This window comes from Alloscardovia macacae (genome assembly GCF_002259705.1).
Taxonomy (GTDB): Bacteria; Actinomycetota; Actinomycetes; order Actinomycetales; family Bifidobacteriaceae; genus Alloscardovia; species Alloscardovia macacae.
On the sequence record NZ_MWWT01000002.1, the window covers coordinates 1 to 57,671 of the forward strand.

Annotated in this window: 49 protein-coding genes; 9 read left to right on the forward strand and 40 right to left on the reverse strand. The window is 57.2% G+C overall.

From position 1 onward, the window contains the following. Window positions 1-320: 320 nt before the first annotated feature. Together ALMA_RS02090 and ALMA_RS02095 are read left to right on the forward strand one after the other, a co-directional pair. Complete coding sequence (locus ALMA_RS02090; protein WP_094726193.1) at window positions 321-1,715, forward strand: MFS transporter; 1,395 nt, start codon at window positions 321-323, stop codon at window positions 1,713-1,715. A gap of 31 nt (window positions 1,716-1,746) precedes the next feature. Then, window positions 1,747-2,454: an NAD(P)H-binding protein gene (locus tag ALMA_RS02095; RefSeq protein ID WP_094726194.1), complete on the forward strand. Its 708-nt coding sequence runs from the start codon at window positions 1,747-1,749 to the stop codon at window positions 2,452-2,454. 119 nt (window positions 2,455-2,573) lie between these two features. On the opposite strand, the gene ALMA_RS02100 is transcribed toward ALMA_RS02095, so the two are convergent. The 5 genes from ALMA_RS02100 to ALMA_RS02120 are packed head-to-tail and all read right to left on the reverse strand — an operon-like array spanning window position 2,574 to window position 7,789. Continuing rightward, on the reverse strand, window positions 2,574-3,266 hold the full coding sequence (locus tag ALMA_RS02100; protein WP_094726195.1) for an ABC transporter ATP-binding protein: 693 nt from the start codon (window positions 3,264-3,266) through the stop codon (window positions 2,574-2,576). After that, on the reverse strand, window positions 3,263-4,045 hold the full coding sequence (locus tag ALMA_RS02105) for an ATP-binding cassette domain-containing protein (protein WP_094726196.1): 783 nt from the start codon (window positions 4,043-4,045) through the stop codon (window positions 3,263-3,265). Before ALMA_RS02105 ends, ALMA_RS02100 begins: the two co-directional genes overlap by 4 nt. Further along, window positions 4,042-4,902: an ABC transporter permease gene (locus ALMA_RS02110; protein ID WP_094726197.1), complete on the reverse strand. Its 861-nt coding sequence runs from the start codon at window positions 4,900-4,902 to the stop codon at window positions 4,042-4,044. Before ALMA_RS02110 ends, ALMA_RS02105 begins: the two co-directional genes overlap by 4 nt. Further along, window positions 4,899-5,903: an ABC transporter permease gene (locus ALMA_RS02115; protein ID WP_094726198.1), complete on the reverse strand. Its 1,005-nt coding sequence runs from the start codon at window positions 5,901-5,903 to the stop codon at window positions 4,899-4,901. Before ALMA_RS02115 ends, ALMA_RS02110 begins: the two co-directional genes overlap by 4 nt. After that, on the reverse strand, window positions 5,900-7,789 hold the full coding sequence (locus ALMA_RS02120; protein WP_244568831.1) for an ABC transporter substrate-binding protein: 1,890 nt from the start codon (window positions 7,787-7,789) through the stop codon (window positions 5,900-5,902). The genes ALMA_RS02115 and ALMA_RS02120 overlap by 4 nt, the downstream gene beginning before the upstream one ends. 117 nt (window positions 7,790-7,906) lie before the next feature. Here ALMA_RS02120 and ALMA_RS02125 point away from each other — a divergent pair, with 117 nt between their 5' ends. Continuing rightward, on the forward strand, window positions 7,907-8,686 hold the full coding sequence (locus tag ALMA_RS02125) for a type III pantothenate kinase (RefSeq protein WP_094726199.1): 780 nt from the start codon (window positions 7,907-7,909) through the stop codon (window positions 8,684-8,686). On the opposite strand, the gene ALMA_RS02130 is transcribed toward ALMA_RS02125, so the two are convergent. The 11 genes from ALMA_RS02130 to prfB form a co-directional block, all read right to left on the reverse strand. Beyond that, entirely contained in the window at window positions 8,649-9,413 is a 765-nt protein-coding gene (locus tag ALMA_RS02130; protein WP_094726240.1) for a pseudouridine synthase, read from the reverse strand. The genes ALMA_RS02125 and ALMA_RS02130 overlap by 38 nt on opposite strands. An 81-nt stretch (window positions 9,414-9,494) precedes the next feature. Next, window positions 9,495-10,736 (reverse strand): ADP-dependent NAD(P)H-hydrate dehydratase, encoded by a 1,242-nt coding sequence (locus ALMA_RS02135; protein ID WP_094726200.1) that lies wholly within the window; start codon window positions 10,734-10,736, stop codon window positions 9,495-9,497. Between the two features lie 526 nt (window positions 10,737-11,262). After that, a complete protein-coding gene (gene glmS / locus ALMA_RS02140; protein ID WP_094726201.1) occupies window positions 11,263-13,149 on the reverse strand; it encodes a glutamine--fructose-6-phosphate transaminase (isomerizing) in 1,887 nt (628 codons plus the stop codon). A gap of 126 nt (window positions 13,150-13,275) precedes the next feature. Then, window positions 13,276-14,115: an amino acid ABC transporter ATP-binding protein gene (locus ALMA_RS02145; RefSeq protein WP_094726202.1), complete on the reverse strand. Its 840-nt coding sequence runs from the start codon at window positions 14,113-14,115 to the stop codon at window positions 13,276-13,278. Next, window positions 14,108-15,043 carry an amino acid ABC transporter permease gene (locus ALMA_RS02150; protein WP_094726203.1) on the reverse strand — a complete coding sequence of 312 codons (936 nt, stop codon included), beginning with the start codon at window positions 15,041-15,043 and terminating at the stop codon, window positions 14,108-14,110. The genes ALMA_RS02145 and ALMA_RS02150 overlap by 8 nt, the downstream gene beginning before the upstream one ends. Window positions 15,044-15,096: 53 nt before the next feature. After that, window positions 15,097-15,978, reverse strand: coding sequence for an ABC transporter substrate-binding protein (locus ALMA_RS02155; protein ID WP_244568832.1), 882 nt, complete (start codon window positions 15,976-15,978; stop codon window positions 15,097-15,099). Between the two features lie 47 nt (window positions 15,979-16,025). Next, entirely contained in the window at window positions 16,026-16,514 is a 489-nt protein-coding gene (gene smpB / locus ALMA_RS02160) for an SsrA-binding protein SmpB (RefSeq protein ID WP_086106432.1), read from the reverse strand. 143 nt (window positions 16,515-16,657) lie between these two features. Further along, window positions 16,658-18,073 (reverse strand): CHAP domain-containing protein, encoded by a 1,416-nt coding sequence (locus ALMA_RS02165; protein ID WP_094726205.1) that lies wholly within the window; start codon window positions 18,071-18,073, stop codon window positions 16,658-16,660. 83 nt (window positions 18,074-18,156) lie between these two features. Continuing rightward, window positions 18,157-19,080 carry a permease-like cell division protein FtsX gene (gene ftsX / locus ALMA_RS02170; RefSeq protein ID WP_086106434.1) on the reverse strand — a complete coding sequence of 308 codons (924 nt, stop codon included), beginning with the start codon at window positions 19,078-19,080 and terminating at the stop codon, window positions 18,157-18,159. Further along, window positions 19,081-20,181, reverse strand: coding sequence for a cell division ATP-binding protein FtsE (gene ftsE / locus ALMA_RS02175; protein WP_094726206.1), 1,101 nt, complete (start codon window positions 20,179-20,181; stop codon window positions 19,081-19,083). Window positions 20,182-20,211: 30 nt separating this feature from the next. Further along, window positions 20,212-21,378 carry a peptide chain release factor 2 gene (gene prfB, locus ALMA_RS02180; protein ID WP_094726207.1) on the reverse strand — a complete coding sequence of 389 codons (1,167 nt, stop codon included), beginning with the start codon at window positions 21,376-21,378 and terminating at the stop codon, window positions 20,212-20,214. Window positions 21,379-21,600: 222 nt separating this feature from the next. On the opposite strand from prfB, the gene ALMA_RS02185 reads away from it, so the two are divergent. Both ALMA_RS02185 and dapD read left to right on the forward strand, forming a co-directional pair. Next, on the forward strand, window positions 21,601-22,686 hold the full coding sequence (locus tag ALMA_RS02185) for an ATP-binding protein (protein WP_094726208.1): 1,086 nt from the start codon (window positions 21,601-21,603) through the stop codon (window positions 22,684-22,686). A gap of 46 nt (window positions 22,687-22,732) precedes the next feature. Continuing rightward, window positions 22,733-23,719, forward strand: coding sequence for a 2,3,4,5-tetrahydropyridine-2,6-dicarboxylate N-succinyltransferase (gene dapD, locus ALMA_RS02190; protein WP_094726209.1), 987 nt, complete (start codon window positions 22,733-22,735; stop codon window positions 23,717-23,719). A 299-nt stretch (window positions 23,720-24,018) separates the two neighbouring features. Here dapD and map read toward each other — a convergent pair whose 3' ends face one another. Next, window positions 24,019-24,792 carry a type I methionyl aminopeptidase gene (gene map, locus ALMA_RS02195; RefSeq protein WP_086106439.1) on the reverse strand — a complete coding sequence of 258 codons (774 nt, stop codon included), beginning with the start codon at window positions 24,790-24,792 and terminating at the stop codon, window positions 24,019-24,021. Between the two features lie 95 nt (window positions 24,793-24,887). Continuing rightward, window positions 24,888-25,472 (reverse strand): manganese efflux pump MntP, encoded by a 585-nt coding sequence (locus ALMA_RS02200; protein WP_094726210.1) that lies wholly within the window; start codon window positions 25,470-25,472, stop codon window positions 24,888-24,890. A 194-nt stretch (window positions 25,473-25,666) separates the two neighbouring features. Here ALMA_RS02200 and ALMA_RS02205 point away from each other — a divergent pair, with 194 nt between their 5' ends. Beyond that, a complete protein-coding gene (locus tag ALMA_RS02205) occupies window positions 25,667-27,778 on the forward strand; it encodes a M13 family metallopeptidase (RefSeq protein ID WP_094726211.1) in 2,112 nt (703 codons plus the stop codon). A 106-nt stretch (window positions 27,779-27,884) separates the two neighbouring features. Here the strand turns inward: ALMA_RS02205 and ALMA_RS02210 are convergent, their stop codons facing one another. From ALMA_RS02210 to orn, 4 genes are all read right to left on the reverse strand, one after another. After that, window positions 27,885-28,475: a single-stranded DNA-binding protein gene (locus ALMA_RS02210; protein ID WP_094726212.1), complete on the reverse strand. Its 591-nt coding sequence runs from the start codon at window positions 28,473-28,475 to the stop codon at window positions 27,885-27,887. Window positions 28,476-28,739: 264 nt separating this feature from the next. Next, window positions 28,740-30,581: a proline--tRNA ligase gene (locus ALMA_RS02215; RefSeq protein WP_094726213.1), complete on the reverse strand. Its 1,842-nt coding sequence runs from the start codon at window positions 30,579-30,581 to the stop codon at window positions 28,740-28,742. 230 nt (window positions 30,582-30,811) lie between these two features. After that, on the reverse strand, window positions 30,812-32,260 hold the full coding sequence (locus tag ALMA_RS02220) for an ATP-dependent DNA helicase (protein WP_094726214.1): 1,449 nt from the start codon (window positions 32,258-32,260) through the stop codon (window positions 30,812-30,814). 15 nt (window positions 32,261-32,275) lie between these two features. Then, window positions 32,276-32,977: an oligoribonuclease gene (orn, locus tag ALMA_RS02225; protein ID WP_094726215.1), complete on the reverse strand. Its 702-nt coding sequence runs from the start codon at window positions 32,975-32,977 to the stop codon at window positions 32,276-32,278. A 190-nt stretch (window positions 32,978-33,167) separates the two neighbouring features. Here orn and ALMA_RS02230 point away from each other — a divergent pair, with 190 nt between their 5' ends. Together ALMA_RS02230 and ALMA_RS02235 are read left to right on the forward strand one after the other, a co-directional pair. Further along, window positions 33,168-34,886: a glycoside hydrolase family 13 protein gene (locus ALMA_RS02230; RefSeq protein WP_094726216.1), complete on the forward strand. Its 1,719-nt coding sequence runs from the start codon at window positions 33,168-33,170 to the stop codon at window positions 34,884-34,886. Between the two features lie 58 nt (window positions 34,887-34,944). Continuing rightward, on the forward strand, window positions 34,945-35,481 hold the full coding sequence (locus ALMA_RS02235) for a peptidylprolyl isomerase (RefSeq protein ID WP_086106447.1): 537 nt from the start codon (window positions 34,945-34,947) through the stop codon (window positions 35,479-35,481). A 171-nt stretch (window positions 35,482-35,652) separates the two neighbouring features. Here ALMA_RS02235 and araA read toward each other — a convergent pair whose 3' ends face one another. The 16 genes from araA to ALMA_RS02315 all read right to left on the reverse strand — a co-directional run bounded on the left by araA (window position 35,653) and on the right by ALMA_RS02315 (window position 53,571). Then, a complete protein-coding gene (araA, locus tag ALMA_RS02240; protein ID WP_094726217.1) occupies window positions 35,653-37,161 on the reverse strand; it encodes an L-arabinose isomerase in 1,509 nt (502 codons plus the stop codon). A gap of 24 nt (window positions 37,162-37,185) precedes the next feature. Further along, window positions 37,186-37,878 (reverse strand): L-ribulose-5-phosphate 4-epimerase, encoded by a 693-nt coding sequence (locus ALMA_RS02245; RefSeq protein ID WP_086106449.1) that lies wholly within the window; start codon window positions 37,876-37,878, stop codon window positions 37,186-37,188. Between the two features lie 18 nt (window positions 37,879-37,896). Next, on the reverse strand, window positions 37,897-39,597 hold the full coding sequence (locus tag ALMA_RS02250) for a xylulokinase (protein WP_094726218.1): 1,701 nt from the start codon (window positions 39,595-39,597) through the stop codon (window positions 37,897-37,899). Between the two features lie 519 nt (window positions 39,598-40,116). Beyond that, the gene (locus tag ALMA_RS02255; protein ID WP_094726219.1) at window positions 40,117-41,295 is read right to left on the reverse strand and encodes a LacI family DNA-binding transcriptional regulator; all 1,179 of its coding nucleotides are present in this window, start codon (window positions 41,293-41,295) and stop codon (window positions 40,117-40,119) included. A 27-nt stretch (window positions 41,296-41,322) separates the two neighbouring features. After that, entirely contained in the window at window positions 41,323-41,955 is a 633-nt protein-coding gene (locus ALMA_RS02260; protein ID WP_244568833.1) for a ribonuclease HII, read from the reverse strand. A 29-nt stretch (window positions 41,956-41,984) separates the two neighbouring features. Continuing rightward, a complete protein-coding gene (lepB, locus tag ALMA_RS02265) occupies window positions 41,985-42,872 on the reverse strand; it encodes a signal peptidase I (protein WP_244568834.1) in 888 nt (295 codons plus the stop codon). A gap of 80 nt (window positions 42,873-42,952) precedes the next feature. Further along, window positions 42,953-43,315, reverse strand: coding sequence for a 50S ribosomal protein L19 (rplS, locus tag ALMA_RS02270; protein ID WP_086106453.1), 363 nt, complete (start codon window positions 43,313-43,315; stop codon window positions 42,953-42,955). A 289-nt stretch (window positions 43,316-43,604) separates the two neighbouring features. After that, window positions 43,605-45,194, reverse strand: coding sequence for an NAD(P)/FAD-dependent oxidoreductase (locus tag ALMA_RS02275; RefSeq protein ID WP_094726221.1), 1,590 nt, complete (start codon window positions 45,192-45,194; stop codon window positions 43,605-43,607). Between the two features lie 354 nt (window positions 45,195-45,548). After that, window positions 45,549-45,863, reverse strand: a complete 315-nt coding sequence (locus tag ALMA_RS02280; RefSeq protein WP_086106455.1) for a DUF2469 domain-containing protein — start codon at window positions 45,861-45,863, stop codon at window positions 45,549-45,551. Window positions 45,864-45,890: 27 nt separating this feature from the next. Then, a complete protein-coding gene (locus ALMA_RS02285) occupies window positions 45,891-46,754 on the reverse strand; it encodes a GNAT family N-acetyltransferase (protein ID WP_377866791.1) in 864 nt (287 codons plus the stop codon). A gap of 325 nt (window positions 46,755-47,079) precedes the next feature. Continuing rightward, window positions 47,080-48,576 (reverse strand): Asp-tRNA(Asn)/Glu-tRNA(Gln) amidotransferase subunit GatB, encoded by a 1,497-nt coding sequence (gene gatB, locus ALMA_RS02290; protein WP_086106457.1) that lies wholly within the window; start codon window positions 48,574-48,576, stop codon window positions 47,080-47,082. Window positions 48,577-48,615: 39 nt separating this feature from the next. Further along, window positions 48,616-50,148 (reverse strand): Asp-tRNA(Asn)/Glu-tRNA(Gln) amidotransferase subunit GatA, encoded by a 1,533-nt coding sequence (gatA, locus tag ALMA_RS02295; RefSeq protein WP_094726223.1) that lies wholly within the window; start codon window positions 50,146-50,148, stop codon window positions 48,616-48,618. A 13-nt stretch (window positions 50,149-50,161) separates the two neighbouring features. Further along, window positions 50,162-50,455 (reverse strand): Asp-tRNA(Asn)/Glu-tRNA(Gln) amidotransferase subunit GatC, encoded by a 294-nt coding sequence (gatC, locus tag ALMA_RS02300; RefSeq protein ID WP_086106459.1) that lies wholly within the window; start codon window positions 50,453-50,455, stop codon window positions 50,162-50,164. A 90-nt stretch (window positions 50,456-50,545) separates the two neighbouring features. Continuing rightward, on the reverse strand, window positions 50,546-51,244 hold the full coding sequence (locus ALMA_RS02305) for a TrmH family RNA methyltransferase (RefSeq protein ID WP_094726224.1): 699 nt from the start codon (window positions 51,242-51,244) through the stop codon (window positions 50,546-50,548). Between the two features lies 1 nt (window position 51,245). Next, on the reverse strand, window positions 51,246-52,082 hold the full coding sequence (locus ALMA_RS08355; RefSeq protein ID WP_377866774.1) for a hypothetical protein: 837 nt from the start codon (window positions 52,080-52,082) through the stop codon (window positions 51,246-51,248). 49 nt (window positions 52,083-52,131) lie between these two features. Beyond that, entirely contained in the window at window positions 52,132-53,571 is a 1,440-nt protein-coding gene (locus ALMA_RS02315) for a DNA recombination protein RmuC (RefSeq protein WP_094726225.1), read from the reverse strand. A 112-nt stretch (window positions 53,572-53,683) separates the two neighbouring features. On the opposite strand from ALMA_RS02315, the gene ALMA_RS02320 reads away from it, so the two are divergent. Beyond that, window positions 53,684-56,200: an HAD-IC family P-type ATPase gene (locus ALMA_RS02320; RefSeq protein ID WP_094726226.1), complete on the forward strand. Its 2,517-nt coding sequence runs from the start codon at window positions 53,684-53,686 to the stop codon at window positions 56,198-56,200. A gap of 116 nt (window positions 56,201-56,316) precedes the next feature. Here the strand turns inward: ALMA_RS02320 and ALMA_RS02325 are convergent, their stop codons facing one another. Continuing rightward, complete coding sequence (locus tag ALMA_RS02325; RefSeq protein WP_094726227.1) at window positions 56,317-56,811, reverse strand: GNAT family N-acetyltransferase; 495 nt, start codon at window positions 56,809-56,811, stop codon at window positions 56,317-56,319. 26 nt (window positions 56,812-56,837) lie between these two features. Next, window positions 56,838-57,416, reverse strand: coding sequence for an NUDIX domain-containing protein (locus ALMA_RS02330; protein ID WP_094726228.1), 579 nt, complete (start codon window positions 57,414-57,416; stop codon window positions 56,838-56,840). Window positions 57,417-57,671: the final 255 nt, after the last annotated feature.

Here is a 57,671-nt window from a genome sequence, read left to right on the forward strand (position 1 = left end):
TTCCTTCGAGGATTACGCGCCCTCAGATGGAGAATATCTTCATCTGAGCGAATAGTAATCCTCGAAGGAACGGAGCGCCTCTTCTGCATGGCGAGACATTCATCGTCGTCGAGCTCAGAGTGTCTGTTCCCACGAATATGCCCATTATTACCCCCCCCCGGACTAATTTCCCTACGAAAAGACACGCCCATACGTCCCGCGTATACCGACATGCACGACTCGCATATGCGCCGAGCTACTCCCCCGCGCGTGACCAGCACGGCACTTCTAGACTGAGGAACGTACTGAAGAAATTGACATAAAAAGAAGATACGAAACGTATGACGAAAACGAAATTCGGCATCACTCTGCCACTGACGCTCCTTGCGTACTTCCTCATCCTCATGGATAATTCCATCATCTTCACGAGCTCCGTGCAGATAGGCGAAAGCCTGAATCTGACAGCATCTGAGCTCGCGTGGATCTCGAACGCCTACACGCTCACTTTCGGCGGATTCCTGCTGCTGAGCGGCCGCCTGTCCGACGCGCTCGGACGCAAGCACATCTTCGAGCTGGGGCTGATCATCTTCGGCCTGAGCTCGCTGATCATAGGCGTGAGCACGAACGCTGTGGTCATCATCGCCGCGCGTGCTCTGCAAGGCGTGGGAAGCTCCATCATCGCGCCGACCACGCTCGCGCTCATGATGGACGCCTACACCGGGCAGATGCGCACCCGCGCGATTAGCTATTACGGCGCGATGGCCGGCGTGGGCTCGAGTGTGGGGCTGCTGCTCGGCGGCGCGCTGACGAGCTTCTTCTCGTGGCGCGCAGGCTTCCTCATCAACGTCCCGCTCACCATCCTGCTGTTCGCGCTCACCGTGCGGTATGTGCGCGACGGCGCTGCGGACGGCGAGACGTCCGGCTCTCGCGCGAACGGCTCTCGCGCGACCAGCTCTCGCGCGACCGGCGGCATCGACTACGTGGGCAGCGTTCTGCCCGTTCTCGGCTTCGCGAGCCTGCTCTACGGTCTCGACGGGCAGGTAGCGCGCGGTTTCTTCCTGACCGCCGGCATCGTTCTGCTCATCTGCTTCGCGCTGTACGAGCGGATCGTCTTCGCCCGATTCCACGTCGCGCCGGTCATGCCGCTGAGCTTGTTCGCGCATCCAGTCCGCTCGGGCGCCTACGCCGTGCGCGGCCTATTTATGATGGCCATGCTGCCGTACTGGTTCCTTCTTCCGCAGGCACTCCAGCGCACGTATGGCTTCGACGCCCTGCAGTCCGGCTTCGCGTTCCTGCCGCTTACCATCATGACGTTCGCTGCGGCTTTGCTTCTGCCACGTCTCGTGAGTCGCTGGGGCAATTCTTCCGTCCTCGCTGCCGGAGTCCTCTTCTTGCTGGCTGGCCTCCTATGGGCTGCGTTCTCGTCGCTGGACTCGGGATACGTGCTCGCTGTAGCTCTTCCCATGCTTGTGATCGGCGGAGGACAGGCTCTCATCATGGCGCCGGTCACCTCCGCAGGTATCTATAAGGCTCCCGATGAGATAGCTGGCTCGGCCAGCGGCATGACGAATGCTGTCCATCAGCTCGGCGGCCCACTGGGACTGTCCATCATCATGGCTCTGCCTGGTGGAAGCGTGGACATCGCATCCGCTCTGCACATTATGGCTGTGTTCATAGTCGTGGCACTCGTGGTTACTGTGGCCATCATTATTCCTGGATATAGAAAAACTCACTAAAACTCACTAAAAAATTAAGGAGAATATCAGAATGACTAATGTCCTCATCCTGGGCGCTAATGGCCAGATAGCACGCATCGTCGCTCAGCGTGTCCTCGCAGAACAGCCAGACGTGGCTCTCACCCTCTACCTGCGCTCGGCTGAACGCGTGGCAGATCTCGTCGCTCTCGGCGGTGGCGCTGGCGACGCTGTAAGTGCTGGTGCCGGTGCCGGTACTGGTGCTGCGGGGCGCGTGCGCATAGTAGACGGCGACATTCATGACGCAGCTACTCTCGAAGAGGCTATGCGCGGACAGGACATCGTCTACATCTCGAATGTGGACCATGATGCGGATAATGCTCTGACTGAACTGGTCATCTCGACGATGAAAAAGACAGGTGTATCGCGTGTCATCGCGTCGAATGTGCTGGGCATCTATGGCGAAGTGCCAGGCGAATTCGGCCGTTGGAATGAATCCATCATCACTCCTGTGGGCATGACGCGCGCGCTGCGCTCCGATACCCTCCTCGACGAGTCTGGGCTCGACTACACGACGCTGCGCCTGCCATGGCTGAATGACCGTGATGAGATAGACTACACCATCACCCACAAGGGCGAGGACTACGTGGGCGTCTCGGGGTCGCGTCAGTCTATGGCGGATGTGATCGTGAAGATTATAGCCGAGCCGTCCTTCCTGTCGCGCGAAAGTGTGGGCGTGGCGGCTGCGTACACGCAGGGGTCGGACCGTCCAGTGTACTAGAAAGACTCTCTCAGATAAAAAACGCGACTTTTCTAGACGTCCGTCGAAAAAATCAAGCCCCCGAGCTTAAAAAATCGACGAACTTCTAGAAAAGTCGCGTTTTTACATTCTCAGCATCGCTACCAGCGCGCTGCGTCGATAAGCTGAGCAGTGTAGCGGTGCTGTGGATGGGCGAGAACTTCAGCCGTCGCCCCATCCTCGACTACACGCCCTGCCTGCATGACGATAATGCGTTCGGACAGCTGCTGAGCTACGCCGAGATCATGGAGCACGATGAGCGAGGCAAGGCTCCGCTCGTTCTGTACAGAGCGTAGCGACTCGATAATGTGCTTTTTCCCGAGGACATCCACCGCACTCACCGGCTCATCTGCTACCAGAAGTGTCGGATGGGAGACGAGCGCGCGAGCGATAGCCACGCGCTGAGCCTGGCCGCCCGAGATGTCACTGATATAGCGCTGAGCGAGCTCATCATAGTCGAGGCTGACTGCTTCGAGCGCAGCGCGTACGTCAGCTTCTCCTACTCCAGGTACTCCTTCGCGTACGATGCGCTCTACTCGCCAGCGTGGGTCGAGCGAGGCGGCAGGATTCTGGAAGACGAGACCCGTCGTAGTCGGTTCTGCCACCTGAACATCTCCCGAGCTCGGCACATCAAAACCGAGAGCGATGTTCAGCGACGTGGTCTTTCCCGACCCTGACTCCCCCACGATGGCCACATGCTCACCGTCACCCACGCTGAAGCTGACGTCATCGAGGGCAGGCAGGGCAGAGCCCCGATAGCGTTTCGTCACATGGTTCAGACTCAGGATGCTCATGCGTTCTCTCCCTTCACGGCTATCTGATGTGCTGCGGCGACGAGCTCTTTCGTATAGTCCTCCTGCGGATGCGCGAGAAGCTCACTCGTCACCCCAGACTCCACCACAGAGCCATCATGCAGAACATAGCAGCGCTGAGTAGCCTTCGAAATGACGGTGAAATCATGACTGACGAGCAGCAGCCCCGCCCCCTGCTCTCCCGTCAGCGACACCAGCAAGTCCATGACGTGCTTCTGAGCCAGAGCATCCAGAGCTGTCGTCGGCTCATCGGCGAGAAGCAGCTGCGGCGACGAGATGAGTGCTTCCGCTATGGCGACGCGCTGCGCCTGACCTCCAGACAGCTCCGACGGGTAGCGCGATGCCAGATCCGGTGAAAGCCCCACACGCTCGAGAGCCTGGAGAACACGGTCACGGCGCTGAGCTCGCGTAAGCGCATAGTGCAGTTTCAGTGGCAGCGCGACGTTCTGCTTCACTGTGCGCACGGGATTCAGAGCAGCCAGCGGATTCTGGAAGACAGCTGCGAGATACGTTCCCCGCATAGCTGCACGGTCGAGCTCGCTAAGCTGAAGAATATCCACACCCTCGACGAGGATGCGTCCTTCCGCTCGCATAGTCCGCGGAAGCGTGCCGAGAATAGCACGTGTGATGAGAGACTTTCCCGAGCCTGAAGCGCCGATGAGCCCCACACGCTCTCCCGCGTTCACGCGAAGGCTGACGTCCGCGACGCGCGTGCGTCCATCGTCGAGCGTGATGGACAGATTCTGTATATCGATGCTCAATTCTTCACCTCCTGCGTTCTGTCTCCTCGAAGGAGAGGATTCGTCAGCGGATCTGCACACTCACGCACAGCATCTCCGAGGATATTCAGTGCTATCACAGCTACCGTGATGAGAAGACCCGGCCATATAGCTGTGGCTGGATGCAGAGTCACGAAGCGTGCTGCTGTGGCCAGGGACTGCCCCCACGACGCCACATGCGCTGGCACGCCGATACCGAGATACGTGAGCCCAGACTCAGCGAGAATGGCCGTGGCCGCACTATGCGAGACCGTGATGATGACTGACGGCATGACCTGCGGCAGGATATGCTGAACAAAGATGCGCCACTCAGACACACCCTTATACCGCGCATAAACCACATACTGCGAGCGCGCCGCTGCCGCGGCAGCAGGACGCACCACACGCATGAGATTCAGAGCGTACACTATGGAGCACGCGAGGATTACAGCGAGTACACTCGCTCCAGCTGGAGCAGCGAGAATCAGTGCGATGACCACGGTCGGAATGGAGATGAGCGCATCGATGACGAGTACACTCACTGAACGCACACGCGCCGAGTGTGCCACGCTCAGCGCCACTCCCCCGACGCCGAGCACGGCAGTAAGAGCGATGACCGCGACCACGATGGCGAACTCTGTGGCAGAGCCAGCCATCAGCCACGTCGCGATATCTGCTCCCGCACCATCCGTTCCGAGTACATGTGCAGCAGACGGTGCAGCCCAGACACTGTATCCATCTGTATCAGTCAGCGCATACGGCGTCCAGAGGAGAGATACAAGCCCCACGAGCGCCCACAGCACCACAAAGATGAGTGGTAGGAGTCCATCCCACCGGCGAATAAGACTGCGTAGTATCATGACTGCACCTCCGTTCCACGTGAAACACCGGCCATACGTGGGTCGAGCCACGCCTGCACCACATCGATAACGAATCCTACAGCAAGGAAGAATGCCGCCAGAAGTAGCAGCTCCGTCTGCACTGCTGGCAGGTCGCGTTCAGAGATATCCGAGAGCAGTATGGTGGCCAGTCCTGGAAGGTTAAAGAGGCTTTCCACAGTCAGTACTCCCGTAATCATGGAGGCGAAGGTCACTCCTGCCACGGAGATAATCTGCGGCGTGGCGAGCCTGAGACCCGTACTGCGCACTGCCTGCGCGTACGTCATTCCTGCTGCCATGCTCCACGTGAGGTAGTCATCTTTTTCCACCTCGAGGAGGGCTGAGCGCGTGTAGCGGGAGAATTGGGCACCGGTAATGAGGCCCACAGACAGCGCGGGCAGCAGCAGCGAGGCCGCAGCGCTCACGAGCGAGTCGGACGAGAAGCCCTGCGTGGGCAGAACGCCCAGCAGGCCGCTTCCACGGCCGAAAGCGAGGATAAGCAGCAGCCCAGCCCAGAGCGCCGGAACAGCGCCACACACCTGCGCGAGGACGCGAAGGCCGTCGCGTACCCAGGCGCGCGGCGAGGTCAGCGAGGCCACGGCCGTCCAGATGCCCACGACGAGCGCGATGACCATGCTCAGAAGGATGAGCGGGAAGGTCACCGCGGCGCGCGAGGCCAGGCGCGTACTCATCGCTTCGCCCGTAATAAGCGACGTGCCGAGGTCGCCCGTCCACAGACTCGAGATGACCTGGCCGAGCCAGCGCCCGTACTGGACGATGAGCGGCTGGTCGAGCCCGAGCTGAGTACGCAGAGCCTCATACTGCGCTTGCGTGGAGTTCGTACCTGCCACGATGGCTGCTACATCGCCCGGCAGCACGCGCAGGGCGAGGAAGATGACCACCGAAACGATCCAGAGCATGAGAGCGAAGAGGGCGAGGCGCTGTAGAATGCGCGCTACCGTGCGAGATATCGACGTTCTCATCGCACACCTCCCTGCGCCGCCGCGGTGGCAGTATCCGCGCCCGCTGCACGGGCAGTCTGCGCACCTCCCTGCACTGAGGAACCGGCAGCCCCCGCCGACTCAGTACCAAACGTCACATTCCACAGCGGCATATTCACCTGATTCATGGTCAGCGGGAAGCCCCGCACGCGCTTATCCCACGCGGTCACCACGCGATAGTTCATAATCCAGTCTGCCGCCGCATCCTCGCTGACCAGACGGGCAGCACGCGCCAGAAGCGAGTCGCGCTCAGAGTCCGTCACTGCTTCCATGGCCTGAGCGTAGAGCTTCTGCACGTCAGCGTTATCGTACCCATAGTAATACTCTGGGTTCGCCCACTGCGCGAAATCATGGCTTTCGTTATGGTCCACCATAGAGATGTCAAAGTCGCGCTGCTTATAGACTGTGGACAGCCACGTGGCGAATTCCACGCGCTGTACATTCAGGTCTATGCCCACGCGTGCGAGCTGACTCCTCAGCTGCTGGCCTATCTCCGCAGGATAGGTATTCGCATACATGAGCCGAAGCCGGAGCGGATGGCTCGTGCTGTATCCCGCCTCAGCGAGAAGAGTGCGCGCTTTCTCCACATCCGTCGGATACAGGCCAGTCAGGTCTTCATATCCCGGGTCGAGGCTCGGGATAGGACCACCGAGTGGTGCATCTGTCCCACCGCGAGAGGCGATGATAGCGTTCTCATCGATGGCATAGCGGATGGCCTGGCGCACGCGCTTATCCTTCAGCACGCCCGCCGTGCCGTCTGCCGCAGATCCACCGCCCGTCGCATTATTAAACGCGAGCACGTATTTATCTGTACCGTCTCCCGTCTTATAAGTGAAGCGCGCATCGTTCTGTATCGCCCCCGTCAGCGTTCCACTAATAGGCGCGAGGACCTGCACATCTCCAGACGTGAAGGCGTTCAGACCGGCCTGCGGGTCAGCGAAGTAGCGCACGGTAATGGTCTGAATGTGTGCGCGCCGGTTCAGAGCCTGCTCGCCCCAGTACTTCGTTCGCGCAGTGAGCGTAGCGGAGACGCCCGGTTCGTAGGCGCTGAGCACGTAAGGACCAGAGCCGAGCGCCTGCGTTTTCGCGTCGTACGCGGAGCCCGACCTATCCGCGCCCGAGCCGTCCGCGCCCGAAGCATCCGCGCCCGAGCCGTCCGCGCCGGACAGCGCCTGCTCATCGAAGACGAGCCCGCTGCGTCCAGACAGATTCCATAAGAGTTCCGAATACGGCTTACTCAGCTTCAGCACTACCGTCCGCGCATCGGGCGCCGAGACAGACGCGAAATTCGCCACGCCGTTCGAGCCTTGCAGATGACCCTCCATCATGCTGCGGATAGACCAGACCACATCGCTTGCGTCGAGAGTATCCCCGTTACTAAACGTCATTCCCGCGTTCAGATGGAAGGTATACGTGAGTCTGTCCGCGCTCACCTCCCACGACTGCGCGAGGCCCGGCGAGACGGTATTATCCTCGTTTCTCGTCAGCAGCGCCTCGTACACGTTTCCTATGAGCAGCTGGTCGAGCGCTGTGCCAGACGTCTGGCGGATATCCAGATTCGTCGGCGCGAGCTGCAGACCGATGCTGATGTGCGAGTGCGCCCCCGCGCCCGAAGCGCCCGACACGCCGTGCGATCCATCCCCTGTGCGCGCATACGCCACGACGACCGCACTGATAAGCAGCGCGAGCGCGACGACGATGCTGACCATAGGCCACCACACGTTCTGCACGATGCGTCTGCCTGTCTGGGCCGCGCGCACACCCGTCCGCGCTCGTGCTTGCGCGTTCAGCGCATCATCTGTTCCGCGCGTGAGCTGCGCGCGTTTATCTGCGGGAAGCGCACTGCCCCCGCTGTATCCTTTTTTCACTTGTTCTCCCTTAAGTCCCCGCGCCGGAAGGCGTCGTTGCTTCTAGAGTGTGTGTTACGCGCTTTAGTATACTCGTGTTCAGATACTTTCGTTCATGCAGCGACGCGAGGAGGACACATGCTTATAGCTGTGGACATAGGAAATACGAACATCGTCCTGGGCTTCATCGACCGTTCGCGGCCGATGGGTGAGGCTATCACGCATACGTACCGCCTGACCACGTCGAATGTGCGCACGAGCGACGAGTATGGCGTGAGCCTCCTGCAGTTTCTTCAGCTGAGCGGCTACACGGTAGACGACGTCGAGGATGTCATCGTCTGTTCGGTCGTTCCGAACGTCATGCATTCTTTCCGAGGGTCAATTCTTAAGTTCCTGCGCAAGACCCCCATCATCGTGGGACCTGGAATCAAGACAGGGATGCGCATACAAATCGACGACCCGCGCTCGCTGGGAGCTGACTGCCTGACCGACTGCGTGGCAGCCTACACCGTGTACGGTGGACCCTGCCTGGTCATCGACATGGGCACTGCCACCACCTTTAACTACGTGGATGAGACGGGATCGATCACCATGGGCGTCATCCAGACTGGCCTGCAGACTTCTGCCCGCGCACTCGCGGGGAATACAGCGCAGCTTCCCGAAGTCGAGATTAAGGCGCCGACCTCTGTGCTCGCGAAGAATACGAATTCTGCCATTCAGACCGGCCTGTACTACGGATTCATCGGCGGAATCGAGCGTTTTATATCCGAGTGCAGGCGCGAGATAGGCACAGACTTCCAGATCATCGCCACGGGCGGATTCGGCCACGTCATAGAACATGATGCACACTTCATCGACGTGTATGATCCTGATCTTATTTTTAAAGGTCTGCGTCTGATCTACGAGAAGAACCTGTAACGTCCAGAGCGTAGCGCGACTCGAAATGCATGACCTCGTGCGTATACGGGTCGGTGAATTCGAGACTGCGTGCGATGAGCTGAAGCGGGTCAGAAAAGTCATCATACGCACGCTTGGTCATATTCGGATAAAAGTCATCCCCCTTAATGGGAAGACCCAGCGAATTCATATGCACGCGCAGCTGATGCGTTTTCCCCGTCCTCGGGTACAGGGTATACGCACGGTATCCAGCCTGCACCACGTCTGCAGGCTGGTGAGCACTCAGCTCGATGCGCGTATGCGCATTCACTTCACCCGGCTCTTCGAGGGCCTGTAAGATGTGATGTACCTTCACGATGCGAGAACGCCGCTCTAGAGGGAAAATTGCCCCATAGCCCAAGTCTGAGAGCGAACGCAGCGTCCCCGTGCGCGGCACCTGCACAGGCGCACACGGGGCGAGACACTCATACACCTTGCGCGCCTGACGGTTCTGAAAGAGCAGCTGATAGCGGCCGCGCGCATCCGGGTCGCGCACGAAAACGACGATGCCAGCAGTCAGGCGGTCGAGGCGATGCGCGGGAATGATATCCTCCTCGCCGAAACTCTCGCGCAGACGCAGCAGCGCAGTCGATCGATACCACATGCCGCGCGGCATGGTAGGAAGAAAGTGCGGCTTATCTACGACGATGATGTGCTCATCCTCGTAGATAACGGGCAGGTCGAACGGAATATCCGGCTCATCGGTCACGAGCGCGTGCGGACGCTGCGGACGGTGGTTACGGTGGCGACGACGAGACACGAGCGCGCACTTCCTCCTGACAGTTCTAGGCTACTGGAGCGGGCCACCGAATCTAAACGGGAACCCCGGATAGCCTCCTACTCCGCCAAACTGTCCGAACTCATCCGGATTCTGCGGGTTCAGAGTATCCATGATATCGTCGCCAGTATAGCGCAAGATAAGCATAGCGTGAGGCAGAGCGCGGATAAGATCCATCAGAATGATCTGATGACCTTCAGTCAGCTCCCCGTCTGGCATATCTGAAGCCTCTGCATCAGAACTCTCCGGAATATCCTCGCTTCCTTGCCCGAGCGAAACGGATGCATCCGTCTTATCTGGAATTTCCGGAATGCCCATCAGACGGCGCAGCTCAGATATCTGCTTCGAAAACTCCGCATCCTCGTCGCTGTCCTCGAAATCATCCTCGTCATCATCGAAGTCGTCGCTCTCATGACTGTGCAGCCACTCGTGCATGGAGTAGATATCCTCAGACACCATGCCTGCAGCCAGACTGTGTACGCATACGGCTGCTGCAGCCACCTGGCTGAGCATCTCCGGCTTATCCTGCAGCTTCGCAGCATTCAGCGCTATCATGGCTCCCATAATGCCTGCGAGCACGTCACCGCTGCCTGCTGTGGCCAGCCAGTGGGTAGCCTCTGGGCAGGTAAACATGGTACCATCTGCGCCTGCGACCACCGTGCGCGCGCCCTTAAAGACTACGGTGCAGCCGAGCTTCTGCGCGAGGTAGAGTGCCGTGGCTGTCCTGTTCTGCTGTGGGTAGTGAGCTGGAAGCTCATCTCCGAGCAGATGGAGAAGACGCTCTACTTCGCCCTGATGCGGTGTAATGACGCAGCGTGCACAGTTTCGCGCCTCGAAGTCCGCTACAGCAAAAGCTTCGAGAGCTCCCGCGTCCACCACAGCGAAAGAATCCATGTCATCGAGAGAACTAAGGATGGAAATCACATCTGCTCCCCTATCCTTATCCTCACTCGTCTCCGTACGGAAAAGTCCTGGGAAGCCCGAGCCGACGACCCACGCATCGATGCGCTGGCCAGGGCGTGCAGACAAGACTATCTCCGGATGATTCATAAGCAGTGCCATCCGCGCTTCCGGCGGACCGCTATACCGGACGTATCCGGCGCCGCATGAGGCTGCAGCACTCGCGGAGAGAATTCCTGCTCCAGGGTACTCCTGTGTCCCCGTGATCAGGCCCACCACTCCCCGCGTGTACTTCGAGTCCTGCGGCGTAGGGGCTGGGAACAGCCCTACGAGGTGTTCTGGTGTAATGTCCATGGCTTTATTTTAGGAAGGATTTTGCTGGAGGGCAAATGGGCCTGGATGGGGGTGAGACGCGTGTGGCGCGGGGCGAGTGTGCGTGCATGTGCGTGCATGACAGGTCGGGGTTCTGAGAGGCTGAGTCTAGGAATGCTATAAATACGAGGGAAGTTAGACACGAGTAAAATTAAAATACAGACAAAACCGATCTATAATGCACGTTATTTCATTTTTCAGACCAGGCAGAGAATAAAAGTGGAATAACGTGCACTATACTTTCGAGCTCTATACCGGACAATGCCACGTATCGTTCACAAGACAGATTCCTGGCAAGCGAGGGGCGACCGACAGACGACCGAAAAATCATTTTTTCGACTTTTCTTGAAGTTCGTCGAAAAATAGTCGCTTCCAGGCTCCCCATTTTCCACGAACTTCAAGAAAAGTCGCAATTTTGAGTTTTGCCGTCGGCAGGGACGGGAAGGCACGCCCCCGACCGTGCTTGCAGCCGCGTCCCTGCCAGCAGCCCGAAGCGCTTACTCCACTCCTACTCCACCGTCACCGACTTCGCGAGGTTACGTGGCTTATCCACATCCAGTCCCTTCAGCTCGGCCATATTCATAGCGAAGAGCTGCAGCGGAATCACATCCACGAGTGGGCTCAGCAGCGTCGGGCACTGTGGACGCCAGAAGACCACATCCGCGTAGTCACGCACGTCGTCGTCACCTTCTTCTGCCACAGCGATGGTGTAGGCTCCGCGAGCGCGCACTTCTTCGATGGCAGAGATGACCTTCGCATGCAGCACGTTACGTCCGCGCGCTGGTGGAACGATGATGACCACTGGCTCGCCTTCATCCACAAGCGCGATAGGCCCATGCTTGAGCTCACCGGCAGCGAAGCCCTCTGTAAAGGTATACGCTATCTCCTTGAGCTTCAGCGCGCCTTCCATGGCCACTGGGTAGCCCACGTGACGCCCGAGGAAGAGGAAGGACTCTGCATCCAGCGAGTGTTCTGCTGCCTCGCGCACAGACTCACCCTGTGTGTCCAGAACATGCTGGATCTTCGCCGGCATGGCACGCAGCTCATCCACTATCTTACGAATTTCGTCATGGTACATGGTGCCCTTCACCTGCGCGAAGTACAGTCCCAGGACGTAGGCGGCCACTATCTGTGCCACGAATGCCTTCGTAGACGCCACCGCTATCTCTGGCCCCGCGTGCGTGTAGAGCACAGCGTCTGACTCGCGTGGAATGCTCGAGCCCTGCGTGTTACAGATGGCGAGCACACGAGACCCCTGCTCGCGCGCATGGCGCAGAGCCATGAGGGTATCCATGGTTTCACCCGACTGGGAGATGGCCACCACGAGCGTGCGTGGCGTGAGGATAGGGTCACGGTAGCGGAACTCGTGGGCGAGCTCCACTTCCACAGGAATGCGCACCCAGTGCTCGATGGCATACTTCGCGACCATGCCCGCATATGCCGCAGTTCCGCACGCGATGACGATGATCTTATCGATGGAGCGGAACACGTCCTCGTCGATGCGCACTTCGTCGAGGTTTAGGTCGCCCGTCAGGTTAAAACGTCCGAGGAGGGTATCTGCCACGGCCTGTGGCTGCTCGTGAATCTCCTTATCCATGAAGGAGGCCCAGCCGCCCTTTTCCGAAGCGGATGCATCCCAGTCCACGGTAAATGGCCGCAGCTCCACGTCATTCCCGAAGAAGTCCGTCACCGTCACCGAGTCCGCACTAATCTGTACGGCTTCATCCTGGCCGAGCTCGAGAGCCTGCTTCGTGTATGCCACGAATGCTGCCACGTCCGAGCCGAGGAAGTTTTCTCCCTCGCCCAGTCCCACCACGAGCGGCGAATCATGACGCGCTCCCACGACCACGTCTGGCTGACGGCAGTCCGTAGCCAGAATGGTGAAGGTTCCCTCAAAGGTTCGTGCCACGCGGCGCAGCGCTTCGAAGATATCCGGATGGCCCGTTTCGGCGATGACCTCGTCCGCCACTTTTCCGAGCAGCTTTGCCGCTACTTCTGTGTCCGTCACGGAGTCAAACGTGTAACCTTCAGATAGCAGTTCCTGCTTAATCTGGGGCGCGTTTTCGATGATGCCATTATGGATGATGGCTACCTTCTCGTTCTGGCTCAGATGCGGGTGCGCGTTCTCATCGCTCGGCGCACCGTTCGTGGCCCAGCGCGTATGGCCTATGCCCACGGTCGCGTCTGGCAGCGGCGTCTGATCGATGCTCTGGACGAGATTATCCAGGCGTCCTTCCTTCTTGCGTACGGCCACGCGCTGCATTCCTGGCGCGCTCAGCGCGACGCCCGCAGAATCATATCCGCGGTATTCGAGACGAGAGAGCCCCTGAAGGCATACTTCTAACGGTTTTGAGCAGGCTGGAGTGCTGCCTGCATATCCTACTATTCCACACATAACGCTTTATTCTATAAGACGCCGTATGCATTTCACAGTGCGCGCCGAAACGTGCGCGAAACGTTTACTCTTCTCGAAGTGATGATGCCATGTCGAGCACGGAAAAATTGACCTGACGAAAAAGCCTTACAGAACCGCTTTCAGGAACTCCTGGAAGCGCTCGGTCTGCGGATGATCGACGATGTCTGCAGTACCAGACTCCACGACGACGCCGCCGTCCATAAAGACGATCTGGTCAGCCACTTCGCGCGCAAAGCCTATCTCGTGCGTGACGACCACCATAGTCATGCCGTCATCCGCCAGTTTACGCATAACGGACAGCACCTCACCCACGAGCTCCGGGTCGAGCGCGGACGTCGGCTCGTCGAAGAGCATAATGTCCGGATGCATGGCGATGGCGCGCGCTATGGCCACGCGCTGCTGCTGACCACCAGAAAGCTGGGACGGATAGTGGTTCGCACGGTCGGAAAGCCCCACCATCTCGAGGTACGTGCGTGCCTCAGCCAGAGCCTGCTCCTTCTTCATACCCGCCACGTGGACCGGCGCCTCGATGATGTTCTCCAGCACGGTCATATGCGGGAAGAGGTTAAACTTCTGGAAAACCATGCCGATGTGCGCACGCTGGCGTGCCACTTCCTTATCAGACAAGGTCTGCAGAACTGTCTGTCCACCGCGCTGAACAGGCTTGTAGCCTATCATCTCTCCATCGACGTCTATCTCACCGCCCGTGATGGTCTCGAGCTGGTTAATCATGCGCAGAAGCGTGGATTTACCCGAACCGGATGGGCCGAGGATGACGGTGACCGTGCTCGGCTGAATCTCGAGATTCACGCCTTTGAGGACGTGGAGGTCGCCGTACTCCTTATGAACGTCCGTGATGACGATTTGCGGCTGTACGGCCGGCTGTGCGTTCGTCTGTGTGGACGGCTGCGCGGCCGGCTGTACGTTCGTACTCGTGTTAGGCATTCAGACCTCCCCAGAAGGCTTCATTCTGCTTCTTAATGTCATACTGGTTTTCACCCGAGCGTTTGCCCGGCTTCGGCGCATTCTTCGCACTCACTACCGGCTGTTCATCGAATCCGCGGCCGAAGTATTTCTCGAGGTAGGACTGGCCCACCATGAGGATAGACGTGATGAGCAGATACCAGATGGCTGCCACGATAAGCAGTGGGATAGGCTCGTAGATGCGGTTTGCGATGTTATTCGACATATACTGCAGCTCCATGGTGAACGGAACAGCAAGTACGAGCGACGTGGTCTTCAGCAGACCTATGGCTTCATTTCCCGTAGGAGGCACGATGATGCGCATGGACTGTGGCAGGATAATGCGACGCATAATGAGACTGTGGCTCATGCCGAGAGCCTGCGCGGCTTCTGTCTGGCCGCGGTCCACGGCCTCGAGGCCTGCGCGCACTATCTCCGCAAGGTAGGCTGCTTCATTCAGAGCGAGGCCCAGAATGGCAGCCTTTCCCGCAGTGATAATATCCTGCGTATCCCAGCTCCACACACCCAGCGAGATCTTCGGCACCAGCACGGAGATGAGTCCCCAGAAGGTCAGCTGCGTATACACTGGTGTGCCGCGGAAGAACCAGATGAAGAACCAGCTCACCCAGCGCAGCACCACATTCGTGCTCTTGCGCATAATGGCCAGAGCCACGGCCAGCACGATGGCTACGCCCATGGACACCACAGTGAGCACGAGCGTCCACATCACGCCAGAAAGGATATGCTCGTTAAAGAGATACTTCCACACGGTAGGCCACGCGAAGTTCTCATTCGTCACGAGCCCGTAAATAATCCACACAGCCAGTAGCGCTACTACCACACCAGCTATAATAGGACCCGGTTTTCTCACGGGCAGCGCTTTAATGCGGTTAGGGATGTTATTCGCCATGTTCTCTTCTCTCCTCGTCGTCGCTTGTCTTACTTCGCGATTTACTTCGCGGTTTACTTCACGTCCGGATTTATCTCAGCGCGCTCGATGGCGCCGTCTTCCACACCCCACGCGTGAAGGATGCGCATATACTCTCCAGAATCGATGAGCTTATTCAGCGCTCCCTGGATAGCCTCAGCAGTAGCAGTATCCTTCTTCGCTACCACGATGCCCTGTGGCGCCACATCATACGGATCCCCGAGCAGTTCGAGCTTCCCCTTCGTCTGCTTCACCGCATAAGCGGACACTGGCGTATCCGAGTACATCACGTCTGCACGTCCAGTAATCACCGCAGTAGTGGCCTGTGTCTGCGCTTCATACACCTGCATATCGATGGCCGGCCTTCCACCACTCACACATGCGGCAGAAGCATCTTCGAGCGCTGTTTCTTCTGCAGTGCCCACCTGGACAGATGCGCGCACTCCACACAGGTTATCCGGGTCTACTTTCTTCGGATTTCCCGCGCGCACTGCGTAGCTCATACCCGCACGGTAGAACTCCACGAAGGTGACCGTCTTCTCGCGTTCGGCAGTGATGGTAAATCCAGAGACCCCCACGTCGAACTTACTGCCGACGGATGGGATGATGGTGCTAAAGGAAGAATTGACTATCCGCACATCCAGCCCCAGAACCTTCGCCACAGCCTTAATGAGGTCTATCTCATAGCCGATGACCGTCTCGTTATCCTCGCCGGTAAACTCAGCCGGCGCCCACACGGCGTTCGAGCCCACCGTCAGCACGCCGTCCTTCTTCACCTCGTCGGATATGCGCGCAGCGAGCGCGTCGTCTCGCGTCACGCGGCTGAGGTCCACGTTCGCCTGCGCGTCGTCGAGCCCGTCGCTCGTACCGCATGCGGCCAGGCCGAAGATGAGCGACGCTGCGAGCGCGAACGCCACGCATACGGCTGTTCTCGCACGTACTGTTTTCTGGACTATCCCCACTCTTATCCCCTCATATTATGCTCACGCATGGCACGCTGTGCATCTCGCTTATCCTGCGCCTCACGCAGCGCTTGGCGCTTATCGTACTCGCGCTTACCCTTCGCCAGCGCTATCTGTACTTTCGCGCGGCCGTTCGAAAAGTAAAGGCTTAGGGGAACTATGGTATATCCTTTCGCCTGAATGCCGCGCGCGAATTTCTCTATCTGGACAGCATGGAGCAGAAGTTTGCGCTTACGCTTCGGTGCATGATTCGTCCACGTTCCGTTCAGATATTCCGGTATGTTCGCGCCTTCGAGCCACATCTCGCCGCGCTTATCCACGGTGACGAAGGACTCGGACAGGCTCGCTCGTCCCTCGCGCAGGCTTTTTACCTCGGTTCCCGTCAGCACGAGGCCCGCTTCGAGCGTGTCTTCTATAGTGTAATCGTGCCGCGCGCGCTTATTCTGCGCTATCATGCCGTTTTTCGGGTCTGCGGCTTTTTTCGCTGCCATCGTTTTCGTCTTTCTTCTTTTTTTACTGCCAATTCTTCTGTTAGGTTTCTAGTCTACACCACGCGCGAAACGCATAAAGAACGCGAAAGCGCGCCACCTTATAGGCGACGCGCTCTGCAGAGTTTCCTCGTGTATGCGTGCGTTTAGATGTGCACGTACTGGTAGGCGCTCGCATTACGGATAATGCGAGAATGTGCCACACCCTGGTACACTGCTCCGCACTCAGAGATGAGGACGGAACCGTCTGAATTCACACGTTCCACGATAGCCACGTGGCCATATGTGCGGTCAGATCCTGCCTGGCCAGCCTGGAAAACCATAGCTGCGCCCACGTGTGGCGTATTATTCACCACATAGCCGAGGCGACGGCCTGTATTCGCCCAGTCCTTACCGTTACCCATATAGGAGCCTACTGGAAGACCAAGTGCAGTACGGCGGTTATACGCATACCACGTGCACTGACTCCATGGGTAAGCACCACCGAGCACTGCCGTACGGCCTGTGTTATGACCGTAGCAACTGGTGGCCGTAGGACCACAGTTTCCTGGGACGGAGTAGTCTCCAGCATTCTGCGCATTATAGTTCACTGGTGCTGGCTGGCTGTTCGTATTCGAGCTCGTGTTCTGGCGCTTGCCCGTGTACTGGGACGTAGCTGCCTTCTTACGCGCTGCCGCTGCCTGAGCTGCTGCCTGAGCTGCGAGCTGGCGGTTATATTCATCTACCTGCACCTGAGCCTGTACCACAGCTGCTGCCTCGCGCGCTTCTGCCGTCTGCAGGTTCGCCTGCTGGGCGCTGAGCTGCTTCGACTTCTGGTCTGCCTGGCTGCGCAGGTCGTTCAGGCTCGACACCTTCGCATTCGCATCTGCAGATGCCTGCTGAGCTGCGGCCGACTGCTGATCTGCCTCAGCCTTCAGACCAGTAATGCGCTGCTCGATGGCAGTGAGGCGGTCTACACGGTTCTTCCCCGTGCTCAGCTCAGTAGCAGAATCAGAAGCTGCCTTCGCTTCCACACGGCTTACTGCAGAGTCCGACTGCATGGTCTGAATGTATTCTTCCGCACTCTTCGAACCAGTCACCACGCTCATAGTCTTCGAAGCGTTCGAACCATGGAAGCTACTGCGAGCGAGAGCTGCCACCTTATCCTTCGCATCGTCGTTTGTGGCCTGAGCTGTGCTCAGCTGATTTTCGAGAGTGGTTTTATCGTTCTGAGCTGCAGTAAGGCGGTCTGCTGCTTCTTGTGCGCGCTGTGCAGCAGACGCTGCTGCATCCTGCGCCTGAGCAGCTGCCGTTTCTGCCGCTGGAATCTGATTATTCACGAGATCATTCAGGTCTGTGATCAGCCGTGCCAATTCATTATTCACTCCGGCCAGCTGCTGCTTAAGGCTTGCCTGTGCCTGCTGGTGCTGTGCCAAAGTCTGGTATGGCGTCAGTGCGTTCGCATCATCCATCGGAGAGATGTACCAGGAGACGATGCTTCCTGAAATCAGGGAAAGGGCTACGGTTCCTGCTGCTACCACGGCATTCATCCGTGTACGCACGTTCTTCCTAGTGGCCTTCATTCTGTCATTCCTTTTTCTGTGTTCGGTTTTCGCCGATTCTTCCACACTAGTATATGTTTTTAGCCTGGTCAAGGCAGGAAAAACTACGCGTGCAGGTACTTTCTCAGAGAGATGGAGGACGCTAGTACAGACAGTATGATAGCCCCGCCTATAATCCATGGAGAAATCCACAGAACGCTCGTCATATCGATGAAGGACATCCATGTGACGGTCTTCGCCAGCCAGTCCGTAACGAACACTTTAATGACGACCATAAGAGCGCCTATCGCTAAGAGCGAACCGATGAGCGAGGCGAGTACTCCCTCTACGATAAACGGCATGCGGATAGTCCAGTTCGAAGCACCCACATAACGCATAATCTCGGTCTCTTTACGACGGCTCGCAGCACTCATGCGGATAGTCGTTCCCGTGAGCAGTACAGCCACGATGATCATAACTCCTGCCAGCACTCCTGCCACCAGAGTACCGCGGTTCAGCACAGCGAATACTGGTTCGAATATCTCACGCTGATCCTGGACCTGTTCCACGCCCTTCGTGCCACTCAGAGTCTCAGAGACGAGCTGATACTTGCTCGCATCTGCGAGCTTCAAGCGAATGGATGCCTGCATATCCGCAGCAGTCAGCGTACGGCCTTCGTAAATGCCGCCTGGATACTGCTTCACAAAGGTATTCTTAAAGAAGTCTTCTTTACTGACGTAGGTGATATCTGATACGACTCCCGTAAGGTCCGTCTGAATCTTCGTCTCGATGTCCGTTACTTCTCCATCCGTAGGAGAGACTCCCGAAGCGCAGTTCGCCGAGCTACTCGTTCCATCAGGGCAGAGCCACACGACCACTTCTACCTGGTCATACCAGTCCCCTTTCGCTCTCTGCACTTGTGTCTGCATGAGAGCTGCAGAGCCGATGAAGACGAAGGAGATGAAGGTGACGAGCATAACGGAGATGACCATGGCACCATTTCGTCTAAAATTCGTTAGGGCCTGGGAAAGAATAAAACGTGCGCGCATTTACTCGCCTTCCTTCGTGTGAGCATCAGTAGTGTCTGTGTCAGTGGATTCAGCTGCCGGAGGAGTCGGCGGAATTGGAGGCTTCGGAGGCGCGGGAACAGCTACCTTCTGCGCAGCCTCTTCAGTTTCCTCAGCCTCCTCAGAAACCGCCGGAATAATGCCCGTACCCCAGGTCAGCGTCTCCTCAGCCGGCGCGAACGCCTCACCGTAGCGCCCCGTGCGACCCGCATGAACGCTACGAGCCAAACGCGCGACACCTTCATCTGGGTCGTCATCTGCCAGCAGCTCCTGTGCCGGCGCAGACTGCACAGCATCCATAGAGCTCGTCACGACCGTATTAATCTCGCGCACAGCACGCATCGTCTGCTCTAGGCGAGACTTCTGCTCCGTCTCCGTATCCGGGAAGTACAGAGCGGAATCATACATGCCGTTCTCTTCATCGCGCACGATGCGGCCACCATGCAGTTCCACCACGCGCTTACGCATGGAATTCACTATCTCTTCATTATGCGTAGCCATCACGATGGTCGTACCCGTGCGGTTAATAGCCTCCAGCACTTCCATAATGCCCACAGAAGTGGTCGGGTCGAGATTACCCGTCGGCTCATCGGCCAGAATAATAGCCGGATGGTTCGCATATGCGCGGGCTATGGCCACACGCTGTGCTTCACCACCGGACAGCTCGTGAGGCATGCGGTTCTCTTTACCCGTGAGCCCCACAGCTTCCAGAACCTGAGGAACGATGGACTTAATGGTAGAACGCTTCGTACCTATGACCTCCAGCGCGAAAGCGACATTCTCCCACACCGTCATATTCTCCAGAAGCTTATAGTCCTGGAAGACGAAGCCTATACCTCGGCGGTAGTGAGGCACATGACGGTGCGAGATGCGCTGCAAGTCATTCCCCGCTACACGGATCTGGCCCGCACTCGCTTCCTCTTCACGTAGTAAGAGACTCAGCAGTGTAGACTTTCCCGCACCACTCGCCCCCACGAGGAAGACGAAATCCCCACGGTTAATATGCAGATTCACCTCGTCGAGCGCAGGCTTCGACGCGTGGTCGTACACCTTACTCACATTCTCTAAATCGATCAGTGCCATCGTTCGTCCTTCGTATATCCTTCGTATGTCTTACGCTTCGGTCGTTTCCGCAGCCTCGGCAGCTTCCGCAGCTTCAGCAGCTTCAGCAGCCTCACGCCGCTGCTGGTGCCTCCAGCGAATCCCCGCATCGATGAACGCGTCGAGGTCTCCATCGAAGACGCCCTGCGTATCTGAGGTCTCATAACCGGTGCGCAAGTCCTTCACCATCTGGTACGGGTGGAGCACATAGGAGCGCATCTGGTCGCCCCAGCTGGCCTTAATATCCCCCGCCAGTTCCTTACGTGTCTTCGCTTCTTCCTCATGCTTCATGACCAGCAGCTTCGACTGAAGAATACTCATAGCAGCAGCTCGGTTCTGAATCTGGCTGCGCTCATCCTGCATAGTGATGACGATGCCCGTAGGAATATGCGTGAGGCGCACGGCCGAATACGTGGTATTCACACCCTGCCCACCAGGGCCAGAGGACATGTACGTGTCGATGCGAATGTCTGAGTCTGGAACATCGATGTGGTCGGTTGCTTCCACGAGTGGAATCACTTCCACCGCAGCAAAGCTCGTCTGTCTACGCCCCTGATTATCAAACGGCGAGATGCGCACGAGACGATGCGTGCCACCCTCCACAGAGAGCTTTCCGTACGCATAGTCTCCAGTAATCTGCACCGTAGCAGACTTAATGCCTGCTTCTTCGGCGTACGAGGTATCCAGAACCTGAGCCTTAAATCCAGCACGCTCTGCGTAACGCAGATACTGACGAAGGAGCATCTGCGCCCAGTCTGCAGCATCCACACCGCCTGCACCCGAGCGAATGGTCAGTACTGCTGCGCGCTCGTCATACTCGCCATCCATGAGAGTCTGCACTTCCATCGCATCGAGCTGAGAGCGGGTCTGCGCGAGCTCCGCGCGCGCTTCCTCCAGGCTGTCCTCGTCCCCTTCTTCGGAGCCGAGCTCATACAGAGTCTCTATATCATCCAGGCTGCTTCGTGTCTCTTCGAGCTTACGCAGCTGGGTCTGGCTGGCGGAGAGCTGTGAGGTCACTTTCTGAGCATGCTCGGTATCATCCCAGAGGCTCGGAGCGCTCGCCTGCTGCTCGAGATCTGCTATCCGCGCACGCAAAGCGTCGAGATCCACAGCCTTCGCTATGGTCTCCCACTTCGCTCTCGCTTCACTCATATCCTGTGAAAAGTCATAATCTGCCACATCTCTCTACACTACGCTATGCCCTAAGCAAGTGTGGGCATTCAGCGGATGACTGAACAGCTTTCGCACATTTAGCGAGATGGAAGCAGACACAAGAAAGAGAAATATACAAAAGTTATATAAAGTTATATAATAAAGAAAAAGTTATATAAAGTTATATAATAAAGAAAAAGTTATATAAAGTTATATACGAAGGCCTCTCGATTCACAAAGGAGGATTCCATGACTCCTGTCACCGCCCATAACCCGTTCACACTGAACTTCGGAAAGACTCCGCTCACGAGCATCGACCGCTCGAGTACGAAGCAGACTATCCTCGATGAGTTCCGTTCCCCACTCATGAATACCCAGGTCTACGTCATATCAGGAGTGCGAGGCTCAGGGAAAACAGTTCTTCTTACGGAGATAGATAAGGAACTGAGCACAGATCCCACATGGATAGTGGTAGAGCTGAACAGCACACGCGATCTCCTCACAGGTCTGGCGAGTAAGCTTTACCAGCTTCCCGCCATTCGTCCACTCCTCGTCGACGCACAGATAGACTTATCTCTACTCGGCATAGGCGTCAAGCTCTCCACCTCAGAGCCCGTCACCGACATCGAGACTGGCCTCGAGCGCATCTTCACAGTACTGGCGAAGCTAAAAAAGCGCGTACTTATCTGCATCGATGAAGTCTCGAACACGCAGTCTATGAAAGAATTTGCATCGGCATTTCAGATCTTCATGCGCGAGGACTACCCCGTCTATCTGCTCATGACCGGCCTATATGAGAATGTCTCTGACCTCCAAAACGACGAAAACCTCACATTCCTCTACAGAGCTCCGAAAGTCTTCCTCTCCCCACTGAATATCTCCGCCATCAAGTCCCGCTACATGCAGCTCCTCGGACTCGATGAAACGCGCGCCCGCATGTACGCGCAGTTGACGAAAGGATACCCGTATGCTTTCCAGCTTCTCGGCTACCTCGCCTGGACGAATCCTGAGGCACCGTACGACCAGCTCCTCGCACAGTTCGACCAGAGCATTCAGGAGTACGTCTATCAGAAAATTTGGGCGGATATGTCTCATAAGGATCACGAAGTCCTCCATGCTATAGCCACGCTCAGCGCGCAGAACGCATCGGAGAGCATCTCCATTAAAGACATCCGCACGCAGGCAGGCATTTCCTCGAATCTCATGAACGTCTACCGTAATCGCCTCGCCCAGAAAGGCATCGTGGATACGTCCGTCTACGGCTATCTGTCCCTCACGCTACCGCGCTTCGACGTCTACATCCGCGACTACTTCGTCGACGCGAGCGAGATTTAGGCGCGTACCAGTAAAATTGACATAAAACGCTAGAAAAGGAGAAAACATGACACAGCGTACAGCATGGGGCTGGGGCCTCGCATCTGTGGACGCCGCGGGCCGCACGCTCGACGTCTGGTATCCGGCGCTGAGCGTGGGCGACGCCGCGGACGTGCCGTCTGAAGCCGCGCGCGCGAACCATGCGTTCGGCGCGGCTGCATACGACGAGCCGGATGCGCGAGGCGTGCGCCGCGTGCCCGTCTTCACCGTCTCGGCGCTCGACGAAGACATTACGGATGCCGCGGACGCGTATCTGCGCCTGCACCTGCTGTCCATGCGTCTGGCCGCGCCGAATACGCTCAATCTTTCCGGCATCTTCGCAGCTCTGAATAACGTCGTGTGGACGAACTACGGTCCGTTCGCAGTGGAGGACTTCGCTCAGCGCAAGCTGGACGTGATGGCCGCATCCCCTGCAGCTCCAGCCGTCACCGTACTATCCATCGACAAATTCCCACGCATGGTGGACTACGTCGTGCCGACCGGCGTGCGCATCGGTAACGCAGACCGCATTCGTCTCGGCGCGCACCTGGCAGAAGGCACCACCGTCATGCACGAAGGTTTCGTAAACTTTAACGCAGGCACGCTCGGCGTCTCCATGGTCGAGGGCCGCATCTCCCAGGGCGTGGTCGTGGGAGACGGTTCGGACATCGGCGGCGGCGCATCCATTATGGGTACGCTCAGTGGAGGCGGAAAGCACCGCGTGTCCATCGGACAGCACTCCCTGCTCGGAGCGAATGCCGGCATAGGCATCTCACTGGGAGATAACTGCGTAGTGGAAGCAGGCCTGTATGTGACGGCTGGCACGAAGGTGTCGCTGTATGATAAGCAGCGAGCAGCTGCTGGCGAGGCTTTCGATGTGGTGAAGGGCGCTGACCTCAGCGGCCTGGATAATATCCTGTTCATCCGTAATTCTGTGACGGGAGCCATCGAGGCGCGTTCGCGTGAGGCAGGAAAGATCGGCATCGAGCTGAATGCGGACTTGCATAAGAACTAGGAGCTAGGCGCTAGGAGAGCCTGAACTGCGAAGCGTCGCTGCCCGCTGGACTCGCTGTGCGCGGTCTAGCGGGCAGTTTTTATATACGTAATACGTAATGCCTAGCTAGCAGTGCGTTCTGTGTAAGTCATCTCACGAAAGACACGATTTTCGGGGATCTACTACCTCTGAGGAGAAGAAAGTGAGATGACTTACACAGAATGGAGCTGCCGTCATGAGTAATCATTATTCTATCTCGGATATGACGGGGGCGGCCAGTAGGATACTGGTCACCCCTCGAAAGCAAAGCATGTCTGCGCCTAGTCGCGCGCCGTCAGAATAATCGGATCTCCATCCGTAATGGCTATGGTGTGCTCCGTATGCGCACCGCGCGACCCATCTGCAGAACGCAGAGTCCAGCCATCCTTCTCATCCTGGAAGATTTCATCCGTGGTAGACAGCCACCATGGCTCGATGGCTATGACCAGACCAGGACGCAGACGGTATCCGTGGTGAGCACGACCATCATTCGGTACATGAGGATCCCCATGCATGATGTGGCCCACGCCATGACCACCAAACTCGAGGTTCACGTCATATCCGTAGCTCGCTGCCACTTCGCCGATGGCCGAGGAGATATCTCCGAGGCGGTTTCCTGCACGCGCCTGGTCGATGCCCGCAGCCAGTGCTTCTTCCGTGCTCTTAATGAGGCGCAAATCTTCTTCTGCGGCGTCTCCCACCACGAAGCTGATGGCCGAGTCTCCTACCCAGCCGTCCACGTTTATAGCGAGGTCGAGAGAGAGCAGGTCACCATTCTTCAGGTTATAGTCATATGGCACACCATGCAGAACAGCATCATTCACCGAAGTGCAGATGTAATGGGCGAATGGCCCTGTGCCGAAATCTGGAGCGTAGTCCACATAGCAGGAGGACGCACCCTGGCGGTTTTCTATGGCATTCTTCACGAAGTTATCTATCTCGAGAAGATTCGTGCCCACTTTCGTCATTTTCTTCAAGTCCGAGAGGATCTGACCGACGAACTTTCCAGCTGGACGCATCTGCTGGATTTCTTGAGGAGTTTTGAGTTCTATCATGCTTTCAGGATACGCGCATGGCAGAACAGCGTACCTGAGCAGAGAGTAAACAGAGAGCGACCAGAGAGCGCAGGCAGCGACCAGAGCAGCCGAACTTAGAGGAGGCTCTTGATGCCGATGAACAGAAGCACCACCCCGCCTGCTATCTCGGCAGGCTTCTCCCACTTTTCACCAGCCGCACTTCCCATGCGCAGACCGAGAACGATGGCCAGTACCGTCGCGACCGCCACCACGGACACCGTCAGACCGAAGGGAAGGCTTCCTGAAAGTCCCAGGCTCGACCCCACTGCTATTGCATCGATGCTGCAGGCGAAGGAGAGCGCGGCCAGCGACTTCCACGTCAGCGGAGGCATGGAATTCAGCTGCTCATCTTCGCTCGACTTTTTCAGCGCGGAACGTACCATAGCGCCGCCCACGAGCGCGAGCAGCGTAAAGGAAATCCATGGACCCACACCTTCCACGAATGCAGAGAGCGTATCTCCGAGCAGGAATCCAGCAGAGAGCATGGCCACGTGCATTCCGGTAAACCATGCCGCCGACTTCGCATAATCAGCCACACGCAGCGCTCCATGCATGCGTGCTCCGATGGACATGCTCACGGACAGACCGTCGATAACGAGGCTCACTGCCAGCACCACTACTGCTGCTAGTACTGCCCAGAAACTCGTCATCTGCATCATTTCGCGTCACTTCCCATCCGTCCTGTTCAAGCCTTGATAGTGCTAGACTACCGCCCGTTTTCGCTGGATGAGCGTTGTGACACCGTATAGTTACAGTTTCGAGGGGTCGAACTTTCCGCATTTTTTTGCTGTCAATTTTCCCTCTATGCGACTTTTGTCTCCATTCTCACGCGAAGTGCGCTACCCTAGAGGGTATGACATTTATGACACACTCCTTTATACAGGCGCACTCCCGTATGCGCATGCTGGAATCCGGCATCGACACGACGTCTCTGTCTCCATCCGTATCTGCCCGTTCAGATTTCTTCCGCCATGTGAACGGCACGTGGATAGATTCCTACGTTCTTCCGGATGATAAGGCTCGTTATGGCTCTTTCGACAAGCTGAACGATGACGCCGAAGAGCAGATTCATGACATTCTCGAGCATTCTCCTGAAACCGCTCCGAAGTCTGCCGCGCTCTACCATTCCTTCATGGATACGGACACCATAGAAAAGGCTGGTATTAATCCTATCCGCGAAGACTTGAACCGTATCGATGAAGTGACCACGAAGCGTGGGCTCACTCAGGTACTCGGACAGATGGATGCCGCTGGCGGTCCTTCCCTGTTCTCACAGGCAGTCTTCGCTAATCCTGGTGACCCTACGCATCATGTCGTGCACATCTTCCAGGCTGGTCTCGGACTCCCTGATGAAGCGTACTATCGTGAGGAAAACCACAAGCCAGTGGTCGAAGCGTACACTGCCATGGTGGCTCGTCTGCTCGAGCTCGCAGGATATGCGAAGGATGATAAGCAGAGTAGCCGCTTCGCTCGCCGATTCGTCGAAGTAGAACGCCGTATCGCGTCGAACCACTGGGATGTAGTCGCCTCCCGCGATAGCGAGAAGACCTATAACCCACGTAGCTTCGACGAGTTTGCTGCCGCTCTGAATAACTTTAACCTCGAAGAGTGGGCCGACTCCTGGCAGGAAGCATATAATAACACCGAAGCAGCCATCTCCCAGCCAGTATCTCTGCGCTGTGCGCTGAAGAACGTCATCATCTACCAGCCGAGCTTCATCGACGGTATCGATGAGTTCTGGGGCGAGGCAGATCTCGAGGATCTGAAGCTCTGGGCACGCGTCCACGTGCTTATCCAGTGGGCCAGCTACCTTCCAGCTGACTTCGAAAGCACGAAGTTTGACTTCTACGGTAAGGTCCTGCGCGGTACTTCCGTCCAGCGCGAGCGCTGGCGTCGTGCTGTCAGCCTCGTCGATGGCATCAGCGGTGAAGAAGTGGGCCAGGAGTATGTGAAGCGTCACTTCCCAGCCTCGTCGAAGCAGCGCATGACCGAACTCGTAGCGAACCTTATTAAGGCCTACGAAGTGTCTATCATGTCCAGCACGTGGCTCGGTAAGGATACCCAGGCGAAGGCTCTGGAGAAGCTCGCGAAGTTCACACCGATGATAGGCTACCCAGAGAACTGGCGCGACTACTCTGCTCTGGACATTCGCCCAGAGTTCAGCCTCATCCATAATCTGCGTAATGCGAGCATGTATGAGACTGCCTACCAGCTCGCGAAAGCTGGAACCCCTGTGGATAAGCGCGAGTGGCTCATGACTCCACAGACCGTGAACGCGTACTACGAGCCGACCACGAACGTCATCGTCTTCCCTGCTGCCATTCTTCAGCCTCCATTCTTTAATGCCGAGGCGGATGATGCTGCGAACTACGGTGGCATCGGTGCTGTCATCGGCCATGAGATAGGCCACGGCTTCGACGACCAGGGTAGCAAGTATGACGGTGACGGTAACCTCACCGACTGGTGGACTGCCGAAGACCGTGAGCGCTTCGAGAATCTCACCGGCGCTCTGATCAGCCAGTATGATCAGTTCACCCCACGCTCCGTGGCTCAAAAGTACGAAGCTGAGGGGAAGGCTGACCAGATGCCTCACGTGAAGGGTGCTTTCACCATCGGTGAGAACATCGGTGATCTTGGTGGCGTGAACATCTCGCTGAAAGCGTATGCCCTCGCCCTCGGAGCACAGAATGACTCGGAAGAAGAGATGAACCGCGCTCTGGCATCCGCTCCTGAGATGGACGGGTACACTGGACTGCAGCGCTTCTTCCTGTCTTACGCATCCATTTGGCGTAGCGTGAACCGCGTAGAGCTCGCCGAGCAGTATCTGCAGATAGATCCTCACTCTCCGGCAGAGTTCCGAGTAAACGGAATCGTACGGAATGTGGATAGCTTCTACAGCGCTTTCGGCGTGACGGAGTCTGACGAGATGTATCTGGCGCCTGAAGAGCGCGTCCATATCTGGTAAGACTCACACCGCTCTAAAAAGTAGGGGCGTGTTTCACGGGAAACGTGGAGCACGCCCCTTTCTTCTACCTCTTCTCGGTGGCCACCGCGAGCGAAAGAAAGAATGGCTAAAAAGTGCTCTCCACTTCCACGCCTTGTGCAGGAGTAGCAAATTCATCGACCACGTCATTACCGAGCTCCCCCGATGCTTCATCCGTAACTGGAGGAGTAAAAACAGACGGATCTGCGGAGTAGTCGAACGGATTATCTGAAGGCGCAGGAGCGCCCGAATCTGTACCACTCTGCTCAGGTGCAGGCGCACCCGCATCCGCCGGAATCACATACTCTCTCGGACGCACCTTCTCTGTCTTAAAGATGACACGTCCTGCGCTGAGGTCGAGGCCCACATGGGTGGCTTCGATGCTCGGAATAGTATGTGTCACGCCATCTTTCTCCCACGTATCTACTGTGAGGTTCCCCACGACTATGACAGGATCACCTTTCTTAATTCCGCCCAGCACATTCACAGCTATGCCGCGGAAGGCTTTCACATTTACCCACAGTGTGTCATTCGACTTCCACTGGTTATCTTTCGCGCTGAAGTAGCGCCGTGTGGATCCCACACGAAAGCTGCACGCAGGCATCTGTGAGTTCATGGTCCACTGCTTCGGATCTGCTGCCACATATCCGGTGATAATGGTCTGCGCTATGTTCGCCATAGCAGTATCTCCTTTGATTTGTCGCGATACTCGTTTTCTCGCTGTCTACCCTCTACTCTGACAGACCTTTTTCACCCTGACAAGCGTGAAAAGCATATGTTATCAGATGTGGAAACACGCCCGGATGATACGGCTAAAAACGAGTTATCCACACCCCAGTTATCCACATCCCCGCCGAAGGACCCCGGGAAAATTGCCTTCCGAAAAACAAAAAGGCGGGATGCCCAGCAGCACCCCGCCCACGCTTCACGCGGAACACAACGCTTACAGCGCCTTCACCGCAGCCTGAATAGCCTCAGCAGCCTCAGCCACCGGCACGACCTGCGTCGCAGAGCCGTCGCGATGACGGATCTCGAGCGTGCCATTCTGCACGGTGTCGCGGCCAGACACCACGATGAGCGGCATGCCCAGCAGCTCAGAATCCTTAAACTTAATGCCCGGCGAGACCTTCGCACGGTCGTCGAAGATCACCTCGATGCCAGCCTCAGCCAGCTGCTCCACGAGCGTCTCCGCGGTCTCGAAGGCCATCTGATCGCGCCCCGTAGCGATGACGTGTACCTGAGCAGGCGCCACGGCAGCAGGCCACTTCAAGCCATTCTCGTCGTTATGGTACTCGGCGATGCAGCTCATCACGCGCGACACGCCGATGCCATAACAGCCCATCCACACAGGCACGGTCTTCCCGTTCTCGTTCAGCACGGTCAGATCCAGCGCCTTCGAGTACTTCAGCCCCAGCTGGAAGACCTGGCCTATCTCCACGCCACGCTCCAGGCTCAGCGGACCAGAGCCATCTGGGCTCATGTCTCCCGAGCGCACTTCCACAGCCTCGACGAAGCCGTTCGCTTCGAAGTCGCGGCCGTAGACGGCGTGATACACGTGCTTGCCAGCCTCGTCAGCGCCCGTAATCCACTCGGATCCGCGAGCTATGTGCGCGTCGAGGAGGTACTTAATGCGTGGCTTCTTCTCCGCGCTGTCCGCGCCGTCCGCACCGTCCGCGTCGTCCGCACCCTGAGCATCCTGAGCGCTCTGCGGCCCGAGCACGCTCGGCCCGATGTATCCCTTCACCAGCTCAGGGAACTTCGCGAGGTCTTCAGCCGTCGCCTCTTCTATCTCTGCAGGAGTAAAGCTCGCTTCGAGGCGCTTCATATCCACCTGGCGGTCTCCCGGCACGCCGATGGCCACGACTTCGCGCTCACCCGTCGGGTGCACCACAGTAATGAGCAGGTTCTTCAGCGTGTCGCTCGCTGCCCACTCGCGACCATCCGAGCGTGGATGTAGCTCGTTCGACTTCGCCACCAGCTCATCTATAGTCGCAGAATCTGGCGTTTCGAGAGCCACCATAGGCTCGACGCCACTAAAGTCCATATCCTCCGGACGCACCGTCGTCAGCGCTTCGACGTTCCACGATGCACCGGACGGAGCCTGCGCGAAGGTATCCTCGCCGATAGGCAGTGGCGCGAGGAATTCTTCCGACGCCGAGCCACCCATAGGACCCGAGGTGGCATGCACCATAACATAATCCACCTTCAAGCGCTTAAAGATGCGCTCGTAGGCGTCGCGCTGGATGGCGTAGGACTTCTTCAGGTCCTCTTCGGTCATATCGAAGGAGTACGCGTCCTGCATGACGAATTCGCGGCCGCGGATCATGCCCGCGCGTGGGCGGAACTCGTCGCGGTACTTCGACTTCATCTGGTACAGCGTGACCGGCAGATCCTTATACGAGGAGTACATGTCCTTCACCATGAGGGTGAACATTTCCTCGGCCGTAGGCACGAGCAGGTAGTCCTGGTCGTGGCGGTCCTTCACGCGGAAGATGTTATCTCCGTATTCTTCCCAGCGGTTCGTCGCCGTGTACGGATCTTTCGGCAGGAGGACTGGGAATTCCACTTCCTGGGCACCGGTCTTCGCGAGTTCTTCGCGGATGATGCCTTCTATCTTCCTCAAGACCTTCAGTCCGAGCGGCAGCCACGAGTACAGGCCCGGACCTACTTTCCGGATATAACCGGCACGGATCAGCAGCTTCGCGGACGTGACGTCAGCGTCTGCAGGGTCATCGCGCAGTGTGCGCAGAAACATGCTAGACATGCGTAATACTTCAGAGCTCATAGCTTTTAGAGTATTCGCGCGACGCGACTTTTGCGTGCGGTGCGAGTGTGCTTTTCTGCACTCTGCCAATTTTCCCGTTTTCGGACTGTTTGTAGTCACGAATGACCGCCTCCAGCGAACGTTCGATACAGCACATCCGCGGTTTTCCGCCCATTCTGCTTTTTCCTCGACGGTCATTCGTGACGACAAACTGCCCATCTTCACATTTTTATCCAGAGTGCTCGGAAGGTTTAGAAGAACGTCCCCTGACTGAACTCGTCTACGCCTGCGTCTGAGACAGACTCCGCAGAGCCCACGGCAGGCTCATCATTCCACATCAGCTGCACGGCCTCCCCTGCCCCATCATGGGCTGCGAGGATATCCACAGCACGTTCAGATGACTCCCGTAGCGAGGAGTCGAGCAGCAGCGCATCATCACTAATGTGATACGCTGCATCACTGATACCAGCCAGGAACATGCCATCCAGCCCCTGGACACGCGACAGCGCCACATACCCCATCCCCGGAGCGAAGGTACGCCGCAAATCCATAGCACAGCGGCTCAGCGTCATCCCTTGCGACTTATGAATAGTAATGCCCCACGCGCAGCGCAGCGGCACCTGAGACACCGTAGCCAGCACAGTATCCAGCTCAGTAAACTCCCAGTCAGCCGGCTTCATGGCCACCACGTGTCCATTCTCGAACTCTACCAGCGGCCAGCCGCCTTTCTCCGCCGCCATAAACCCCCGCACAGTGCCGAGCGACCCATTCGCATACTGACGGTCAGGGTCGTTCCGCAGAGCCATCACGTGCGCACCCTTTTTCAGTACGAGAGTCTGCGGGGCCAGCATATTTTTCTGAATGCGTTCGATGAACTGTGCCGAGCCTGAGGACGTGGACTGGTAGACATGCTCCTCAGAGTTCAGGGCCATAAGCCGCGAGGTATTCAGATTATCCGCCCGAGCATTCGTGGGGAACAAGTGCGTGATAGGAGCGCTGTCATCATAGGGCACACCGATGCGCCCGGAGATAACCGCGCGGTCCGCATCCCCCACATGCCCTGCACGGATGGCGCTGAGCACGCCGAGCAGCTGCCCGTCATCCTGGCGGTGCTGCTCCGTGAGGTAGCACACCACGGGATTCAGCGCATCCCATGCGAACGATTCGGTCACAAATCCCTCGCGGTCACGCCCATCTGCCGCATAGCGCTCCCGCAGGAGTACAGCGGCAGGGTCCGCCCCGTAGATATCCTCATTTCTCTTCGCTCCAGAGACAGGAGGCAGCTGGAAGAAGTCTCCAGAAAGCACCACCTGAAGACCGCCGAATGGCGCAGAGTTCGAGCGAGCGCGCCGGCATACCTCGTCCACGAGGTCGAGCAGCCACGCGTGAATCATGGACACTTCGTCGATGACGAGCACGTCCGTCTTCATCAGCGTCTTCTTCTTGCGCCGAAGAATGCGTTTCATCATCTCTTCGTTCAGGAAGGTGCTCACTCCTATGCCGCTATACGAGTGAATGGTCTGTCCGTTCAGGTGCGTGGCAGCTATACCTGTGGACGCCGTCACTGCCACAGATAAGCCTGCCGCACGCGCCTGCTTCACGAAGGCGTTCAGCACGTACGTCTTTCCCGCGCCTGGTGCACCCGTCAGGAAGACGGACGCGCCCGCGTTCATAATGGCCAGCGCCTCGCTCTGCAGCATAATAGAGAATCCTTTTTAGTAATCTGCCTTCTCAGGCGTGTCCGTGCTCGTCAGAGCATTCCCCTGCTCTTCATACCGGCGCAGCAGGCTCGTGCTTTCCACCCGCTCAGCTCCAGCTACAGCCTCGGCCGCGCTCGGCTGCTCGGACACGAACATCATCTCGCGGTAGTAGCGCAGCTCGTCGATGGACTCGATAATGTCGGCGAGCGCGCGGTGTCCGCCATGCTTTTCTGGCTTGTTCTCATACACTGCTGGATACCAGCGGCGGCTGAGCTCCTTGAGCGTGCTTACGTCGATGATGCGGTAGTGCAGGCGGCTCATGAGGCCTGGCATGTAGGCGTCGAGGAATTTCTTATCCGAGTGAATGGAGTTCCCGGCCAGATGCGCTTTCCCGTTCCCTTCTGTAGGAAGGAACTTTTCCACGTACTCGATGATCTGCTGCTCAGCTTCTTCGAGGCTCAGACCGTTTTCCCATTCGTCCACGAGTCCGGAGGAGGTGTGCATGTTCCGCACGAAGTCATTCATGTGGTCCACAGCCTTCTGGCTCGGCTTGATGATGAGGTCTATGCCCTCGTCCAGGACGTTCATATTAAAGTCCGTAGGAACCACGGAGACCTCGCACAGCTCGTCGTGCTCGACGTCGAGGCCCGTCATCTCGCAGTCTATCCAGATGAGTCGTGAGTTTTCCGCACTGAGTGCGCCTACTGCGTCCGTCATGCTTTCTCCTTTATCTACGGCCTATTTTTCCTTCTTCTAGCCTACTCTCCAGCCGAGAGCTCGCCACGCCCAGAGCAGCTGTCTCACACAGGCCACGCGCAAAATGCAAACGTTTGCATAAATCACCCAAAACCGCTACACTGAAAATTGGAAAAACCAAAAACCATACACACTTAATGGAGAGTAACACATGACTAAAGAGCAGCAGAACGCAGGCCTATGGTGGCAGAACGCCGTCGTCTACCAGATCTACCCACGCTCCTTCGCGGACACCACGGGAAGCGGTCTCGGAGACATCCCGGGCATCACCGCACACATGGATTATCTGAAGAAGCTCGGCGTGGACGCCATCTGGCTCTCGCCATTCTATCCATCCGCACTTGCAGACGGCGGCTATGACGTGGACGACTACCGGAACGTGGACCCACGCCTGGGCACTATGGATGATTTCGATGCCATGGTGGACGCCGCACACGAGCGTGACATCAAGGTGGTCGTGGACATCGTACCAAACCACTCCTCGAACCGTCACGAGTACTTTAAGGCAGCCCTGAAAGCCGGTCCAGGATCCCCAGAGCGCGACCGCTACATCTTCCGCGACGGCCGCGGCGAGAACGGCGAGCTTCCACCGAACAGCTGGGAGTCCATCTTCGGCGGATCGGCGTGGGAGCGTGTGGAGGACGGCCAGTGGTATCTGCACATGTTCGCGCCAGAGCAGCCAGACTGGAACTGGGATAACCCAGACGTCCATGAAGAGTTCCTCACCACGCTGCGTTTCTGGTGCGACCATGGCACAGACGGCTTCCGCGTGGACGTGGCACACGCTCTGAAGAAGGATATGAACTCTCCAGAGCTCGACGAGGTCTCCCCTCGCGACGGCGCTACCCGCACGGATGGATCCCACCCACTCTTCGACCGTAATGAGGTGCACGAGGTCTACGCCGAGTGGCGCAAGCTCTTTAACGAATATAATCCTCCACGCTTCGCTGTGGCAGAGGCCTGGGTAAACCCAGCTCGCCAGTACCTCTACGCGAGCCCAGATGACCTCGGCCAGATCTTTAACTTCGCCTTCGCTACGAAGCAGTGGGGTCGAAATAACTTCCACGAGGCCATCGAAGCAGGAATCGAGACCACGGAGCGCTCGGGCTCCACGGCCACCTGGGTCATGAGTAACCACGACCTCATCCGCCACGCCTCGCGCTTCGCTCTGCCACAGATTCCAGCTCCAGACCAGCATCAGGTGGCCGTGGACTGGCTGCTGCGCGATGGAAAGAGCTACACAGAGAACCGCGAGCTCGGCACGAAGCGTTCGCGCGCTGCTCTCCTGCTCGAGATGGCTCTTCCTGGCTCGGCATACGTCTACCAGGGCGAAGAGCTCGGCCTCTTCGAAGTGGCAGATATCCCATGGGATCAGCTCGAAGATCCGAGCGCCTTCTCCAGCCACGATGCTGGTAAGCTGAAGGGTCGCGACGGCTGCCGCGTACCACTGCCATGGGTGGGCGCGGATGAGGATGGCTCGTTCGGCTTCTCCCCTGCAGATGCTTCCGAGAAGCCTCATCTTCCTCAGCCAGCATGGTTTAAGGACTTCGCTGCGGATGTGGAGGATAAGGATCCGGATTCCATGCTGAACCTGTACCGCGAGGTGCTGCGTCTGCGCCATGAGCTGCAGGCAGATGACCATAGCGTCCAGTGGCTCGACGAGGATAAGGAAAGCGGTCTGCCAGATGGCGCGGATGGCCTGCCAGGCGGCGTTATCGCCTACGCGCGCTCGAACGGCTGGGCGAATGTGACGAACTTCTCTGCTACCCCTGCCGAGCTTCCATCCGGCCGCGTGCTGCTGACCTCAGGTCCGCTGACGGCAGACGGAAAGCTTCCTCAGGACACTTCTGCGTGGATTAAGCTAGACTAGTTTCTATGCCAATTCTCCCGCATCCTCGCGGGAGACTCTACGTGAAGGAGAACGCACCATGCAGGCTATTATGCATACCACCATGGGAGACATCACCATCGAGCTCTTCCCAGATGACGCCCCTGTCACTGTGGAAAACTTCGTGGGCCTGGCCACCGGCGAGAAGGAATGGACTGATCCCCTCACGGGCGAAAAGTCTCACGAGCCATTCTATAACGGCCTCATCTTCCACCGCGTCATCAAGGACTTCATGATCCAGGGTGGATGCCCTCTGGGCACCGGCACTGGCGGTCCAGGATATAACTTTGATGATGAGATAAACCAGCACAGCTTCGCCGAGCCATATAAGTTTGCTATGGCGAATGCTGGCCGCCGTCCGAACCCATTCACCGGTCAGCTCTCCGGCACGAATGGCTCGCAGTTCTTCATCACCACGGTTCCTACCACCTGGCTGGATGGAAAGCACACCATCTTCGGCGAAGTCACGGACGAAGCCTCGCGCAAGGTCGTGGACTCCATTAACGAGGTGGCCACGGATGCGCGCGATAATCCTCTCGAGCCAGTGATGATCGAGTCCATCGACATCATCCGCTAGTCTCCTGATGATAAGGGGCGGAACTTGAATGTGTTCCGCCCCTTATTTTTTGCTAAACGGCGCATTTTATGAGGTATGAATCTCATAAAATGCGCCGTTTGACAAAAAGTACGCGGATCACCGCCACCTACGCACAGGCCGACCCCGAAAGAGGACGAATTGACCTTCAGCCTAGAAGTGCTCGTTCAGACGGTAGAAGACGTCGCTGACGCGCAGATTCGTCTCAAACTGAGCCGGCGTCGTATTCTCGTCGATCACAGCCAGCTCCACGCCTGCGATGCGCGCGAAGTCCTCCCACGCCTCACGGCCCACCGTCGTGGTCATGCAGGTGTGATGCGCCGCGCCTGCCAGCAGCCAGCACTGCGTGGCCGCCTTCAAGCTCGGACGAGGCTCCCAGAGCGCACGCGCAGTAGGCAGGTTCGGCAGATCATGATCTGGCTCTACCACGTCCACCACGTTCATTACGAGGCGGAAACGCTCACGCACGTCGCTCATGGCGATGACCACAGCATCCTTCTTCGGCGTGGCCGTAAAGACGAGGCGCACAGGATCTTCCTTCCCGCCGATGCCCAGCGGATGAATCTCCAGGCGAGCCTTTCCATCCGTCTTCAGCGTAGGCGATACCTCAAGCATGTGGGCACCGAGAATCTTCTCCTTACCTGGCACGAGGTTATAGGAGTAATCCTCCATAAGCGAGCAGCCGCCCTCCAAGCCGTAGCCCATGACGTTACCGATGCGCACGAGCATAGCGGTCTTCCAGTCGCCCTCTGCAGAGAAGCCATAGCCATCCGCCATGAGGCGCTGAACTCCCACGCCTGGAAGCTGACGCAGAGCGCCGAGATCTTCGAAGTTATCCACAGCCACGGTGGCACCCACTTCGTCGAGCATGTCGCGCATACCAAGCTCTTCCTGAGCAGCCACATACAGGGACTCGTAGCGCTCGCCGAGCAGCTCCGGCGCCACGTCGTACTCCTGCTTATACTCTTCGATCAGAGCCTCGACGCGCTCCTTCGACACAGCGTTCACATGCTCCACGAGTTCGTTCACCGGCCAAGTGTTTACCGAAGCGCCGAAGACGCGCTCTGCCTCGGTCTTATCCCCTTCGGTGACGGCCACGTTACGCATGTTATCACCCCAGCGCATCACCTTCATGGTGTTTGCTGCATCCCAGCCAGCGCAGGCGCGCGTCCACACGCCGATGCGCTCTGCCACCTCAGGATCGGTGTAGTGACCCACCACGATCTTACGAGGGATGCCCAGACGCGTGACGATGTATCCGAACTCGCGGTCACCGTGTGCCGCCTGATTCAGGTTCATGAAGTCCATATCCATGTCCTGCCATGGAATCTCCTCATGATGCTGCGTGTTCAGCTGCAGAAGTGGCTTCTTCAGCTCGTTCAGGCCGCGAATCCACATCTTCGCTGGGCTGAAGGTGTGCATCCATGCGATGACGCCGATGCACTCGGGCGCCGCGCTGGCCGCCTGCATGAACTGCTTAATGGAGTCCGAGTCCTTCAGCGTCGGCTTGAGTACGAGCTTCACCGGAATGGATGGGCTGGCGTCCAGCGTATCCACGATCTCGCGAGACTGCTGGGCTACCTGCTTGAGCGTCTCTTCACCATACAGGTCCTGCGAGCCTACCGCGAACCAGATTTCTTTTCCTTCGAATGGGTTCTTCATCGAATATCCTTTCTTGTGTAAATTTTAATGCTGGCCGTACACGTTCTGATAGCGGTCGTTCAGCTTATCGATGTCCGCCTGTGGGATAGGGATGACGCCGCCGAGCATGTGTGCAGCCCACACGGTGTGTGCCACTTCCTCGGTCATGGCCGCGGCCTTCACCGCTGCTTCTGCATCCTTACCGATGGTAAATGGCCCGTGATTCTGCATGAGCACGGCTGGAGACTTCGGATACTTCTTCAGCGTCTCCACCACGCCCTCGCCGATGGCTTCCGAACCGATGAGGCGGAATGGCCCCACTGGCACTTCCCCACCGAACTCATCTCCCATCATAGTCAGCGCGCATGGAATGTTCTTTCCCGTGGCTGCCCAGGCCGTGGCATACGTGGAGTGCGTGTGTACCACACCGTAGACGTCTGGCATGTGACGGTAGATGTACGCGTGCGAGGCTGTGTCCGAGGATGGCGAGGCCGAGCCGTCCACCACGTTTCCGTCGAGGTCGCACACCACCATGCTGGCTGGCGTGAGGTATTCGTAGCGCAGGCCGGATGGCTTGATGACCATGAGATCTGCGGTCTTCAGGCGCTGCGAGACGTTCCCCGCGGTCCACACCACGAGATTCCACTTGAGCAGCTGGTCGTGCAGGCTCGCGACGATTTCGCGGACCTGCTTCACCTCAGCGCGCGTTTCTTCTGAGTAATCTGCTAATGTAGCCATGTTTTCTCCTGTACTTCTTTATTTCGTTTCGAGGTCTATCGTATCGACGGCCGCGCGTTCTACCGGCAGCGCCTGCTTAAAGCGCGCGAAGAAGTCCTGGAATCCCGCGACGTCCTGTTCCTGTGGAGTTTCGGTCGTGTACCGTGCGTGCGCGAAGACCTGCTTATCCAGATATTCTGCCAATTCTTCCTCTGCATGACCGGTATACTCGGCGAGCACGGCCATACCCCACGCTCCGCCTTCTGCTGCGGTACTCATGACGCGGATAGGGGCATTAAACGCTGCGGCGAGGATACGCTGTGCCACCACGGGAGTAGTAAAGATGCCACCATGTCCCACGAGAGAGTCCACGCGCACGTCCTCATCCTTCGTCATCACATCCATGCCCACCGTTACTGGTGCAAAGGCAGAGAACAGCTGTGCACGCATGAAATTGGCCAAAGACATGTGCGCCTGCGGACCGCGCGCGAAGACCGGACGTCCCTCAGCAAGTCCCACGAGGAACTCGCCCGAGTAGAAGCAGTAATTCAGCAGGCCGCCCGCGTTCGCCTCGCCGGACTCATCGTCCAGCGCCGCATTAAACAGCGTGGCATACAGCTCAGCGTCGGACATCTGCACGCCAGCCGCCCGCGTAAAGTCACGGAATAAGCTCACCCACGCGTTTAAGTCCGACGTAAAATTATTCGCATGGCTCATGCCTGCGAGGTCGCCCGCCGGCGTGGTCACCACATCCACTTCCGGATGCAGCGCCTTCAGCTTATCTTCGAGCACGACCATAGCGAAAATGGACGTGCCAGCCGAGACGTTACCCGTACGCACGCGTACCGAATTCGTGGCCACCATGCCCGTACCCGCATCTCCCTCAGGAGGAGCCAGGACAGAGCCAGCCTCCAGCGTACCCGTCGGATCGAGCAGAAGCGCACCCGCCTGCGTAAGCGTGCCCGCATTCTGTCCTGCCACGAGAACTTCCGGCAGAATCTCACGAATACTCCACGTCTGCTGCTGAACGAGTGGCAGATTCTCGAACTTTTCGAGGAACTCCTCATCATACGTATGCGTGTGCGGGTCGATAGGGAACATGCCCGAAGCATCCCCCACGCCCAGAACCTTACGTCCCGTCAACTGCCAGTGCACATACCCGGCCAGAGTAGTAATGTAGTCGATGCGATTCGTATGCTCCTCATCATCGAGAAGTGCCTGGTAAAGGTGTGCGATGGACCAGCGTTCCGGGATATTAAACTGGAACAGCTGCGAAAGCTCTTCATGCGCCGCATGCGTATTCGTATTCCGCCACGTGCGGAACGGCACGAGAAGCTCGTCCGCCTTACTGAAGGCGAGGTAGCCGTGCATCATGGCCGAGAAGCCCATGCGCGCGATGCGGGTGAGTGGGGTGTTATATATGGCCTCGACCTGCGCAGCCAGCTTCGCATACGCATCCTGCACACCTGCCCACACTTCCTCGAGGCTGTATGTCCACAAACCATCCTCGAGGTGATTTTCCCACGCATGGTCGCCCTGCGCGAGGGTATGGAACTGCTGGTCGATGAGCACTGCCTTAATGCGGGTCGATCCGAACTCGATGCCGAGGGATACTGCGCCCTGGGCGATGGCCTGGGCCGTCTGGGCCGCCTGGGCTACCTGGGCCGGCGTGGTGGCCGGGGTGATGGCCGGGGTCTGCGGTGTTTGCGGTGTCGGTGATGTCGCTGATGTCGCTGTCATGCCGCCTCTCTTTCACTGCGTTGTGTCGTACGTCTTTCGTCGTTCACGTGGTTTTATGCGTGCGGAATTCTGCCGGTTCTGGCATCTTCTGACACAAAATGTGAACGTTCACATTTCTAATTATACTCGAGCAGCGGCGTTTGTGCAAGTTCATCGACGGGGCGAGGGTGGGGAGGGGCGCGGGTGAGGGCTGTCTATGCCGCTGCTGATGCAAAAAAAGCGACTTTTCTTGAAGTTCGTCGAAAAAATCATTTCGGAGGCTTCGAACCGTTCAGTACTTTTTGCTGATCGGCGCATTTTCACCCTGCCCAGCCGCCAAAAATGCGCCGAATAGCAAAAAGTAGCACACTCCTGCGTGCCAGTACAGCAATCAGAGCACGTGTTCCTTGCGAGTTATTCCACTTTAAGCCCCATGACGGATGAAAAGTGGAATAACTCGCAAAATACTGCGGCCTCTGCCCCGGCCAGTCACAGCCGAACCCAGACCCCAGCAGGCCCCAGCCCAGCCCACCCGGGCCCCTACCGAGTAGACGCCCGCAGCACCACCTGCGGCTGCACCATATACACGCAGTCCAGCTTCTCCGAGGCCACAAGTTCTACAGAATCTTCATCCTCGTCAGTCGAATACTCCAGCATATCCAGCACGAGCTGCATAGCTGTGGATCCTACACGCTCATAGTTCGGATTTACTGTGGTCAGAGGCGGTACGAGACTCTCCGTGCCTGGCATGTCATCATATCCCACGATGCACACATCGTCCGGCACGCGCAGCCCCGCTTCGAGCACCGCTCGGCGCGCACCCATGGCAAGCAGATCATTCGCCGCCCAGAACGCCACGCGTCCCGACTCTACCGACTCCGACTCCACCGACTCCGGCTCTCCCGGCTCGCCTGCACCGCCCGGCTCCCCTAGCACCCCCAGCGCACCCGCATCGCCAAAGGCCCCCCGCGCCAGCAGCGCCCCCACGCGATCATACGCATTCGTGCTCACCCAGTCATTCATCTCGAGCACGGTCACAGACAGGCCAGCCCCCACGCACGCCCTCTCGCAGGCAGCCCGCCGCGTAAAGGCATCGCGCCACTGCTGTGGTCCATCGAGGTAGTACACGTGCGTCACCCCCGACGCAGCCAGCACCCCCGAGACAGCCTCAGACGCCTCGTCCTGATCAGTCGAAACGAATTTCACACGCGCAGCGTCGAAGCGCCGCGATTCAAGGTCTTGCAGCCCTTCTGCCGCCGTGATAATGACGTGCGGCACGCGCACACGGCCACTATTATCCAGCGCCAGCGTCACCATCGCCTCCGTCGGCGCCACGATGACCACGGCTTCCACCCCGAGTTTGATAAAGTTTTCTTCCACATCCGCGAAGTCCGCCGGATTCAGCCGCGCTTCGTCCACCGTGGCTACGCACACGTACAGTCCGCGACTGCGCGCCATGGATTCGATGGCAGCGATGGTCAGCAGAGGGCCAGAATACTGGGTTTGCGAGGCGATGACGCCTATCATGCGTGTGCGCTGAGATTTGAGCGACTGCGCAGACAGATTCGGCCGGTAACCGAGCTGCGCGATGACGTCCTGCACCTTCTGCCGCGTGCTGTCGCGCACGAGTGGCGAGTTATTAATGACGCGGGACACCGTTTGATACGAGACGCCGGCTGCCTTAGCCACGTCTACCATCGACACTTTACTTTCGCTCATACGCTCCAGACTACACTACTGCCCGCGTTATGTTAAATGCCACGTGAGTCTATGGTACGGCGTCACGCCGTTCTCGCGTATGGCCGCGCGATGCTGCGCCGTCCCGTACCCCTTATTTTTCGCCCAACCGTACGCGCTCCATTCCGGATGCGCCGCGGCGAGCTCGTCCATCTGCCGGTCGCGCGTGACTTTCGCGTACACGCTGGCGGCCGCCACGCTCGCGCAGCTACCGTCCGCTTTAATCCGCGTGACCACGCGCGGCGTGAAGCTCAGTTCCGGCGCGTCCAGCATGCTCAGCGCCGGCGTGATGTAGTCGTGCGGACCGTCCAGAATAATGGTTGCTTCTTCTATGGCCAATTCTTCCGCCACCGTATGAATCGCCTTCAGCGCTGCGATGCCCAGGCATGCGGAGATGCCCCACTCATCGATCTCTTCGTTCGTACACTCACCCACCGCGAGAGCGCGAGCGAAGGAGCGGAGAGGTTCCATGAGCGCTTCGCGACGCTTCGGACTCAGCTGCTTCGAGTCTTTCAAGTCTGAAGGAATATCCGAGCCGATGTCGTCTGCCCGAAATGCTGCAGCACCGAGAGTAACAGGACCTGCGAGGCATCCTCGCCCCACTTCATCCAGTCCCAGTATCCACTGTGCTCCAGCAGCCACGAGCTCAGTCTCTAGCTCCCAGTTCGGCACTAAAGCCCCACGCTTTCGAAGACAGCACGGCCATTATTTAGCGTCTTCCAGTCGGCATACGGCCAGAAGACGGCCATGCCTATTCCTGTGATGGAGCTGAAGCGCACACAGCCAGAATTTCCATCGTTTAAGTGATAGCGCGAATCGGCAGAATTGGCCCTATTATCTCCGAGAACGAAAACGCTGCCAGCCGGAACCGTCACACTGAACGCCTGCTCGGACGGCTGAACGCCGGACTTGAGGTACGCGCTCTCGTCGAGGGCCACGCCGTTCACTGTCACGGGCGCGCCGTGTCCTTCCGAGGCGACGACGTCTCCCGGCATGCCGATGAGGCGCTTGACGAGGTAATTCTTCCCGCTGCCAATGCCGAAATTATGCGTGGCGCTGGCCGCAGCTTCGATGGTACTTTCGCTCAGCCAGTGCGAGTCATCCGAGAAGACGATGACGTCTCCGCGCTGCAGGCTCTGCGCACTCACGCCGATGTTCCGCGTGATGATGCGGTCGCCCACCATGAGTGTGTTCTCCATGGAACCGGATGGAATGATAAATAAGCCGAAGACGACGAAACGGAGGACGAGCAGTACGACGAGCGGGACGATGAAGTAGAGGGTAAAGTCCAGTGCATTCAGAACGCGGCGGTCGCGTTTGGTCAAGATTCTTTCTCCAGTGCTGTGGTGAGGAATGTAATCTACTGATGCTGCCCATTCGAATGGCTCGCGGGTTTGCTCCGCCTCACGCTTCGCTTTTTCTCTGAGCGAGCGGCGTGATTCATACTGGCGCACCTGGCGCGTCGGGTGTGCCTTATGCGGGCGCAGCGTCTCCTCGGCGCTCCAGCGCATCTGGGCGCGGCGCTTCGATGAGGATGCTCTACGCGGCTGATTCGTCATGTCAGTAGCCTTAAGTCTCTGGCGTGTCTGGATACGAAGGACACCCGAGGCAAGCCCCGGGTGTCCCATGCATAGCTATGTTACTTAGCAGAGTTATCGCGGCGCTCAGCGATACGTGCTGCCTTACCGCGCAGGTTACGCAGGTAGTACAGCTTCGCACGGCGGACCTTACCCTTACGAACGAGCTCTACAGAGTCGATCGATGGGGAGTGCAGTGGGAAGCGACGTTCCACACCCACACCGAAGGAGATCTTACGCACGAGGAAGGTCTCGCGCAGTCCTGCACCCTGGCGAGCGATAACCACGCCCTGGAATGCCTGAATACGGGAGTTATTACCTTCCTGAATCTTTACGTTCACCTTAACGGTGTCGCCAGGACGGAACTCTGGGATGGAGTCAGCAGCCTTCAGCTGCTTGGCTTCAAATGCTTCTATAGCGTTCATGCTTAGCCTCATACGCCGCCACATATCAGCGTTAGGTCGGGGTCTTTTCCAGCATAAAGCGAAAAGACCACATGGATCTTCGTGAGTTTGCCCACGAAGCTGCCAGTCTGCTGCTGCCCGAGGGCGGCAGGCTAGACCTCCTGAGCAAGGCACCTATGTGGCGCTACCTCACTCGGCATGTAAGATTCTAGTCTACTCGGTTTCGTCTACAAAAGACGACGGGTGTGTATCCGTGCGTGAAGCCAGATGCACACCCGTCGAGGGAAAATTGAGCTACAAAACCGAAAAACTACTTGCTCTCGTGGTAGGACTTCTCAGTATTCACGCCCCACACGTTCGCCTTATCTTCGCGGCCGCTCTTAATGTTCGCCACGGCTTCCATGGACGTGGCCATGGAATGATCCTGGTTATTATAATGATGCTGGCCGTTACGACCCACGCAGTAGACGTTCCCGAGCGAGTCTATCCAGCTGGTCAGCTCTCCGATGCGGTCATACGTGTCGAAGTATGCAGGATATGCCTTCGGAACGCGCTCACGATGCGAGTCGATGACGTCATCCGCACTTTCGATGATGCGCATGCGAATCATCTCCGCGATGGCGAACTTGCGCGCCTCGTCATCGGTCATGTTCCAGAAGTCATCACCCTCAGCAGTAAAGTACTCGAGGCCTATCCACACCGTGTTATCTGGATCTGCCACGAGGTATGGGCTCCAGTTATTAAAGATCTGCAGGCGGCCGACCTTATATCCTGGATCCTGCACGTAAATCCAGTTATCTGGAACGATAGGAGGATTACCGAGGGTAGGCACGTCTGTGGTGTTCTTCACACGCAGCTTCTTCACGAGCAGACCCACGGTGACGAAGTCACGGAATGGCAGGCCGTGTGCCACTTCCACCACGTTCTGTGGCACATCCACGCCACCGGATACGAAGGCGTCGGCGAGGTGGTTCAGCGGCATAGAGGAGATGACGTGATCTGCCTCGAGGGTGACCGTACCGCCATTATCCGTGACGTATTCCACAGCACTCGCGTGGCCATCCTGCACGCGGATGCCCGTAACGCGTGCGCCCATGATGATGTGTGCACCCTTCTCCACAGAATTCTGTGCCACGACATCCCACAGCTGGCCTGGACCCAGCTTCGGATACCAGAACTCTTCGATGAGAGAGGTCTCCACCTTCGAGTTATCTGCCTTACGTCCTGGGATGAGCTTCTTAAAAGCATTCCCCAGGATGTTCCAGATGTTCAGGCCCTTGACGCGCTGAGCGCCCCAGTCTGCGGAAATCTCCGACGGGTGACGCCCCCACAGCTTCTCCGTGTATCCTTCGAAGAACATGGAGTAAAGCTTACGGCCGAAGCGGTTAATGTAGAAGTTCTCGAGGTTATCCTCTGGCAGCTTATGCACAGTGGACCACAGGTAGCTGAAGCCTGCCTGCAGGGTGAGCCACAGACCCATAGCCTTAATAGTGTTCGGGCTCAGGCTGATAGGATAATCAAAGAAATGCTGGTTCCAGAAGATGCGCGAAAGACGGTGACGCTTCAGCATGACCTTATCGGTCTGCTCTGGGTCTGGGCCACCTGGCTCGAGGTCGTGATGACGGCCAAGCTTCGCATCATCATACGATGGAGCACCCTGTAGCGGCAGGACTTCCTGCCACCAGCGCATGATGCGATCATCCTTCGAGAAGAAGCGGTGACCACCGATGTCCATGCGGTTCCCGTTATGCTTCACGGTGCGCGAGATGCCGCCAAACTCGTGGCTGGCTTCCAGCACGGTTACATCAAAACGATCCGCGGAATCTTTCACCAGCTCCCACGCAGCGGTCAGGCCTGCTGGGCCACCACCGATAATCACTACAGACTGTTTATCTGCCACATTAACTCCTCAAAAAACAAATAATCGATATAAGTTTACTCTAGGGGTGGGATGGATGCGAGGGCGGGGTACAGAGGGCAGTGCAGATCCCCCTCTCGCGCACTCTCACCTTTTCTCGCGAAACCGTGAGTTTGTAGTCACGAATGACCGCTGAATTCGAGATATAAACTCAAGCATTCAGAGAAAACCCAGCATTTCCGCCACTCTCGTCATTTCTTCACCGGTCATTCGCGACTACAAACTGCCATTCTTCACATCATGTTCGAACCGAGCACACGGAAAGCCCACAGCACAAACGCGGACGCAGCCGGAAAACCCAGCCGCGCCCGCGCCTGACAGAAAAATTGACCTCGCCTACTCGAGGTCTCGCGGAACTTCTATCTCCGTCTTCTGCACTTCCTCCACGTTCACGTCTTTAAACGTGACGATCCGCACGTTCTTCACGAAACGGCTCGGACGGTAGACGTCCCAGACCCACGCGTCGGTCAGCTGCACGTCGAAATACGCGTCCTGCCCGGCCTGCCGCACGTTAAAATCCACGCGGTTCGCCAGATAAAAACGCCGCTCCGTCTCCACGACGTACGTGAAAAGCTTAATGACGTCGCGGTACTCCTTATATAACGCGAGTTCCGCGTCTGTTTCGTAGTTATCGAGATCTTCTGCGCTCACCTCGTACCCCTTCTGCTCGCGCTCTGCTTAGTCACGCTTACGCGCGTCGCCGAGCTTCCTCCACCACGGCCCGCTCGCCGCGCTACGGTCTTCTGTATCGATGTCCAATTTTTCACTCTCGTCGCTGATCACGTCTGCAGAGATATCCTCTTCTATCTCCTCGACCGTCACGGTAAGATCCTGCTCCTGATCGGTGACGCGCTTTTTCAGCTCCATCGTATGCTCATGCTGAGCAAGGGCTTCGCGTACACCCGGATTATCCATGATAGGATGCAGACCGAATGCTTCGAGTGAGCGGATAGGGTCATACTCGTCCACGAGCATGTCATAGACGTGAAGATCCATGTAGTGGTTTTCTACAGAATCCCACAGGGCATCGCGCGCCACACCCGTCTCCGTGAATCCGAGAGACTGGTAGACAGCCTGCGACCGCGTATTCGCCGATGGAACGGATATCCAAATGCGGTGCAAGCCCATGCCTGCAGGGCGAGGAGCGAAACCAAAGGTCATGACGCGTGGCATAGCATCGCGTGTGAATCCACGACCGCGGTAGTTTTCCCCGAGGATAACGTGGATGCGAGCCGAGCCCGCCCACGTGTCGATGTCCACGAGGAAAGCCATGCCGATGAACTCCTCCTCCACGAACAGGGACCACGCGAGTACGCCACGTTCCTGAGCATCGAGGGAGTGTGCACTGACGTGCTGGGCATCCTCACACTGTGAAGTGGCGCGGTGTCCTTCCTGCCAGGCGAGCGAGCGCTTCACCCATGCACGGATAATAGCACGCTCAGCCTCTGCAGTCTTTCCGAAGAGGATAAGCGAGCGAGAGAAGGCGCTGATGCTGTCCATTTTCTCGTAGTCTTCCCATGTGGCTGCACGCAGATGCACCATCTCCCCCTGAATATCCGGGATGGTGATGCTGTCTGCGAGGTGTTCGTGTGCTGCCTGCGCAGCTTTGTGTGCCGTGTGGTCTTCCTGTGCTCGGTTCGTCGGCTCCATGTCTGACTGTCTTCTTTCTGTCGGTTTCTCCCTCCCCTCTCGCTCCGTGCTGGAGTGCCGGGGCGGAGGCGGGAGAAGCCCGTTTCGGAGATGATGAACGGGTTACCACACGCGAAGCTGCTGTGCAGCATACTCCACGCTAGTAACCCGTAACCCTCTTCTTGTGTCGTTCTGCGCGATTCGACTGAATCCGCTACGTAATCTGCTACGTAATCTGCTACTTAATCTTCGCCATGACGATGCTCGTGACGGTCTTCGCATCTGCCTGACCGCGCGTGGCCTTCATCACTGCGCCGATAATGGCACCCATCGGCTTCATGTTTCCGCTCTTGAGCTTCTCCACGATGTCTGGGTTCGCAGCCATAGCCTTATCTACTTCGGCTTCGAGTGCACCCGTATCCTGAACGACTTCGTAGCCATGCTTCGCCACGACCTCATCTGGAGTGCCTTCGCCAGCGAGTACGCCTGCCACGGTCTGCTTCGCGAGCTTATCGTTCAGCTTTCCTTCGGAGATGAGTGCTTCCACACGTGCTACGTCCGCTGGAGTGATGTTCAGCTCGTCAAGCGTGGTATCCTGCTCGTTTGCTGCGCGAGAGATCTCGCCCATCCACCACTTACGTGCACCTGCAGCGCTGGCGCCTGCCTTCACCGTTTCTTCCACGAGGTCGAGTGCGGATGCATTCACGATGTCACGCATGTCGTTATCGCTCAAGCCCCATTCAGCCTGCAGTCGGTTACGACGCTCGCGTGGCATCTCTGGCATCTGAGCCTTCAGCTCTTCGATGTGCTCGCGCGTGGTGTGTACCATGACGAGGTCAGGGTCTGGGAAGTACCGGTAATCATCCGCATCGGTCTTTACACGACCGCCGGCCGTGGTCTGCGATGCCTCATCCCAGTGACGGGTCTCCTGGAGCACTTCTCCGCCCGCTTCGAGCACTGCTGCCTGGCGGCGGATTTCGTAGATGATAGTACGCTCGATGCCACGGAACGAGTTCACGTTCTTCGTCTCCGAGCGCGTACCGAATGGATCATCCGCAGATGGACGCAGCGAGACGTTCACATCTGCGCGCATGTTCCCCTGCTCCATGCGAGCGTTCGAGATGTTCAGCGCCTTCACGATGTCGCGAATGGTACGCACGTACGCGCCAGCCACTTCTGCTGCACGTGCCCCCGCACCCGTAATAGGCTTCGTGACGATCTCGACCAGTGGCACGCCAGCGCGGTTATAATCCACGAGGGAGTGGTCTGCACCTTCGATGCGGCCGTCTGCTCCACCCACGTGGGTGTTCTTACCAGCGTCATCTTCTACGTGTGCTCGCTCGATAGGAACGCGGAATACTTCGCCATCCTCGAGCTCCACATCCAGGTATCCCTCGCCATTCAGTGGCTTATCATACTGGGAGATCTGGTAGTCTCGTGGCATGTCTGGGTAGAAGTAGTTCTTTCGCGCGAACTGGCTCCACTCGGCGATGTCACAGTGTAGTGCCAGACCGAGCTTGATAGCGTAGTCGATGGCAGACTTATTCACCACAGGGAGCGAGCCTGGAAGACCCAGAGATACTGGGGTCAGCTGCGTATTCGGATCCCCACCGAAGGAGACTTCTGCTGGGCAGAAGAGCTTCGTCTTCGTGTTCAGCTCCACGTGGACTTCGAGACCGATAACGGGATCATACTTTTCTACCGCTTCGGCGAACTTCATTAATTTTTCAGCCATTTTCTTTTCCTCTGTGCCTGAGCGTTCTTACTCGTGTTCCTACTCGCCCAGCCATGGCGTGGTCATCCACTGCCAGACTGGTCCGTTCCACTTATCTTCCAGGGCTGCTTCGAGTGCCGCTGCTGGCTTATAGAGAACTTCGTCATGCTGCTGTGGAGCGATGAACTGGAAGCCTACTGGCATGCCGTCTTCGCTCAGACCTGCTGGGATGGAGATAGCTGGCACGCCTGCGAGGTTCGCAGGAATGGTAGCGATGTCTCCCAGATACATGGACAGTGGGTCTGCGCTCTTCTCACCGAACTTAAAGGCGGTGGATGGAGCCGTAGGAGAGACGAGGACGTCTACCTGCTCGAAGGCCTTATTAAAGTCTGCGATGATGAGAGTACGCACCTTCTGTGCGCTGCCATACCATGCGTCATAGTATCCAGCAGACAGTGCATACGTACCGAGGATGATGCGGCGCTTTACTTCGTCACCGAATCCTGCTTCACGCGTGTATGCCATCATGTTCGCAGCTGTGGCTGGAACACCTTCTGGTGGCATGACGCGCAAGCCGTAGCGCATTCCGTCATAACGTGCGAGGTTCGAGGATACTTCCGAAGGCATGATGACGTAGTACGCACCCAGTGCATATTTCAGGTGTGGAAGGGAGACTTCTACGACCTCAGCGCCCATGGCTTTCAGCTCTTCTACTGCCTCTGTAAAACGCTGGGATACGCCCTCATCAAAGCCATCTCCCGACAGCTCCTTAATGAGTCCCACCTTCATACCGCTGAGGTCACGCTTCTGACCTTCGAGGGCTGCAGACACCATAGCTGGTGCTGGGCTAGGGATGGACGTAGAGTCCTTCGGGTCATGACCACCGATGGTCTCCTGCAGGAGTGCAGAGTCCAGTACGGTACGTGTCACAGGGCCTATCTGGTCCAGAGACGATGCCATAGCGATGGCGCCGAAACGAGACACGCCACCATACGTCGGCTTCACACCCACCGTACCAGTGAATGCGCCTGGCTGACGAATAGAGCCACCTGTATCCGTTCCGAGTGCCAGTGGAGCTTCGAAAGCGCCGACTGCTGCTGCAGAACCGCCACCAGAACCGCCTGGTACGCGCTCAGTATCCCATGGGTTATTCGTGTTCCCGTATGCAGAGTGCTCGGTGGACGATCCCTGCGCGAACTCATCGAGGTTCGTCTTACCGAGGATAGGCATGCCTGCCTGCTTCAGTTTCGTAATAACTGTCGCGTCATACGGAGGAATCCAGCCTTCGAGAATCTTCGATGCAGCGGTGGTCTCGATGCCCTTCGTGACGATCATGTCCTTAATGGCTATAGGCACACCAGCTAGCGGCGCGAGCTCTTCACCCGCAGCACGCTTCGCATCGATGGCATCTGCCTGCTCGCGCGCCACATCTGCACTGACCTTGAGAAAGGCGTTAATCTGTGGCTCTGCGCTCTCGATGACGTCGAGGTGTGCGTCCACGAGCTCGCGAGAGCTGACTTCGCCCGCCTTAAATTTTTCTGCCATCTGCGCTGCAGACAGCTGTACGAGGTTATTTCGTGTCTGAGTATCCATCTGTTCTACTCTCCTACTCCCCTAAAATCTGTGGAGCCACGAACATGCCGGACTCGGACTTCGGAGCACCGCTGAGTGCTTCTTCCTGCTTGAGTGGGGTGGCTGGTACGTCTGGACGCAGATACGCTTCCAGAGGTACTGGGTTCGCAGTAGGCTTCACGTCCTCGCCTGCTACTTCCTGAACCTGAGCGATAGCATCTGCTACAGCGTTTAGCTCGCCCTGGAGACGCGTTATTTCATCATTTGTGAGCGCTATCTGGGCCAGCTCGCCCAGATGCTCGATTTCTTCACGTGTAAATGTAGGCATAATGCTTAATCTTAGAGTCCGAACGCGACACCTCATGAGCGCACCGTTCGTTCTCCTTCTCCTTTCTTACGCGTCGTTCCGTCTTCCTTTTTAGCCAATTTTTCCGTGCTGCATAACCCATGTGTGCATAGCCACTGCTGCTGCTGCTCCGGCGTTCAGCGAGCGCACTGATCCCGTCTGCGATATGTACACCACATCATCTGCGAGGTCAAGTGCCTTCTGCGTGAGCCCAGGACCTTCCGCTCCGAAGAGCATAATGCAGCGTTCTGGGAAATCATAAGTCTCTATGGGAACGGCTCCAGGAACGATGTCGAGCGCTATAATGCGTGGACGCAGCTCGTTCTTCTCCTGCGCTTGACGACTGACATTCTCGAGAAACTCGTCCACACTCGCATGGTGGTACACATGCTGGTAGAGTTCGGTCATAAGTGAGCCTTTGCGGTTCCACTTCTTCGGACCGAGGATGTGTACCGCACGCGCTGTAAACGCATTCGCCGTGCGCACGATGGACCCGATGTTAAAGTCATGAGTCCAGTTCTCCACTGCCACTTCGAAACCATAGCGCCCCTGCTTATCGAGGTCATTCTTTATGGCTTCTACTGTCCAGTAACGGTAGCGATCCATGACATTTCTGCGGTCTCCTTCGTTCAGGAGTTCCTCATCGTATTCAGCACCTTCTGGACGAGGAAGGTCTGAATGCTCTTCTTCCCATGGTCCCACACCTACTTCGCGTAAGCCTGGGTCTCCCGCAGCGATGACTCTCTGCGTAAAGTCACTCGGCGGTATCATGTCACTCACCCGCCTTCTGGAGTTCTTTATCTGAGAAGACTGGAATAAATGGAATACGAGTCACATTCTCAGTAATAGGATTCACGAGCTTAATGAACTGAGCACTCTCCGCGGTGTCCGAGTTCTTCGATTCCGAGCAGTGCCCGTGACCACCGCAGGTGCACTCGTGTGGCTCAGTCTCCTCACTTCCCTCATGCTCACAGTGACCAGAGCACGTATGCGAAGTGTCATCTGCGTCCGAAGTACCGAGAATGTCAGACAGATTCTGCTTCTTCTGCTCTGTATAATTCTCCAGCACACCCGTGCTCCCGACGAGGGAGGCGATAGCTACTATACGCGCTCCCTCATTTTCGAGCACAGCAAAGTCGAGGTTCAGCTCATTCCCATGAGTGAGAGTAACCACAGACGACGTCTGCACGAAGGACTTTTCTGACAGCCACGCATCGATAAGAATAACTCGCTTATCCTTAATGGACGGCCCCTTAATACCGGGGAAAACGAAATCCATAAGGAAACCATCGAGAAGCTGACCACGAGATGCTGCAGCATGAATCATGGCAGAGACCAGTGGTATACCCGCTGCCGTCATAGCTCCTACAGCATCAAAGTCATCGATGCTAAAACCTGCAGTCTCGAGAGCATCGAGAAGAGCATGACCTGCTAAGGTGGCACCGTCATGATGGTAGGTCACACCGGTAAGCTCGCTAAACTGCTTATCTGCCACTTCAGCGCGCAGAAGCTTTTCTAAGCGCTGCGTAGGCTCGAGCATGTCATCCGAGAGAGCTGCTATCTGCTCGCGGATATCCGAAGATCCGGTCGTCTTAAATTCCTGTGTCATAGTAGCCACCTTAGCGGTCAGTCTCGTCTAATGAGGGAATAGGGAGAGGTTACTTCTCGTCCCCATCCCAGCCCGGGAGAAGCTCTGGAGAGGTAATCTCACGGACATTACTCTTCTCTTCGTCCTCTATGATCTGTGGAATATCGAATAACGTATTCGCATCCAAAGCCTGGAGTTTACGAGCTGTCGGCACGACAGAGCCCTGTAATGAGCCTACGAAAGCATTATAATTCTTAATCGTATTTCCCAGTGACTTACCGAGTTTTATCGCGTGACCGCTCATCGTATTCAGACGCTTGAAAAGCTCACGCGATAAGTCGAAAAGTTCCTTCGCTTCATCACTCAGAGTCTGCTGCTGCCAGGCGAATGCTATGGACTTCAGCACCGACCACAGCGTGACAGGAGACGTGAGCGCCACCTGCTGGCTGAATGCGTAATCCACTATGCTAGGGTCTACATCCAGAGCAGCCTGCAGTAGCGAGTCATTCGGTATAAAAGCGATGACGAAGTCTGGTGCCACACGCTCTTCTTCCGCTATGGTCCAGTACCTGCGCTTCGCGAGCTCATCGATGTGTCCACGCAGTGCCTTCGCATGAGCCTGCAAGTACTCATCACGAATCTTCAGCTCCTGCTCAGAAGCAGAGTCCGGAATCTCGAACGCACGCTGGTAGTCCGAGTATGGCACCTTCGCATCGATAGGAATGAACTTCTCATCTGGAAGATGCACTATCATGTCTGGGCGCTGCTTCTTCCCATCATCATTCGTGGTGTAGTACTGCGTCTCGAAGTCCACATGTTCACGAAGACCCGCAGACTCCACGATGTTCTTCAGCTGTGCTTCACCCCAGAAACCACGCACCTTATTATTCCGCAAGGCCATAGCGAGGCTGGACGTCTCTTTATCCAGCTTCTCCTGTGCGCGACCAAGTCCGAGGAGCTGCTCGCCGAGCTTCCCCATCTCTGCCTGACGACCTTCTTCTATCTCAGCCACCTTCCGCTGCAAGGCTTCGAGATTCTGCTGGACAGGGCTAATAGCCTTCAGAACACGAGACTCTTCCTGCGAGGACTGTGCCTGCTGACGACGACGCTCTTCCTCACGCTTCTGCTCCGCCAGGCGTTCGCGCTGAACGCGCTCTGCTTCTGCTTTCTGAGCCACATCCAGCTGCGCTTCTGCAAACTCGAGCTTTTCCTTCATACCCGAAAGCTGTCCCTCGAGCTTCGCCGTGGCTTCGCGCTCCGCCGCGAGCGCGGAGCGATTCTCTTCATACTGGTCAGAAAGCTGATCACGCACAGAAGTAACTTCACGCAGCTGCACTTCGAGCTGCGCGAGCTTCTGCTCCTGCAGAGCCTGCTGCGCTATCTGCTCAGCAGAAATACCAGCCTCTTCAGGCATGGTAGATACAGACTTCTCCTGCACTTTCGCGACGAAGAATCCGAGTGCACCGCCGAGGGCGATGCCTATGATTAATGTTAGTATTAATTCGAACATATGTTCGACTATAGCAGGAAGTATCGCTATCCGCAAAAACCTCGACACGCGGAATAGTGATGCGGAATCCAGCGTTGAACACTAAGAAGATAGAGAGAGAAAGGTATCACTCATGATGTGGGTATATATAGGCATCGCTCTCGTGTTCAGCGCTGCCATTCTCTGGTATTTCTTCTCCCCTCAGAGGGGAGCACATACCAGCGTGTCCGGGAACACACAGAGTATAGAAGTGGATGTTCACGGAGGATACTCCCCTTCTCTCATCCACGCTCAGGCAGGAACACCTCTCACCATCACATTTGACCGTCAGGAAGCGGGCGAGTGTACGTCTCATGTCATCTTCGCTGACTTAGGAATTGACGCACATCTTCCTGGACACCGGAAAACGTCCGTGAATCTCCCAGCTCTCCCAGCCGGGGACTATCCGTTCGCCTGCGGTATGAATATGGTTCACGGCATGCTGCGCGTAACGGGAAGCGCGGACGTCCAGCTGCAGAAAGCAGAGTCGGATGTTCATGTAGCAGACTCCCAGGAACGCGACGCGGAGATACGCGCACTGAAGAAGAAGTTTATCGTGGGAGCGCTCTTCACTATTCCCGTATCCTTCATAGCTATGTTCGGCATGATATGGGGACATTCATGGCCGCAGTGGGTTATGAATCCCTGGCTTCAGGCAGTACTCATTACTCCTGTGATGGCCTACACAGGATGGGATATTCATCGCATAGGGTGGAATGCTATCCTTCACCGCGCACCCGAGATGAACGCGCTTATTACCGTGGGTACGACAGCAGCGTATCTGTTTAGCGCGCTCGCCACCATAGCACCGCAGATTCTTCCTGAAGGTTCACGAGACGTGTACTTCGACACGGTAGGCGTCGTGCTCACTCTCGTTATCTTAGGAAGTCTTCTCGAGTCGCGGGCGCGCGCTGGCACAGGGGACGCCATAGCAGCACTGATGAGGCTGAAGCCAGATACTGCCGTGTCTATCAGCGAGAAAGAACTGCAGGACGGCTCGTGGAAGCTGCCTACTGCCGGCACACAGATAGCCATGAACGCAGTGCAGTCCGGCACATTACTGAAAGTTCCTGGCGGACACACCGTTCCTACGGATGGGCGCATTCTCCGCGGATTAGCTCATGTAGATGAGTCCATGATCACAGGTGAATCACGCCCTGTAGAGCGCACAGAGGGGGATCCTCTCACCGGAGGTACACTCGTCCTCGATGCACCACTAGCCATGGAAGTAACCGCCACCGGTAAAGACACTGTTCTTTCTCAGATCGTACAGCTCGTGTCGAGCGCTCAAGCGAGTAAGGCTCCCGTGCAGGCGCTCGCGGATAAGGTGGCGCGCATTTTCGTACCCGTCGTCTTCCTCATAGCACTGTGGACCTTTACCGCATGGCTGAGCTTCGGCCCACAGCCACAGCTCACTTATGCGCTGACCACAGCAGTGACTGTCCTCATCATCGCCTGTCCATGTGCGCTCGGACTGGCCACTCCGCTGTCTGTAACAGCTGGCATAGGAATAGGCGCGAAGAATGGCATTCTCGTCGCCTCTGCTGAAGCACTCGAAAGCGCTCGTCACATAGGAACCGTAGTCTTCGATAAGACGGGAACCATCACCGAAGGTAAGGCCGAAGTACTCAGTGTCAGTGATGGTACAGTGACCTACGCAGACGACCCTATCAAGCCTACATCGCGTGCTGCCATAGCACAGCTAAAGGCACTGGGGATTCAGACCATCATGCTTTCCGGAGATAAGGCTGAGACTGCTGCATCCGTAGCGAAAGAAGCTGGCATCGATACAGTCATAGCCGAGGTAAAACCGGCTGGGAAGGCATACTGGATATCGCAGATTCAGAAGCAGGTGTCCGAAGAAAGCCACCATACCTCCAGCCGCGAAAACCAGCTCGTAGCCATGGTGGGTGACGGCATTAATGATGCCCCTGCTCTCGCGCAGGCGGATCTCGGATTCGCCATGGGCACAGGTACAGACATAGCTATGAAGTCAGCCGACGTGACTCTCATGACGGGAGACCTCGCCGGAGTAGCGCGCATGATACGCCTCAGCCGCGCCACCATGCGGAATATTCACGAGAATCTCGGGTTTGCTTTCGTCTATAACATCGTGGGGCTCGTCGTCGCTACTGGTCTGCTCTATCCACTGACTGGCTGGCTGCTCAGCCCTATGATAGCCGGCGCTGCCATGGCACTGAGCTCCGTCAGCCTCGTGGTGAATGCGAACCGTCTGCGTTCCGTACGTATAGATTCACGTGTCGATGCCCCGACTACCGCACAGGATCAGCTCATCCCCGAGCATTCCGAACCTCGCGTTATCCTCGGTACCGCACAGAATATTCCTGACAACACCCATCTCAGTACTCACGACACTCATCGCAGTACTCACGACCATGAAGGAGAAAATATGTTTAACTTCCTGAAGAAAAAGCCAGCCGCCGCAGCCACCTCGAATCCTGCAGCAGAACACGTCCTCACCGACCCCATCTGTGGTATGACCGTGACGACGGACGCCAGGTCCTACGAGTATGACGGTAAGATATACCACTTCTGCTCGGACCACTGCCTCGCCACATTTAAGGAGAATCCGAAACAGTACGTAAAGTAACGCAGCAGAACCTATAAAAACCACAGAGGGCTCACCGCATACCCATGCGGCGAGCCCCTCGTATTCCCCTCGTATTCCACTATGCCTGTGATGCTCGAAGTCCAGTGCACATCCTTTTACACTGATATCCAGTAGCGCTCATGCATCTCACGCACATCTTCGAGCACTCCACCACAGCCCAGAATAATCTGCCTACTTGCAGCATTATCCACTGAACAGGTTATCAGCACACGGTCGAGCCCCTGCTCGCGAGCACGCTCGAGTCGGAGGCGAAGCTGCTGGCGCCCATAACCATGTCCACGCATACCGGGCCGAATACAGTACCCTATGTGTCCTCCCACATTCAGAAGATACTCATTCAGCACGAGTCGGACACTGAGAAAACCGATTCCTGAGCCCGTGGACTCATCGAAACTCACATACTGCACTGCGGGCACGAATCCGGGTTTCGGCGCATGAAGATCACGCTCATTCTCCGCTAACCACGCATCATAGCGAAACGGCATAAGATCTGCGAACATTCCATCATAAGGGGATTCCTCCGCTACAAATTCAGCCACCATCTCTTCCACTGCACGTGCATCTGATGGACCTGGTACTCGTAATTCCATAGGCTCCTTAAAGGAAGAATTGGCAGTTAAGAAATAAACTCATGCAGCACGAGCGCCATTCGCTGGTCTATGGCCTCGGCGCCGCGAAGCAGAGCGCGCGCTTCGTCCCGCGTCACCCACCGAACGGTGATATCCTCGCTCTCCTCGAGATGCTGCTGCACGTCTGTCTGCCCCGCATCCACCGTCATGTAGACGAAGGCGATGGATTCGTTCGTCATTCCGGGCGAGACATACGTAGGCCGCAGCACGTCGTCCACGCGCACGACGCGGTATCCCGTTTCTTCTGCCAATTCTCGCTCTGCTGCGGCTTCAAAACTCGAATCATCGGGATCGATAAGACCTGCTGGGAAGGCCCAGACATATCCGTTTATAGCTGGCCGGTACTCGTGAATGAGAAGCATGCGGTCACCCTCGAGCGAGCGCGCGATGATGGTCACCGCATCACCTTCACCACGGTCGAGATCCTCGAGACTCGCAGCTGGCTTTCGCGTTACGACGTCGTAGCGCGCTGTCGAACCATTATCGAGCCCCACAGACACTTTATAAAAATGCAGGAAACGGCTCGGATCTACCGGCTCGTTTGCTTCTATGCTGATGTTCTTCATATCGCTCTATTCCACACGCAGATATCTAAGCGAGCGCTTCGAAGACGTCCGCATACTCGTCCATAAATTCGCGTGCGTGCTGTAGTAATTCCTCATGTATCATATCTGTCATGGCATCCCATACTAGCAGGAAGCCTAAGCAAAGAAAAAGCTGCTGAGTTGTTTGTACATCCGCGCGTATCTTCCCGCCTGAAACCGTATCCAGGTCGGAAAACGCACGGATGTACAAACAACTCAGCAGCTACTCATCCATCA

Coding starts and splice junctions, on each gene's coding strand:
- ALMA_RS02090 (WP_094726193.1), top strand. CDS start 321: ATGACGAAAACGAAATTCGGCATCACTCTGCCACTGACGCTCCTTGCG.
- ALMA_RS02095 (WP_094726194.1), top strand. CDS start 1,747: ATGACTAATGTCCTCATCCTGGGCGCTAATGGCCAGATAGCACGCATC.
- ALMA_RS02100 (WP_094726195.1), bottom strand. CDS start 3,266: ATGAGCATCCTGAGTCTGAACCATGTGACGAAACGCTATCGGGGCTCT.
- ALMA_RS02110 (WP_094726197.1), bottom strand. CDS start 4,902: ATGATACTACGCAGTCTTATTCGCCGGTGGGATGGACTCCTACCACTC.
- ALMA_RS02115 (WP_094726198.1), bottom strand. CDS start 5,903: ATGAGAACGTCGATATCTCGCACGGTAGCGCGCATTCTACAGCGCCTC.
- ALMA_RS02125 (WP_094726199.1), top strand. CDS start 7,907: ATGCTTATAGCTGTGGACATAGGAAATACGAACATCGTCCTGGGCTTC.
- ALMA_RS02135 (WP_094726200.1), bottom strand. CDS start 10,736: ATGGACATTACACCAGAACACCTCGTAGGGCTGTTCCCAGCCCCTACG.
- glmS (WP_094726201.1), bottom strand. CDS start 13,149: ATGTGTGGAATAGTAGGATATGCAGGCAGCACTCCAGCCTGCTCAAAA.
- ALMA_RS02145 (WP_094726202.1), bottom strand. CDS start 14,115: ATGCCTAACACGAGTACGAACGTACAGCCGGCCGCGCAGCCGTCCACA.
- ALMA_RS02150 (WP_094726203.1), bottom strand. CDS start 15,043: ATGGCGAATAACATCCCTAACCGCATTAAAGCGCTGCCCGTGAGAAAA.
- smpB (WP_086106432.1), bottom strand. CDS start 16,514: ATGGCAGCGAAAAAAGCCGCAGACCCGAAAAACGGCATGATAGCGCAG.
- ALMA_RS02165 (WP_094726205.1), bottom strand. CDS start 18,073: ATGAAGGCCACTAGGAAGAACGTGCGTACACGGATGAATGCCGTGGTA.
- ftsX (WP_086106434.1), bottom strand. CDS start 19,080: ATGCGCGCACGTTTTATTCTTTCCCAGGCCCTAACGAATTTTAGACGA.
- ftsE (WP_094726206.1), bottom strand. CDS start 20,181: ATGGCACTGATCGATTTAGAGAATGTGAGTAAGGTGTACGACCACGCG.
- ALMA_RS02185 (WP_094726208.1), top strand. CDS start 21,601: ATGACTCCTGTCACCGCCCATAACCCGTTCACACTGAACTTCGGAAAG.
- dapD (WP_094726209.1), top strand. CDS start 22,733: ATGACACAGCGTACAGCATGGGGCTGGGGCCTCGCATCTGTGGACGCC.
- map (WP_086106439.1), bottom strand. CDS start 24,792: ATGATAGAACTCAAAACTCCTCAAGAAATCCAGCAGATGCGTCCAGCT.
- ALMA_RS02200 (WP_094726210.1), bottom strand. CDS start 25,472: ATGATGCAGATGACGAGTTTCTGGGCAGTACTAGCAGCAGTAGTGGTG.
- ALMA_RS02205 (WP_094726211.1), top strand. CDS start 25,667: ATGACATTTATGACACACTCCTTTATACAGGCGCACTCCCGTATGCGC.
- ALMA_RS02210 (WP_094726212.1), bottom strand. CDS start 28,475: ATGGCGAACATAGCGCAGACCATTATCACCGGATATGTGGCAGCAGAT.
- ALMA_RS02215 (WP_094726213.1), bottom strand. CDS start 30,581: ATGAGCTCTGAAGTATTACGCATGTCTAGCATGTTTCTGCGCACACTG.
- ALMA_RS02220 (WP_094726214.1), bottom strand. CDS start 32,260: ATGCTGCAGAGCGAGGCGCTGGCCATTATGAACGCGGGCGCGTCCGTC.
- orn (WP_094726215.1), bottom strand. CDS start 32,977: ATGACGGACGCAGTAGGCGCACTCAGTGCGGAAAACTCACGACTCATC.
- ALMA_RS02230 (WP_094726216.1), top strand. CDS start 33,168: ATGACTAAAGAGCAGCAGAACGCAGGCCTATGGTGGCAGAACGCCGTC.
- ALMA_RS02235 (WP_086106447.1), top strand. CDS start 34,945: ATGCAGGCTATTATGCATACCACCATGGGAGACATCACCATCGAGCTC.
- araA (WP_094726217.1), bottom strand. CDS start 37,161: ATGAAGAACCCATTCGAAGGAAAAGAAATCTGGTTCGCGGTAGGCTCG.
- ALMA_RS02245 (WP_086106449.1), bottom strand. CDS start 37,878: ATGGCTACATTAGCAGATTACTCAGAAGAAACGCGCGCTGAGGTGAAG.
- ALMA_RS02250 (WP_094726218.1), bottom strand. CDS start 39,597: ATGACAGCGACATCAGCGACATCACCGACACCGCAAACACCGCAGACC.
- ALMA_RS02255 (WP_094726219.1), bottom strand. CDS start 41,295: ATGAGCGAAAGTAAAGTGTCGATGGTAGACGTGGCTAAGGCAGCCGGC.
- lepB (WP_244568834.1), bottom strand. CDS start 42,872: ATGACGAATCAGCCGCGTAGAGCATCCTCATCGAAGCGCCGCGCCCAG.
- rplS (WP_086106453.1), bottom strand. CDS start 43,315: ATGAACGCTATAGAAGCATTTGAAGCCAAGCAGCTGAAGGCTGCTGAC.
- ALMA_RS02285 (WP_377866791.1), bottom strand. CDS start 46,754: ATGGTGCATCTGCGTGCAGCCACATGGGAAGACTACGAGAAAATGGAC.
- gatB (WP_086106457.1), bottom strand. CDS start 48,576: ATGGCTGAAAAATTAATGAAGTTCGCCGAAGCGGTAGAAAAGTATGAT.
- gatA (WP_094726223.1), bottom strand. CDS start 50,148: ATGGATACTCAGACACGAAATAACCTCGTACAGCTGTCTGCAGCGCAG.
- gatC (WP_086106459.1), bottom strand. CDS start 50,455: ATGCCTACATTTACACGTGAAGAAATCGAGCATCTGGGCGAGCTGGCC.
- ALMA_RS02305 (WP_094726224.1), bottom strand. CDS start 51,244: ATGATACCGCCGAGTGACTTTACGCAGAGAGTCATCGCTGCGGGAGAC.
- ALMA_RS08355 (WP_377866774.1), bottom strand. CDS start 52,082: ATGACACAGGAATTTAAGACGACCGGATCTTCGGATATCCGCGAGCAG.
- ALMA_RS02315 (WP_094726225.1), bottom strand. CDS start 53,571: ATGTTCGAATTAATACTAACATTAATCATAGGCATCGCCCTCGGCGGT.
- ALMA_RS02320 (WP_094726226.1), top strand. CDS start 53,684: ATGATGTGGGTATATATAGGCATCGCTCTCGTGTTCAGCGCTGCCATT.
- ALMA_RS02325 (WP_094726227.1), bottom strand. CDS start 56,811: ATGGAATTACGAGTACCAGGTCCATCAGATGCACGTGCAGTGGAAGAG.
- ALMA_RS02330 (WP_094726228.1), bottom strand. CDS start 57,416: ATGAAGAACATCAGCATAGAAGCAAACGAGCCGGTAGATCCGAGCCGT.